A 55525-nucleotide genomic window follows, 5' to 3' on the forward strand; every position below is an offset into this window, starting at 1 on the left:
GCCCACGATATCTTTCGGTGAAATTAAAATACCTGAAAGTCCGTCTTTTACAATCTCAGGACATCCTCCAATATTGCTTGCAATAACGGGAACTTCACATGCAAGGCTTTCTAAAAGAACCAGGCCCAGACCTTCCGAATGACTTGGTAAAACCAAAAAATCAGCGGCATTCATTAAGACAGGCATTTTTTCAGGACTGATATCACCTAAAAAGATACAATTAGACATATGTTTTGGGATTTGTCCCGGTCCTCCAAAGATAAAAGTAATATCAGGATTTAATTTTGCTGATTCTATAAGTTCAAAGATACCTTTCATTGGATGCAATCTGCCGGCATAAAGACAGACGCATGCCTCTTCTGAAATATTGAATTGTTCTCTGCAATAATTCTTGTCCATGGGCCTGAATTTATCAATATCCACCCCATTTGCAATTGCTGTCACTTTGTCCCTCTCATAACCCAGAGAGATTATAGTATTTTTTAATGCTTCACTGCATGTAATTACATGATCAGCTTTATTTAATGAATAATTTATCAGGGCCCTGTTAAACCTGTTTTTAAACGGGTAAATGAGTGCATCATCTCCATGAAATTTCAGAACCAGAGGCCTCTTATTCTTTAATAAACTGGGAATTATGCTGCTGTGAGGGATATATTCCGCCTGTAAAATGTCTATGTCACGATTAAGAGAATTTACCAGACTTTCTGTATAAAATGGAGCATAAGCCAGTGGATTTGTGCTTTTTTTAACTGCCTTAATTACCTGAACATCACAGTTTTCAAGATCATCAACCATCCTTTTAACAAATATCCCCCTGCTGTCGCCTTCACGTGCAGGATACAGGTTGGCAAACAGTCCCAATGTATATCTGGTCATATTATTTTACTAAAATCATCAGTGAGTATCCGCCAAATATTCGTACCGTAAGATCATTATTCAGGGGATACAGATATTTTCTTGGAATATTTATCAGGCGATCTTTCAGCCCGTAATCGTGGCCGAGTGAAAATCCCGGAGTGTAGAAATAATCAATAATCTCATAATCCAGTTCTTTCAGAGTCTGAATTACAGTCTCCTTAGAAAAATAATGCAGATGACCCACATTTTTTCTCTGATTCATAATAAAACTCTGATATACTGCAGAAACTGCAAAAAACTCAAGTGGGATGTGAAGAATTTTATATTTACTTTTATCCTTAATTTTCTTTAAAAAGGAGAAGTAATCCTCAATATGTTCAATTATGTCGATGAGCAGAAGCATATCAAAATTAACATCATTTTCAGTTGTGAAATCCTTTAATTTAAATTTAAGGTTTTCACTCTCCTTTTCAAGGCATATCTTATGGGCCTGTGGTGATATTTCATATCCTGTAAATGAACAATGACCTCCAATTTTTTTATGGAGCTGATTCAGAATCTCACCGGCACCACAGCCTATTTCACATATGGAATCTGGTGACAGGTTATTCCTCTCGATAATTTTTTGAATCTGTTCTGCTTTCCATGGAGAATCCTCAACGTCCCATGTAGGATTTTTTTCCAGATATTCTCCGTTAAGATATTTTTCCGGAATATTCATTCAAATTACCCCCATCTCACTCAGCCTCGCCGGCAGATATTCCTTCGTCACAAAATCAAGCCCCCGGCTTGCAAAAGCCTGCTGTTCAGATTTCACTCCAAGCTTAAGCTGCAGATTTATCTCCTTTCTCCAGTATTCAGTGTCAAACCTCGGATCAGTAAGCTCTGCTTTCAGGGCTGCAATGTCTCCCTCCGTGAGCTTGTCTGCCGGAAGATCATAATTGCTTATATCAGACGGCTGAACGCCGATAAACTGCGCTCCCGGAGTTGCAAGAATCTCTGACATATGCGCCGCCTTAATAGAACCATATGCCACACTTGCAAAGATCCTGTATGACCAGGGATCACCGTCAGTGAAGATGACAACCGGCAGGCCCAATTCTGCATTCAGCCTCTTTAAGACGCGCCTTGTAGAGCGCGCCGGCTGGCCCTTAAGGTGCAGAAGTATGGCATCATACTCCTCATCAAAACCATTCTCCATAAGACGGGCATACATACCTCCGGTCTCCATCGCAATAACAAATTTTGCATCATGGTCAATGAATTCGAGGTTGTCCACATTGCTGGGTATCGGATAACCAGCCTCACCAACATCCTCCCGGCAGTGAATAATTCTCTCACCACGTCTTGTCTGCTCCTTTATCCTGAGTGAGCCATATACAGATGCCCCGTCCTCCTCAGGCCTGAGATGAAAGGCCTCCCTTGACAGTTCAGTGACTATCTCAAGGTCCTCTACAAGCATATTACTTTCATCCTGCGCTGAGAACTTTGCCCTCTTCCACCCTTCAGAGATGTAATACATCTCTCTCAGTGTGGATGAGCGGTTATCGGCTATCTGGTTCTTTAAAAAACCGACAACATGCGCCATCTTCAGAAGATGCATTGCGCCCTTTGCTGAGGATGCTGACCGGAGGGTCTCGCGGCTGCCATACTTCCAGACCTCGGACTTCTCATCGTACTCAATGTTCTTTTTTGTCCGTGTAGGGAGTGAGATGTAGGGTATTGTTGCAGAGGAGATCTGGTCATACCACTTCCCTGCTATACCTTTAAGCCGCTTTGTTGCCTCTTCATCAAGTTCTTTTTTAAGCATCAAGATCCACCACCACAAGTTTCTTCTCATCTACTCCGCGGATGTCAAGCGTCCCGCTGCCGGTTCCGGAATATGTGGCCTTCCATGCGGATTCCGGTTCAATATCCGCCTTCCATAATTTATTGTATTCATTCCCGATTACATCAGTAAAGTCCGTCTTTGGCTTTGCATCAACTGCACTGCCCTCCGACATATTGTAAACCGTTACAGAAACCGGGCTCCTTGTGTGATTGCTGACAGTAATCTCGACTATTCCGTTAATGGTCTGCTTCTTTGCAACAACCTTTCTCATTATCTGCGCTTCAAGAGGCGCAGTATCGGGAGCAGGTTTTTCAACAATCTCAGACACTTTGGCAGCAATGTCGGGCAGCAGTGAGCAGACAGCACGTGCTCTCTCCTCCTCCTGCTTGTTCTTATCCCTCCTGCTCAGGAAGTTCTTCAGTTCCCGGCCCAGATCCTGCATTACGAGGATAATCTCTTTTTCTATCTCATCTATTGCCGCAACCGCATCCTTGCTCTCAGATGTGAACGGGACATTAGTTGATGCAACATGGACGAGAATCATCACAGGCCCTGTGGGAATCCCCTGCTGTGAGAGATTATATGATCTCCAGTTCACCTGTGAGACAGCGTTTGTAATTGCACATGCACCCTGCTGGTATAGGAGAGGCACGCGGTTTGCAAATCTCATAAGAGTTGCAGATCCTTCTGACTCAAGCTTTCCGCCGTACCCTATGGCCGCCTCAATGATGAACGGATTTCCGGAGAATACCTGGCTTTTTCTCGTTTTTGCCTTCACGAAGTCAAGTTCAAACTCCTTGTCAATTCCCTTTATGATCATCTCTTCACCAATCGGAGAGAGGCACTGGGATGCAGGCGGCGGAGGCACACTTACGGTCTGCATTGCTGAGAGGAGGCTTTTTAATTCCTCAATCTTCAGGCCGGAAGTTTTTCTGGTCTGTTTAAGTCCGGAAATTGCGATTATCTCATCGGCATTTTTATCACCGACACGGGAAAATCCGTCTATCAGGAATTCTTTGAGGCTTTTGTCACTGAGTGCCGCCATCCTCTTCAGGAGGCCAAGTTCAATGCCATGCGGATGCGGCGCGATAGCCTTTGGCGCGATAATTACCTCATCGCTCGCCCTCTCAAAATTGTGCAGGTCTCCGTCAATATCTGCTCTTATTCTTGCATGCGGGTTTACGACCGATGTGTACCTGAGATAGTCAAGAAGCCTTTTTTTGGCGGCAAGGGAACTTTTGAATTCGATCTCAATTCTTGTCCCGTGCATCCTGTCCCATACAATCTCTTCCTCTTTGACAATCTCCGGCTCATTCGTCTCTGTCTTAATGAGAAGCTCAAACCTGTATGCCGGATTTTTATGCCCGGTTCGTGAGGTAACAACAGCCGGAATTCCGGTGGTCAGCTGCGCGTAGAGCACTGCCGCAGATATTCCTATACCCTGCTGCCCCCTGGACTGCCGGATCTGGTGAAAGCGTGATCCATAGAGCAGTTTACCAAAGACAAAAGGCACCTGGGCAGGTGTAATGCCCGGCCCGTTGTCCTCCACAATAATCCGGAAGACATCCTTATCAGTCTTCTTTATTCCAACATAGATGTCAGGCAGGATCTCTGCCTCTTCGCAGGCATCAAGGGAGTTGTCCACCGCTTCCTTTATGGTTGTAATTATTCCCCTCGTCGGAGAGTCAAAACCTAAGAGATGCTTGTTCTTCTCAAAGAATTCTGCAACACTTATGCTGCGCTGTTTAGATGCTAACTCTTCGGCAAGATCCAATGTCTAAACCACCTCTGAGACTGCATCTTCGGGAGAGATCTCCTTCTGCTCGCCGGAACTTAAATTTTTTAAGGTTATAAGGCCTGATTCACATTCCCTTGCACCAATCAGGGCGACATATGTTGCAGTCTTTGCCGCGTATTTCATCTGTGCGCCGATTCCCCTCTCAAGGAGGTTAATTTCTGCGCGTATTCCTGCTCTTCTGAAAATTGCAGCGACCTCAAATGCCCTTGAGGCAGCTTCAGGCGTGTAGGCAACCGCCACTACAGGTTTTTTCTTAATATCCACCTGCCCCAGTGAGACCATCACCCTGTCAAATCCTATCCCGAATCCGCAGGATGCGACATCCTCTCCACCAAATAGATGGGCAAGTCTGTATGAACCTCCGCCGATTATCTGGTTTTCCGCACCGAGATTTTCGGCAAACCCTTCAAAGACCATGCCTGTGTAATAGTCAAGTCCTCTTACAATGCCCAGATTTAACTTATACTTCATCCCTGTGTGGTTCAGTATATCAAGAATACCGGCCATTCTCTCTGATTCCGGAAAGTCACCGCAGATCTCCATAGCCTCACTCAGGGTTGAGCATTCGACAAGATTTTTCAGTTTATCATAGAGTTCAGGTTTTCCGGCAGAATTCAGATATTCTGTAAGGCCTTCAAAATTTTTCTTATCCAGAAGTGCCATTACCTTTTTTCGGTCATCTTCGGCAAGATCTGAGAGAATATGCTTCATTGGTGAGAGATGCCCGACATGCATCTCAAAATTCACCCCTGTGGAACTCAGTATCTCATAAGCAAGCAGTATCATCTCGGCATCTGCCGCCGCTGTGTCTGCACCTATTAACTCCGCACCAAACTGCCAGAACTGCCTGTATCTTCCTTTCTGTGGCCTTTCATACCTGTAGCAGTCGGAGAGGTAGCACCATCGTACAGGTTTTGACAGGACTTTTCCTTCACTGACATACATCCTGAGGACGGCGGCTGTGCCTTCCGGGCGCAGTGCAAGACTTCTCCCGCCTTTGTCCTCAAATACATACATCTCCTCTATTATTCCCTCGCCGGATTTTATTGTATATAATTCCGAGGACTCAAAAGTGGGTGTGCATATCTCTCTGTATCCGAATGAGGATGCAACGCCCCTCATCTTTCTCTCAACTTCTCTTCTCTCTTCCATCTCGTCCGGAAGGAAATCCCTTGTTCCTCTTGGCTTTTTAATCATTGTATTGCTCCTGAAATGTCCGTTATCTTCTCATACTTACGTTTCCAAGAATTCTGTCAAGCGCTGTGGACGTTTTTGACCATATTTTATCCTTCTCCTTCTCAATTCTGCCCTGAAAGAAGAGGGCTATAAGAACTAAGATCAGAGATATAAGCTCCTCACCCCTTAGGGCAAAGAGAACGCCTGTCAGGGATAATGCTGTATAAAAAACTCCGTAATATGCTGCTTTTCTGTATCCGGGATAACCTGTTCTGTAAAATATTCTTGCATCCCTCAGCCACAGGTACGTTACTGTTGCTGCGCCGAAGACTGTCACATAGAGAAGATAACTGTATGTCATGCCAATACTTATTATTCAACCCCAAACCATATGTTAATTATCCGGATGAATTCAAACAATACTTTAAGAGGGATTTTAAAGGAATTTGAGGCGGGCAGGATCTCAGTGGATGCGGCTGAGGAACTGATTGACGGCCTGAGAATTGAAAAGATAGGTGAAATTGCCAATATAGACCTTGGAAGGTCTGTCAGGTGCGGTATGCCTGAAGTAATACTGGCTGAGGGAAAGAGGACAGTTCACCTCACAGAGATTGTTGAAAAGATACTGCCTGTATCGGGGAGATGTCTCATTACGCGGGTTAATGCGGAACAGGCAGACTCTTTAATAGTAATTGCAGAAGGTCTTGGTTTTTCATATTCCTACAATGAAACTGCATCCACAGTTTTTATATCCGGAGATCCTGATATCAGAAAGTCCGGAGGGCGTGTTGGAATTATCACTGCCGGAACTTCAGACTTACGGGTTGCAGAGGAGGCAAAGGTTATTGCTGAAGTTATGGGCTGTGAGGTTAAGACTTCATATGATGTCGGGGCTGCCGGTATTCACCGTCTCTTTCCGGCAATAAAAGAGATGCTTGATGTTGATGCCTATGTCGTCTGTGCCGGGCGTGAGGGCACACTTCCGACTGTCATCGCCGGACTTGTCAGCAAACCGGTTATTGGCGTGCCTGTGAGCGTTGGCTACGGCTATATGGGTCAGGGGCAGGCCGCACTTGCCGGGATGCTACAGTCATGTGCCGTGTTAACGGTGGTGAATATCGATGCCGGTTTTACTGCCGGGGCATTTGCCGCAAGGATTGCAAATATGGCTGGTGATAATCGTGATTAAAAGAGGATTTTATATCGGACGTTTTCAGCCGTACCACAACGGGCATCAGTCTGTTCTTGAGGCAATATCAGATGAAGTCGATGAGATTGTAATCGGGGTTGGCAGTGCCCAGATGAGCCATTATGTCAATAATCCCTTTACTGCCGGTGAGAGGATTATGATGATTACAAGGTCGCTTGATAAGCTGAAATGTCCGTTTTATGCAATTCCGATAGAGGATGTCCAGAGGAATGCCCTGTGGGTTGCGCATGTAAAGTCCATGTCACCTCCGTTTGATAAGGTATTTTCAAGCAATCCACTGGTTGTTGAACTATTCAGGGAGCAGGGCGTAGAGGTTGTATCTCCTGATATGTATGAGAGGGGTACACACAGCGGCACAGAGATCAGGCGCAGGATGCTCATGGATGAAAACTGGCAGGAGCTTGTACCGTCAGTTGTGGTTGATATTATTGAGGAGATAGGCGGTGTCCGTCGCCTGAGTCAGATCTCAAAGAAGGACTAAAAAGGCTTAATTATGGCAGGTTTTTTAAGTAAAATTTTTTCAAAGAAAGAACCGGAGACCGAGGTTATTGAATATTCTTCGCTTCCGGAATTATTTGCAGAGACGAAAAAAGAAGCTGAGGAGAGCATCCACAGGGCTGCTCTGTCTGCGGCTGAGAAGGCAGGGGACTCACTTGTATCACTAAATAAATCCCTTGACAGGTTTGAGAAGAGAGATCTTTCAGATGATGCCCATCCAAATAAGAAGCTCCTCAATGTCGCCAGAAATTCAAAGCCTAAATTTATCGGTTCAATGAGGAAAGCAATTGAGGCAGGGATTTCAGATGATCCTGAGAAGGTCTATGATTCAATGATCTCATTTGTCAATGAAAGTGCAAAGATTATGAAGGGTAAGGGGAGGTATCTTGGTGCGGCCTTTCCTGAAGAGATGAAGGCTGTAAAATCCGGGATCGACTCCGTCGGGAAACTTATCAATAAAATGACTGAAGAGGTCAAAATCCCGGTTGAACTGAAGGAGAAGTCCGGCATTTCAGAGGGGAAGTATGATCTTATTGAAGATAAATACAGGCAGATCAGGGGAGATAATGAAAGGATCTCAGCATTGGCAGATAAAATGTCGGCCCTGAAGGGTGAGATCAGTGATATTGAATCAGGGATGGAAAATCTGAAGGGATCAGCTGAATTTTCAGAGGAGGCAGAATTGATCAGCCGGCTTGAGGCTCTTGAGATGAATTTTTCTGCTGCTGAGAATGATTATGAAGCCCTTATTGCCTCTACCGGCAATGTCTTCCGTAAATCTTCATACCAGTTTTCAAGGGAGAATAATAAGGAGATGGCAGGTAAGGTTGAGAGTCTGATTGATATTCTCTCTAAGAAGAATGATAAATGCAGACTTATGGATGAGGCAGTTGAGTTGTACAGCTCTGTTTATCCTTCACTTGCCACCGTATTTGGTGCAAATCCTGATATCATCAAGAACAAGACCGAAGAGGAGTTATTCTCATCTCCGGGTGTCTTCCCGGAGAAGCTTAAATCATGCTGCAATGAACTGAAGTTATCTCTTGATGAGATTGATGCAGTAAAAAGAGAGGCAGAAGGTTATTCTTCCGGCAGGGAACTCGGCAGGCTTTCCAAAAGATATGAGGCGAATACTGAAGGGATAGTAAGGCTTGAAGAGGAGTCAGAATCACTGAAATTCCGTATTTCTGAGTCTGAAGGTGAAATCCCTGAACTTATGAGAGATCTTGAAGAGTCCCTGAATGACTGGAGAGAAAATCCGGTTGAACTGAAGTTCTGATCATCTCTTATTTCTCTCTCTTTATTTTGTATTTTTAGGTCCCGTGCCTGAGCTTGTCTATTGGTAAAAAAAGTCATTCATGAACCTGCGGGTTCACAGATGGCATATGAAACAAATGTTTCATGGGAGGTATTTGCCGGATATTGTTCTCCTGCTAAAATTTTCCGGTATTCAGATATTTTTCAGAGAGAATCGATTGATACTGAACTGAAGGTATCTGCCATCTCTGAAATCTCCTGTACCCCAAATGCTGTCTGGACAGATCCAAGTTCTATCTCATTTGCACAGGAACAGACATAATCTATGATGTCAATTGAAAGCTCACGTTTCTGCTTGCTTTTTCTCATCTGATCCACTATGTGGCATATTTTGTTTGGATCTTCCATCCTCAGTTTGGCCAGGCTTATGACACACATATAAATCCTTGTCAGATTCCTGTCAGTGCCGGTGATGCAGTCAAAGAAATTTTTAATCACCTGTGCCTGATAGATCTCGCCAGCCATATTAAATATTTAATATCTTTTTTCTCTATTTAGTTTTTTGCATGATTTTCAGTATGTAATCTATCTTATGTCCTCCTGTAATTCCGGGTGATAACTATCTCAGTTTAGTCCATGAGACCTTGAGATTAAAGGTTTCCCCATCTGTCTGATAATCTGATATTCCTGCATTTTCCATAATGTTCTCGATTTCATTCTTTGTATATGCTGCCTTAACTGAGGCCTCAAAGTTATTACGTGACTGCTTCCTCATCCGGTTTTTCTCCCTCCTGAGAAGATCTTTTGGAATATCCCTTCTCATATCAATAATTACGGCAGATGATTCTCCCTTAAGAACCCTGTCAGTTTCAGAGATTACATTTACCGGATTTCTCCATTCGTGAAGTGAGTAGGCAGAGAAGACTCCGTTAAATGTATTCCGGCAAAAAGGCATCATCTCTGCATTCCCCTGAATCACAGAGTAACGATCTTTTTCACTGATAGTTTCTGAATTATCCTTTGCTATGCAGACCATATTCCGGTTTATATCAATAGCAACCAGTTCTGAATCTGATCTGACTCTGCTGCTTTTAAGCCACTCAACTCCGAGATAGCCCGGCCCTGCACCTACCTCCAGAACAGTTCCGTGATTAACCCCTGCATCCGTTATATCTTTTAAAGGGAGCAGATTTCTCTTCAGTAGAGTTCTCTGGAGTATGTTGTAGTCGTATGCCTCATCTGCTGAAAAGAGGTGTTCTGTCTCCTCCGGAATTCTTTCGGGATACATCAGATCTGAACAGTTGATTCAGATTTATAAAAATATACTGCCCGAATGATTCTCTTCATCATACCGGCATTATGATTAAAAAATGTGAGAATTATCTCAGGTTATTTGTTTGCCGATACAATTTTAATTATGTCGCCGTCTTTAAGTTCATGAGTCTCTTTGATGCGCATCTTTGTTCTGGCATCTACTGCATATAAGAATCCGTTACCGATATCAGTATGGACCATGTATGCGAGATCATGCGGGTTGCTGCCCTTCTTCATCAGAAATGCGTCCGGTAAAATCCTGTCCTGACCGTCACAGTACTTGCTCTCGTCCTCAACCGGAAAAACGACAATTCTGTCTAACAGATCAAATACTGCACTGTTTATTGTCTGCTGAACACCTGTCCCGTCAGCCTTCTTCATGAAATCTCTTATGGCTTCAAGGCCTGCATTCTGGGCTTTGCTCAGTTTTTCCGGATTTAATATTGTAAAATCAGCATCTCCGGGTACATAGCTGGTAAATCCTGCTTCAGTAGCCTTTCTTATTGCAAGTTCTCCTGCTGCACTTGCTATTGATATATTCTCTTCAGCCTTTAATTTCCCGATAACCTCATCAGATGCACTGTCTGCTTTGTTTGCAATGACAAGGAAAGGTTTTGAGGCAGATACCAGGCATTCACAGAATTTCTCAAGCTCATCATCTGTGCAGCTCTTCAGGTCAACTCCGGAGTCGTTCTCTGCGCGTATTACATGCTCATCAGTAATTGAAAGTCCTGCAAGCTGTTCGGCGACTGCATCAATAATTGAAAATGTCTTGGCCTGTGATGATCTCTGAAGCCTCTGCCAGTTCTTCTCCAAAAGGCCGTACACCCACATAGTCATCTCATGCTCAATAAAGCCGATGTCATTTAAGGGGTCATGACTGCCCAAATCGACCGGATTTCCCTCTTCATCAGTGCCTCCGCTGGCATCTATTATGTGAAGTATTGCGTCAGCCTCTCTGAGGTTGTCAAGAAACTTATTTCCAAGCCCTTTGCCCTTATGTGCATCAGGAACAAGACCTGCTACATCAATAAGACCGATCTGTATAAACCTGATTCCGTCCTTGCATGCCTTGCAGCCCTCAATTCCAAGCTCTTTGCACGGGCAGTTAATTCTTACGTATGCAACACCCTTGTTGGCATCAATTGTTGTAAACGGATAATTTGCAATCTCTGCCGGAGCCATAGTTGCAGCCGAATAAAATGTGGATTTGCCGCAGTTTGGTTTGCCTGCTATTGCCAGATTAATCATATAAAAACTCCTGATATTCATATATTGCCGGATTATGATTAAACAAACGGTTGCGAATTATTATAATGTCGTAACAATTACCCGCAGCCGGATTCTTACTGTTCATCCGGACAGTTTTTTATGGGGGTATTTTGCTATATTTCTTCTCCTGTGCATGATAATCATGGTAATTATTTATCCGGTGCAGACGATAATTTCTGTATGAGTTATACTGCCAAAACCACATACTATTTCGATGAACCCGGGCCGGGTAATACAAAGGACTCAGCTTCTTTTGCAGTGGAGCGTGCAGAGGAACTTGGAATAAAGACAATAATTGTTGCAAGTACAAAAGGCGGCAGTGCAGAGATATTTGCAGATGCAGTAAAAGGCACAGGCGTATCACTGATTGTTGTCACGCATGTTGTCGGTTTTTCCACTCCGGGAGTCTGGGAATTTCCAAAAAGCCTTGCAGATAAACTTGAAAGTGAAGGTGTTCGTGTAATAAAGGGCACTCATGTATTTTCAGGGCTTGAAAGGGCAATAACCCGTGGCGGTGCAAAACTTGGCGGCGCTTCAAGGACTGAAGCTATTGCAGAGGCTCTGAGAAAAACGGTTGCCGTCGGCCTCAAGGTTGCCGTTGAATGTACACTCATCGCCGCTGATCAGGGTGAAATTCCGGTTGAGGACGAGATAATCTCTGTTGGCGGCACAATTTCCGGTTCAGATACAGTCTGTGTCATCAGACCCTCGCATACTTCCGGATATTTTGACCTTCAGGTTCGTGAAATTGTTGCAATGCCGAGGAATCGCTGAATATGGGATTTGCTTCTCTGCATGAAGGATTAAAACTCCTTAAACATCCTGTTCTCTGGATTGCCGGAATAGTTTCCGCCATATTCTCATTTCTGATGATGTGGTTCTCAATGACAGAGCCGCTCTCATTTTATGGTGATAAGCTGCTCATGATCTGGCTTGTAACAATGCCGTTTTTTATAGCTGCAACCTACGGCTCAATAAAATCTGAGGATTATTCTGTTGCAGCTTACTTCAGGGAAGGTCTGAAGTATTATTTCAGGGTGCTGCTTCCGGCTGTTTTCATATCATTCGCTGCATTTATCTTCATCTTTATAGTGATGCTTCCGGGCAGCCTGGCAGGAGCTTCAGGTCAGGTATTATCAATAATATCCGGATTTATCTTCTTTATACCCTGCCTTATTCTGGTCTTCTTCTTTGATACTGCGGCAGTATTCTCAGATCTTAAGGTGTTTGAGTCTATTAAGAAGAGCATTACCGGAGTGATGTTAAAACCCTTCAATGTCGCGGGTTTTTTCCTTGTTCTGCTCCTTATATCTCTCGTGCTTCTATTCGGGCTTGCAATTATCTGGTCCGGCCTTCTTGCAGATGAGCTTATGCCGCTTACGGAGGTGTCAGCCGAAGAGATGAGTGAATACTCGGCAAACCCTGAGCTGTTATTCTCAATGCTTGGTGATTTCGGTGTTATGGTGACCTCCCTTATCTACTCTCTCGGTTCAATGCTGATAATTACAGTAATGCTTCCGTTTAAAGCGGTATTTTACAGAAAATATCTGGAAGATGCAAAAATTCCGGTCATCAGTTCACCTGATATTACAGCAGCAGATCAGGGTATTGACGGACAGGGTGAGTATGACGAGAAGGGAAGATGGTACAAGTATTCCTGACGGAATACCCATCATTTCACTTTTTTAATTTAATCTGTTGTTATCAGATGTAAAAGGCCATAGCAAATAGTCCGCCGGCGAGTGTGCAGGTAATATTTGTTCCTGCGTTTCCGAGGATGCCTCTTCTTTCAAGGGTTGCACCTACAAAACTGTCCACATTTGTCCCGACAAATCCTGCGGCAGTGCCTGCAAGTACCATTTCAGGTGGAATTACGCCCAGTAAAAATGCAATAATACAGACGATGAATGCAGCAAAGGTTGCCGCAACTTCTCCAAAGAGTGTCACACCACCATCTGTCCCTTTTGGTACTTTTTTAAATGAAGTTATCAGGTATGGTGTTTTTCCAAGCATCCCAAGTTCACTTGCGGAAGTATCGGCTGTAGCTGCGGCAACACTGCCTATGAAGAGGGCAATAAACATAGGTTCGGGAGATATGCCGTAAAGCATAGCAGCACAGAGCGATATCAGTCCGTTTGCAAAAACATTGAGAAATCCCCTGACACCTCCTCTTGATTCTGCAACTCCCTCTGACTTCTTCTTCTCATATTTGAATTTTGTAAAACCTGCTCCAAGTATGAAAAAGGCAAGCATCACGAAGAACCACCTCACATCAGCAAAGACTATGATCAGTATTCCCATCAGGGCTGCGCTCAAAAGCCCTGACATGTCTGCCGCCTTCATCTTATAGGATATGAGGGCGAAGACAAATGAGATGATTATTGCAGACATCAGGAGATCAAAATCCACAAAATACCTGAGGTCGTAGAAGAGATACATAGTCATTGCAGTGCCGATGCACTCAATCATAATTGTATCTTCCCTTCCTTTTAATATTGATTTTAATAATGCGGCCACAACAACTCCGGTAATCGGAGTGAGGAGGTTAAAATAGCCCAGGTAATAGGATGCAAAGACCGCGCCTGCGGTTGCGACAATGAGATATGCAAGATATGAATAATTGTCATCCCTCGGCCATATCCTGTAAGCTGCCTCGCCAAGAATTACAATTGCCAGAGTGGTGAGAAATACGACTGCCGGGATGATATTAAGGCCATACAGCAGGGCTACAATACTGATGCCTATTGCCGGATACTGAGTATTTCGTATAAAGTAAAAAACTCCGCTGATGAGAATTGTTATCAGTGCAAGTATGAACGGAGGTTGTACAAAAGGTGCGATAACGATTGCAATTGTGGATAATATCGCAACTATCCACATATCCGGCCGTTGAAGCATGTATGTAGTAATTTTGTATTTAATCATTAATTATACTGACCTGATTAAGACTGGCAGCGATTTTTCCTGCAACAGATTAGTTACTTTTCTGTATAACTCATGATATTTTTTTGCCATTACCATTTAGTGCCGGCCCTTCCTGCGGCAGATCTTCGATTAGTATATGAGAGAATAGAGACAAATTTTTAGGAAATGTCTGATACCGGAGAGATCCCAAAAAATTATGACCCATTGGAGGTAGAGGAGAGGTGGCTTGGAATATGGAAAGACGAGAATTATTATTTTGATAATAACTCTTCAAAGCCACGTTTTATAATCGATACCCCGCCGCCGTACCCTACTGGTAATTTCCATATAGGTAACGCCTTTAACTGGTGTTATATCGATTTTATTGCCCGTTATAAGCGGATGAATGGCTATAATGTCATGTTCCCACAGGGCTGGGACTGCCACGGACTTCCAACTGAGGTAAAAGTTGAGGAGACTCACGGCATAACAAAAAATGATGTCTCAAGAACAGAGTTTCGTGAGATGTGCCGCGAACTCACACTGGAAAATATTGAAAAGATGCGCAAATCCATGCGCAGATGTGGTTTCTCAAATGACTGGAGCAATGAATACATCACAATGCTCCCGGAGTATTACAGCAAGACCCAGCTCTCATTCCTGAGGATGTTTGAGAATGATGACGTTTATCAGAGTGAGCATCCGGTAAACTTCTGTACCCGCTGTGAAACTGCGATTGCGTTTGCTGAAGTGTCATACGAGGACAGGACAACAAAACTCAGTTTCTTTGATTTTGATGGTGTTGAGATAGCAACAACAAGGCCGGAACTGCTTGCCGCCTGTGTTGCAGTTGCCGTTCATCCGGATGACAAACGCTATTCCGATATCTCCGGTAAGACACTTAAAGTTCCAATCTTCGGGCATGATGTACAGGTAATAGAGGATGAAGCTGTGGACCCTTCCTTTGGAAGCGGAGCAGTGATGATCTGTACCTTTGGAGACAAGCAGGATGTTCACTGGTGGAAGAAGCATAATCTTGATCTGAGAAAGGCAATTGACCTGAAAGGCCGTATGACTGCAATTGCAGGTCCTTACGCCGGTATGACCTCTCTGGAGTGCAGAAAGGGGATACTCTCCGACATGACGGAGAAGGGCATCCTAAAGAAGCAGGAAGATCTCGAACAGCGCGTTGGAACATGCTGGAGATGCAAGACTCCTATTGAAATTCTCTCTGAGAGGCAGTGGTTTGTAAAGGTGCACAATGATGAGATCCTGAAAGCTGCGGATAAGATTGCGTGGACACCTGAGCATATGAAGATGCGCCTTGAAAACTGGGCCTCACAGATGGAGTGGGACTGGTGTATCTCAAGGCAGAGGATCTTTGCAACCCCGATTCCGGTCTGGTTCTGCAATGAATGCGGTGAGGTTATGCTGCCTGATGAAGAGGACCTTCCGGTTGATCCAACGGTTGACAAACCGAAGAAACCATGTCCAAAGTGCGGATGCACTGAATTTACAGGCGAGACCGATGTCCTCGATACCTGGATGGATTCGTCAATATCTGTTCTGAATATTACAGGATGGGACGGTAAATCTGTACCTGAATATTTCCCTGCACAGATCCGTCCGCAGGGTCATGACATCATCAGGACATGGGCATTTTACACAATTCTTCGCGCGGGGGCACTGACTGGCGGAGGCCACCCGTGGGATGAGATTCTTGTGAACGGAATGGTACTCGGAGATGACGGCTTTAAGATGTCAAAAAGCCGCGGGAATATCATTGTGCCCGAAGAAGTGCTCTCAAAACACGGCGCGGATGCCTTCAGGCAGTGGAGTGCAAGTGGCGCTGCAACCGGACAGGATATTGTATTCTCATGGAATGATGTGATTGCTGCGGCAAGATTCCAGACAAAGATGTGGAATATCACAAGGTTTGTTCTTATGCACCTGGATAAGGCAGAAGGTGGAATGATTGCAGATGTTCCGGCTGTGCTTGCGGACCGCTGGCTTATGGCAAAACTGTCATCTGCGGTATCCGAGGTTACAGAGTCAATGGAATCATACCAGTATGACAGGGCTGTAAGGGCTATCCGTGAGTTTGCAAGGGAGATCTTTGCAGATAATTATATTGAGATGGTTAAGGGCCGCCTGTACGGCAGTGGTGAAGGCAAGGAGAGCGCACTTTTTGCGCTGAAGACATCGGTGGATGCACTATGCAGAATGCTTGCGCCTATAACGCCGTTCTTTGCAGAGGAGTGCTATAAGCATCTCACCGGGGGAAAGGAGAGTGTTCATGCACAGAGCTGGGTTGATTATTCATATACTGATGATGATGCGCTCGTAAAAGGTGACCTTATTGCAGAGATTATTGCCGGAATAAGGAGGTACAAGCATGATGAGGGTATGGCACTGAATGCACCCTTAAAGCATATTACTGCATACACGCCGCATGAAATCGATGACAGCGGGGATGCTGCCTCTACTCTTAATGCAGAATTTGAATGGAGATGCGGGCTTCCGGAACTTGAGAAGGTGGTCTCTGATGTATCATTCAATATGGGTATTGTCGGGCCGAAACTGAGGAAGCAGGCGAAGGTATTCATGGACGCTGTCCGTAATCTTCCGGACGACCTGAAAGTAAATCCTCCTGCAATGGTCACTGTAGGGGATGCGGAGATTGAAGTGCCTGAAAATTCATTTGAACCGGTTTATTCCTTCAGGGTTGCCGGTGAGGATGTTGATGTGATACAGATGTCAGACGATGTTGTTGTGACTGTTCTGAAGAAATAATACTAATTTCTATTTTCAATAATTTTTTAAATATTTCTTATTCTGCCGGGAATTTTCAAATGGCAGGCATGTAGGTGAACCCGATACAGGCCAGGCTGAAGGGAAATTCATAATCTGCTGCCCGCAGTCCTATGGGCATTGAATCGAAAGAAATTTGCTCCGGGTATTCATCCCGTGACTACAGTCGTGGGCTTTCTGCCTGTCAGATCGTAAGTACGCAGGCCGGTATAACAATAAAGTGGTATTTATAAGGGGTAAATAAGATAAATATAACCAGCCAAGGGCGTAGCGAGGTAAATAAATGTCAGCAGCAAGTAAGAAACAATTAGCAAAACTGAACAAAGTGAAGAAGGCAAAGGCAGAGGAGCTCTCAAAGCAGGTGGCTGCAGGCAGTCAGGCCGCCAAGAAGAAGCTCAAGAAGCTTGAAAAGAAGATCAAGTAAGTAATTAAAAATATCAAACATTTTTTATATTTGATAATATTTTAAAATTTATTTGATTATAATATGAATTTTCGTTTTATTTCAACTTTTTTTTCCGGGTTTATAGGAGTTTTTCATTCCTGATTCATATTTGGACCACAGCCTGTCAAAGATTCTCAGGTTTGATTCCGCTTCACCGGAATAACCGGCAATTTCCTTAAAGGCAGGATCTCTTTGCTTCTGTGGATTTTTCTCAACGAATTTAATAATCTTATACAATGATGTCCTTATTCCCCCTATAGACCCGTGAATATTATCTAAGAATTCGCGGTTCTGGAGATATTCCCTCTGTATACCTTCAGATTCCCTTTTCATCTCTTCGGCAGCAGTTATGTCCTTTATTACCGTAATTACGGCTGATACTTTATTGTTATCTCCTTCCTCAAATACCGGGAGATAGGTATAGCTTATTATCAGAGTTCTTTTTTTGCCGGCAAATTTACCAATTTTATTCCTGTTATGTCCGGTTCTGAATATATCCTCATAATCTCCGATATTAAGCATCTTTGTAAAATTTCCTGTCTCATAAAGTGGCCTTGTGAGCTGAAATTTTGTGATCTTTAATTTTTTTGCAATTTCAGCAAATCTATTATTATATTTTATTATTTTATAATCCCTGTCCACAGCAAAGAAGATCTCATCAATATTTTCCATAAAGACAGAACAGATATTATCTGTGTATAAATCCCCGGATAATCCGGAATCCTTCTTTTCTCTTAATATGATTATCTGCTCTTCAAAGTCAATCCTGTATGATAATGTAAATCCTGAATTTATGTTCACTCTCTTCAGAGTGCCGCTCTTTTTCCTGAACTGGATTTCATCGGGCCATACTGCGGTTTCATTTTCAGATTCAGGATTACATTTAGGTATTTTGAAAAAATTTATGAGCTTTCTTCCGATAATCTCATTTTTTTTATAGCCGGAAAAAAACTCCATCTCATTATTTATCCGTGTAATTGCTCCGCGACGGTTAATTGTGAGTGCAGGTTCATGTATTTTATCAAGGCCTGCCATTATGGGATCTGTATTCGAGGTCTCAAGCCTTTTTATCCGGTCACGTTCTGCTTTATTGATTTTAAGGGCAATTCCAAGGCTGTGGAGTATTTCCTCTTCTGAAAATGGTTTGATCAGTATCCCACAGGGACCGATTCTCTTCAGATCATCCACAATCTCTTCGTTACTGGAATTTATTATATAAATTACAGGTTTTTTGTAGGTATGAATTATTTTTTTTGCAGCATCAAGGGGCGATATTTTCCCGACTATATCGGTATCTATGATTACAATGTCGGGTTTTTCCCCGGCTGTGCGAAAGATCAGATCACAGCTGTCAATGGATAATGCCAAAACCTCGTAGTTATATTTCCTGAGGGTCTTTTTCAGTTCCATCGTGGATTTTAGATCTTCCACTGCCATGAGGACTTTTTTTGGTTTCTGCTCACCCCGTGATGCCATTGTCAGGATATCATTTGTTCTGAATGGTAATAATCCATAACGATTTTTTGGAGATGTCTCTGTTTTTCTTCTGACTGTCTCAAAATATTATCTATAAATATTTCTTCTGTTTATGTGGCATCTGCCTGATGCAGTCTGCTACAAATTTAATTATTTCTTCCTTATTTTTCAGAGCATCAATTAATATGAATCTTTCAGGGTCTGTCTCTGCTATCTCAAGATAATTGTTCAGCACTTCTTCGAGTACATTTCCGCATTCAAAATGTTCCGGTTTATCCCTGTCTTTCTTAAGCCGGATGAGGGCTTCTTCCACAGGAAGTACAAGGAGAAATGTCCTGTCCGGTTTTATGGTCCAGCCTTCATGTACCTCTTTTAACCACTTCATCGGTTCGGGCAGTATCTTTTTGAGGGTAACTGCCTGGTATGCAAATCTTGAATCTGTGTATCTGTCAGAGATTATAATTTTGTTATCCTTCAGTGACGGTCTTATCACTTCTCCCAGATGTGCTGCATGATCTGCACAGAACAAAAGCGCCTCTGCAACGGGGTCAATATTCTCTGCAATGCCGCGCCTCACCTGCTCCCCAATCCATGTTGAACCTGGTTCTCTTGTATATATCACGTCCAGATCAGACAATTCCTCTTTTAAGCCATTAAGCAGGGATGATTTGCCGCTGCCGTCAATCCCTTCAATTGTAATCAGCAAATTCTGCCCTCCTGAACATATTTTAGTGGCACTCTTCCCTTGTGGACCGCGGTTGCGATGATTGCGCCGTCAATTCCGGCATCCTGAAGACGCAGCAGGTCTTCTGTGGAGTTCACGCCGCCGCCATACAGAAGTGTTCCTTCGTATGCACTCCTGATCTCTTCAATATCAAGACCTCCCATTGAGTCCTCTGCGCCCACGCTTGAGAGGTTTAATACAATGAGGCCTTCAAATCCTGCACCTGATGCTCTTTTCAGAACCTCTGCCGGTTTTTGTCCGTCCGGAAGCGCTCTCCCATCTTTCACAACAACGCTGAAATAATCAAAATCAGTGTAATCCTCAGGGTCTCCTCTGCATGTCTCGGTGGATATTACATTTTTTATCCAGGGTTGCTTTAACGCTTCAGAGGGTTTTTCTGCCCCGCGGTTTAGATAAGAAAACTCTCCGCAGTTCCTGCACGAAAGAACTGCTGAATTGTTATCTCCATTTCTTCCAATTCTGTCCAGATCTGCAAGATATGGGTATTTTACCTTCAGTTCTGTCAGGTATTTTACAGGTTCTGTGCTCTCTGCGAGTCCCCAGTCAAGAGGTTTATAGATCTCCCTTCTGCCTTTATAGCCATGGACTACCTCTCCTCCTTTAATATCAACAGCAAGAATTATTTTCATTATCATGAATTATTTGTCCGGATAAACCATCAAGATATTATTTATTTTAAAATAATTTGAATAATGTGCCTTTATGGGCTGAAAAATGAGGTTAATACAAAAATCACTATTATGTGATATAACCAAATTTTATTATGGATTTATTGGTCAGTCCAAGCAGTGTTGCAGAGGCAAAAAATTCACTTGCTGCGGATATTGTTGATGTTAAAAAACCTTCTGAAGGTTCATTAGGTGCAAACTTCCCGTGGGTTATCTCAGAAATAAAGTCGCTCAGTGATAAACCTGTCAGTGCGGCAATCGGTGATTACAGCTTTAAACCCGGAAGTGCAGCTCAGTCTGCTTTTGGTGCTGCAAGCGCAGGCGCTGATTATATCAAGGTCGGCCTGATGTTCGGGGCTGATGAGGATGCTCTTGAGTTTATCAGGGCAGTTGTAAAAGGAGTTAAATGGAGATTCCCTGAAAAGACGGTTGTCATTGCATCTTACGCTGATTATGATCGTGTTGATGCAATTTCTCCTTTTGAGATGGCACCACTGGCAGCCAAAGCCGGTGCGGATGTCGCTATGATTGATACAGCGGTAAAGGACGGCAAGGGTCTATTTGATTCTCTTAATGATTCAGAACTTATTGAATTTACTGAGAAGAACCGTGCGCTTTCATTACAGACTGCACTTGCAGGTTCACTAAAGTTTGAAGACCTTGAAAGACTAAAGAAGATCAATCCTGAGATTATCGGGGTACGTGGCATGGTATGCGGCGGTGACAGAAGTGAGACAATAAAACCTGAACTTGTTGAGAAAGCTCTAAACCTTCTAAGGTGATTTGGTTAAGTTATGTATAAAAATAAACTTGAGATGGAGACCGGATATACCTTTGACGATGTCCTGCTAATTCCTGCTGCGTCACAGGTTGAACCGAGTCAGGCCGATATTAAATCGAGATTCACCCGCAACATTGGTGTTACAATTCCCTTTGTTTCTGCGGCAATGGATACAGTAACTGAGTCTGGTATGGCAGTTGCGCTTGCGCGTCTGGGTGCAATTGGTGTAATCCACAGAAATATGACTCCTGAAAGGGAAGTCGAGGAGATCCGGAAGGTCAAACAGGCTGAGGATTTCATTGAGCGTAATGTTGTTACGGTTGATATTGATTCCACAGTCTCTGAAGTTGACCATCTGATGAATGAGAATAATATCAGCGGTGTGCCCGTTATTGAGAATGGGAAGGTCGTTGGTATTGTCAGCCGCAGGGATCTCAGGTGGATTGCGTCCAAGAAGGGTGCTGATAATATCCGGTCTGTAATGACTTCCGGGCCGATTACTGTTAATGAGGACATTTTACTTGAGGATGCTATTGAGGTGATGTACAATAATAAAGTTGAGAGACTTCCGGTTACATCATCTGACGGCAGAATTCTTGGTATTATGACCATGCAGGATCTCCTTGAGAAGAATCAGTATCCTGATGCGAACCGGGATAAGGATGGTAACCTGAGAGTTTCTGCGGCTGTTGGTCCTTTTGATTTTGAAAGGGCAGTTATGCTTGATGAGACCGGTGTTGATGCGCTTGTGGCCGATTGTGCACATGGGCACAATCTCAATGTTGTTAAGGCAATAAAGGATATCAAAGGCAGTGTGAAAGCTGATGTGATTGCGGGAAATATTGCAACGTCTGCGGCTGCTGAGGCATATTCTGGTGAAATCGATGCCCTTAAGGTTGGAATCGGCCCTGGTTCAATATGTACTACAAGGGTTGTTGCAGGTGTCGGTGTCCCTCAGATTACTGCAATTGCTTCCGTCTCGCAGGTATGTACTGAATATGATGTTCCTGTAATTGCAGATGGTGGTATCAGGTACAGCGGTGATGTTGCAAAGGCAATTGCGGCAGGTGCTGAATGTGTTATGCTCGGAAGCCTTCTTGCCGGTACAGATGAGTCTCCAGGCAGAATTATTGCAATTAAGGGGCGGAGATATAAGCAGTACCGCGGCATGGGTTCACTTGGTGTGATGACCGGCGGTCAGTCAAGCGATCGCTACTTCCAGAAGAAGGGTATTGGTCAGACCAAGTTTGTTCCTGAGGGTATTGAGGGCGCGACACCCTATGTGGGTGAAGTTTCGGATATCATCTATCAGCTGACGGGTGGTCTGAAATCATCAATGGGATATACAGGTTCTGCAACAGTAAGAGATCTCAGGGAGAAGGGTGAATTTATTAAAATAACATCTGCTGGGCAGGTTGAAAGTCATCCACATGATATTCTGATTACAGATGAAGCACCAAATTACCGGTTGCCTGATAACAAATAATTATATATATTGTTTTTCTTAACATTTGGTAAATATGTTGGACGGTGATGAGGTATCCCGCCTTCTTGATATTCTTGGTAACAGAAACAGGAGAAGAATTATTCAGCTTTTAAGGCAGAAACCCTGTTTTGTTACTGAAATTTCAGACAGGCTTATGATAAGTCCGAAGGCCGTAATTGAACATCTCCAGATGATGGAGAGGGAAAGTATCCTGATTTCACACGGTGATGAGATTAACAGGAGGAAGTATTACCATCTGTCAAGGGATTTCCGTATAACGGTGAATATAGAGGATGTTGTAGTCGCGGGCCGTGATTTTGAGGGTGACAATGAGGATTTTAAATTAAATCTCTTTAAGAAAACTTTGATTGTCCGGAAAATGGTAAAATCCCGTGATGAAGTCCTTGTTGATCTCGATTATCTTGAAAGGGATCTTGAGAAAAAAATCCGTGATTTAAAAATTTTCTGCAAAGAGATAATAGACAGTGAGGCAGAGTTTAATCTTATAACTGCCTTAGCCGGCTATAATATGTCTGTTGAGGATCTGGAAGAGTTTTGTGGTATTTCCGGTGACGATCTGATGATTTCACTGGGAAAACTAACAGAAAAAGGGATTGTGGAGAGATCAGGCAACCAGTATAAATTGTGTGGTAATTATGAAACGTGAACCTAATGATGATATTTTAAGAAATTTTGCAAAGGCGATGGAAGATATAATGAGTAGTCTTCCGTTATCGGAGAATGCCCGTTTTTTAGGCTGCACAATAATTTCCGGTAATGGTAGAGACCCCTTTGTCTTCCGTACGGATGATGAAGATGGTATGGACAATGATGAAAGCATTGATTATGAGCTGATTGATGGTCCTGAGAGAATATATGTCACTGTGGCCCTTCCGTCTGATACCAGTAAAATGCCTGATGTTGACATCCAGCCGGAATTTGTATTAATTATTGTTGATGGTGTGGAGGTCAGAGTTGATCTTCCGTGCAGTGTTCATGCCGGACAGAGTTATTTCAGGGCTAAGAACGGCATACTGGACATTGTATGTGAGAAGATAATTTAATCTCAATTTATTATTATTTTGTTCAAAATATTTTTTATATTCGCCTGCGTGTGTGGGTTAGATCTCAGGATTTTTTCAGATAACTCATTAATCAGATGAAAACCAATACTATGCGGATATTTAATGCAAAGTTTACTTGGTTTTAAAGAAAGAAGATATATTGAAGAATTAAGGATTATTACAAGATCAACTGCTCTTGACTGTGTTATTGATGAAGCCTTTGACAGAATAATATATGTAATAAAAAAAGGTGATATGGGCATTGCAATAGGCAAAAACGGTGCTAATATCAAAAAGCTTCAGAAGATACTTGGCAGAAGAATTGAGATGGTTGAACATGATGAGGAGATCTGCTGTTTTGTCAGCAATATTCTCAAGCCTGCTGTTGTAAAAGATCTTTCTGAGGATGAGGGGGGCAATGTTATGATCTCGGTCATATCAAGGTCAGATCTTGGCATTGCAATAGGTAAGGGCGGTTGTAATGTTGAAAAAGCAAGAATCCTTATACAGAGATATTTTGGAAAAAGTATAGGTGAGATACGTCTTGTCACGGAGGTGTAATGTGAGAACTGAAATATTTGATGAATTATGGCAGATTATGTGTGATCGGGAAGTTAATCCTCCTGAGAAAAGTTATATTGTTGATATTCTCCGTCACAGGAAGGGTGTCGATAAAGCTCTTGAAAAGGTTGGAGAGGAATCTGCGGAGTTTATTATTGCAGCTAAGAATTCGGATTATGATCAGAAGGTCTATGAGGCGGCTGATCTCTTCTTCCATCTTATGCTTGCATTAAAGAGCATCGGGGTTGAGTTTGAGGATGTTATCTCTGAACTTGAATCCCGCAGGAAGTAATTTTTACTCTCATTTTTTAATTTTTCATAGTCAGAATCTGAAATAATTCTGTGCCTTTACGGTTTTTGTGTGCAGATTTTTTTTCTGGAATCTGAAAGTATTTTTAAAATCATTTTTTGTGAAATTTTTCTGATAGTTATCTGGTTTTAGCAGGCAATTTGCGCGAGTGATCAAAATGTCATGGAAAAACGCCGTTCTGCCGTTTTTTTGTTACGGATGATTGGGTTTTTCCTGAAAATTCTATCATTTCCTGCAAGGGTTTATATGTGGCGGCATACAACATTGTAAGGCCGAAGTATTACGGGAACAGACGCCTCAGGGTGGCTGTAACGTTTAATTCGGGAGTCCTGTGAGTTTTTTCACAGGGTGAATGTAAAGCTAAGATGGATTCGCTGAGATATGCTTTCCTCTGCTTTTTGTAAATCGTAAAACAATGTGTTTATATAACAATAAACCTAACATTGTTACCTCGATTCTTAGATGGAGAACCGAAAGCACCCGGATGGGGGTGTCGGTTCTGACGTTGGCACTGACAATGCGGAAATTTGTTTAATAACCGCTAATTCCTTTTAGATAAACTAGTGAAAAATCAATAGTGTGCCGAAGTGTAAGTACTTCAAACAATTAATTCTGGTTGATCCTGCCAGAGGTCACTGCTATCGGGGTTCGATTAAGCCATGCGAGTTGAGAGGGTTAAGACCCTCGGCAGACTGCTCAGTAACACGTGGATAACCTGCCCTAAGGTGGAGGATAACCCCGGGAAACTGGGGATAATACTCCATAGGTTAAAGATACTGGAATGTTCTTTAACCGAAAGTTCCGGCGCCTTAGGATGGATCTGCGGCCGATTAGGTTGTTGTTGGGGTAGTGGCCCAACAAGCCTGTAATCGGTACGGGTTGTGGGAGCAAGAGCCCGGAGATGGAATCTGAGACACGATTCCAGGCCCTACGGGGCGCAGCAGGCGCGAAAACTTTACAATGCAGGAAACTGTGATAAGGGAACCCCGAGTGCCCGTATATGCGGGCTGTCCGGATGTCTAAAAAGCATCCGAAGAAAGGGCCGGGCAAGACCGGTGCCAGCCGCCGCGGTAATACCGGCGGCTCGAGTGGTGGCCACTTTTATTGGGCTTAAAGCGTTCGTAGCTTGAATAATAAGTCTCTTGGGAAATCTGCAGGCTTAACCTGCAGGCGTTTAAGAGAAACTGTTGTTCTAGGAACCGGAAGAGGTGAGAGGTACTCCGGGGGTAGGAGTGAAATCCTGTAATCCCCGGGGGACCACCGATGGCGAAGGCATCTCACCAGGACGGCTTCGACAGTGAGGAACGAAAGCTGGGGGAGCGAACCGGATTAGATACCCGGGTAGTCCCAGCCGTAAACGATGTGCGTTAGGTGTGCCGGTGACCACGAGTCTCCGGGGTGCCGAAGGGAAACCGTGAAACGTACCGCCTGGGAAGTACGGTCGCAAGGCTGAAACTTAAAGGAATTGGCGGGGGAGCACCACAACGGGTGGAGCCTGCGGTTTAATTGGACTCAACGCCGGAAATCTCACCGGATAAGACAGCGGAATGATAACCAGGTTGAAGACTTTGTTTGACCAGCTGAGAGGAGGTGCATGGCCGTCGTCAGTTCGTACTGTGAAGCATCCTGTTTAGTCAGGCAACGAGCGAGACCCACGCCAACAGTTGCCAGCATGTTCTCCGGAATGATGGGGACACTGTTGGGACCGCCTCTGCTAAAGAGGAGGAAGGAATGGGCAACGGTAGGTCAGCATGCCCCGAATTATCCGGGCTACACGCGGGCTACAATGGTCAGGACAATGGGTAACGGCACTGAGAAGTGTAGTCAATCCCCTAAACCTGTCCCAAGTTCGGATTGTGGGCTGCAACTCGCCCACATGAAGCTGGAATCCGTAGTAATCGCGTTTCAACATAGCGCGGTGAATACGTCCCTGCTCCTTGCACACACCGCCCGTCAAACCACCCGAGTGAGGTTTGGATGAGGCTGTGGTTTATTGCCGCAGTCGAATCTAGGTTTCGCAAGGGGGGTTAAGTCGTAACAAGGTAGCCGTAGGGGAATCTGCGGCTGGATCACCTCCTAACGAAATATCGTGAGGGGTAATTAGCGGTTATTAAACAAACTGTAAAATTGTCAGTGTTAACATAGACAAAAAGCAGAGGGCTCATAGCTCAGCTGGAAGAGCGCGGCGTTTGCAACGCCGAGGCCGGGGGTTCAAATCCCCCTGGGTCCATAGCCGTAAAGTCTAACTTTACGGCTTTTCAATGCACCCGTTGATGTGAATCGACGGGGAAGGGCTGAGAGTCAGTAAGGACTCTTTGAGGCCGTGTATAGGTATTCACACAACGACGTTAAATGGATTTTAACGGTTAAACCGATAAAATGCTGAATTACGTTCTGCCTGTCAGTGAATGGCTCGGTTCGAGTGCCGACGAAGGGCGTGCCAAGCTGCGATAAGCTCCGGGAAGACGCAAGGATTCTATGATCCGGAGATACCCTAATGGGACATCCTGTGACATTAAGTCACGATCGGTAACGATCGGTAACCCCCCGAATTGAAACATCTCAGTAGGGGGAGGAAGAGAAATCAAACGAGATGTCGTTAGTAAAGGCGATCGAAAACGACAGAGTTCAAACTGAATCCCAGCAATGGGAGATGTGGTGTTGATAGGCCCACTGTTTTTGTGAGATATGAAGTGGAATTTGTTCTGAAAAGTCAAACCAAAGAGGGTGACAGTCCCCTACACGTAAATCTCTCACATATATGTGGTGTCCTGAGTAGCGCGGGTTGGAATTCTCGCGTGAATCCGGGGGTCATCAACCTCCAAAACTAAATACTCCTCGAAACCGATAGTGTAATAGTAGCGTGAGCGAAAGCTGAAAAGTAACCCTGAAAAGGTGGTTAAAAGTGCCTGAAACTGGCAGGCGATGGTGTGTTATGGCGTTAAAGGATCTTTACCGCGAAAGAATCAGCCGCGAGGCTGTAGTATGGGCGGTATTGCCAGCGTCATAACTTACGTTTTGAAGAACGGGCCAGAGAGTTTATTCTGTCGGCGAGGTTAACCCTGCGGGAAGCCGAAGCGAAAGCGACAGGTTCGTAGTGCCTTACGGCACATGGGACGACGTATTAAAAGTGCGTGAAGTCGGCAGGATAAGACCCGAAGCCTAGTGATCTATGCGTGGGCAGGCTGAAGCGTGACGAAAGTTGCGTGGAGGGCCGAAGCGGTATTGATATGCAAATCATTCGTGTGACCTGCGTATAGGGGTGAAAGGCCAATCGAACTAGGCATCCGCTGGTTCCTCTCGAAACATGCCGTAGCATGACCTGGATGGAGATAGACGGTGAGGTAGAGCACTGATTGTGGGAGTTGGGGAAGAAATTCCTTACCCTGCTGTCAAACTCCGAATTCCCCGTCATCTGAGAAGTCCGGAAGTCCGCACTGCGGGGTAAGCTTGTAGTGCGTAAGGGAGACAACCCAGACCGTGGTTAATGTCCCTGAGTGTAGGTTAAGTGTAAACACTAAATGAGGTCCCAGGCCAAAAACAACTGGAAGGTGAGCTTAGAAGCAGCTACCCTTTAAAAAGTGCGTAACAGCTTACCAGTCTAGGTTTGGGGCGCAGAAAATGGACGGGGCTCAAACCTACCACAGATACCACGGACCATATATTAATATGATGGCGTAGAGAGGCGTTCTGCATGGGCAGAAGCAGGGGTGTAAGCTCCTGTGGACCGTGCAGAAATGAGAATTCTGGCATTAGTAGAAGCATTAGATGGGTGAGAATCCCATCCGCCGGAGGGGCTAGGTTTCCTCGACAATGTTCGTCAGTCGAGGGTTAGTCGGTCCTAAGGTGTATCGTAACTCGAGTACGTCGAAAGGGAAACAGGTTAATATTCCTGTACCATCGGCCAATAATCCTGACGCTTCGGGATATGCTGTGCAGGGCCGTCGCCCTGTTTAATCGTATAAGCTCCTGGAGAACCGCAATGGTGAGAATTGAGTGAAAGCGTGATGAAGTAATACAGCAAATTCCTGGAGCCCGTGAAAAGGGGGCCAGATGACCGTACCGAGATCTGACACAGGTGCCCCTGGCTGAGAAGGCCAAGGCGTATCGGTTTAATTGTGTTTAGGGAACTCGGCAAAATAGCTCCGTAACTTTGGAATAAGGAGTGCCTGCTTGGAGATCAAGCAGGTCGCAGTGACTCGGGGACTCCGACTGTCTAATAACAACATAGCAGACTGCAACTCGGAAACGACTAGTATAGTCTGTGATTCCTGCCCAGTGCGGGCATCTGAAAACCGGGTACAACCGGACGAAGGACCCGTAAACGGCGGGGGTAACTATGACCCTCTTAAGGTAGCGTAGTACCTTGTCGCTTAATTGGCGACTTGCATGAATGGATTAACGAGAGTCCTACTGTCCCAAACACAAGTCCGTTGAACATTTTATCCTAGTGCAGAGGCTAGGGACCCCATATGGGAAGTGAAGACCCCGTGGAGCTTTACTGCAGCCTGTCGTTGTGTTACGGTATTCCTTGCGCAGAGTAGATGGGAGACTTTGATCCTGCCCTTGTGGGGGCAGGTTAGTCGCAATCTGAGACACCATCCTTGGTTTACTGTAACACTAACTCGTTTACGAGGACATCGGTAGGTAGGCAGTTTGGGTGGGGCGCCACACCCTCGAAAAGGTATCAAGGGTGCCCCAAGGTCAACTCATGTGAGTCAGAAACTCACAGAAGAGTGTCAAGAGCAAAAGTTGGCCTGACGCTGATACGAATAGCAAGTATCTGCGAGAGGAAACTCGGGTCTAACGAACCAATACGCGCTTTTGATGAGTGCTATTGACGACAGAAAAGCTACCCCGGGGATAACAGAGTCGTCGCCGGCAAGAGCACATATCGACCCGGCGGCTTGCTACCTCGATGTCGGTTCTTTCCATCCTGGCTGTGCAGCAGCAGCCAAGGGTGAGGTTGTTCGCCTATTAATGGGGATCGTGAGCTGGGTTTAGACCGTCGTGAGACAGGTCGGTTACTATCTATATGGGGTGTCGGGAGTCTGAAGGTAAGATGGAAATAGTACGAGAGGAACTTTCCGTCGTCGCCACTGGTAGACCGGTTGTCCGACAGGGCAATGCCGGGTGGCTACGCGATAAGGGATAAAAGCTGAAAGCATCTAAGCTTGAAACCTGACCTGAAAAGAGACTCCGTCACAGGACGCGGGTAGAAGACCCGTTTGATAGACCTGGGATGTACGCACGAAGGCAACGACGTGTTCAGTCCACAGGTACTAAAGTCCGATAATTCGGCAACGGAAACATTACTTAACCGTTAAAATCCAGACGAAATCGTTGTGTGAATGCCAATATGCCGGATAATTGCAGACAATAATTCAGGTTCATGACCTGATGTCCGGTCTGTGATTGCGGCCATAGCGGCGGGGAAACACCCGGACTCATCTCGAACCCGGCAGTTAAGCCCGCCCACGTTGGGTGCTGTACTAAGATACGAGAGTTCTTGGGAACCACCTAACGCTGCAATTGCTCATGTGAGTGATTGTCTCTTCTGAAAAGTTATTATGTCAGTGTAAGCGTTAAAATACTGTTAATATTGACTCTGTTCTTTATTAATCTGAGATTGTCAACGGCGTTTTAATTTTATTTAGTTGTCAGTACAGTTTTTATAATCTATAATTTTACTCGGAATATCTTCTAAAATTCAGTGTTAAGCTATTTTAATTGATAACTAACTTGAAATATTATCGGGTTTATTTAACTATATGACTGTAAGAATCCATGAACAGAAAAATGCAATTGAAAGGATAAACCAGATTTTAAAATCCGAAAGTGAATTTACTCTCATTGCCGGTGAACTGAATTCTTTGGGTTTTATACAGGTTTCAGGTACTGATAATCCTGCTTCTTTTGAGAACCGGGATTTGGAACTATATGTCAGGATGTATTCTGAAAGTGATAACTCTGTCAAAAGATATGAACTTTTGACATTTGAAGAGATTGAGAAGGAATTAAATAATAAACAATGAGAAAAGATCTGTTTTCCTAAAAAAACAGTCAATATTTTAATATTAATCTGAATGATACATTGAGCATACTTAATCTTATATGGCATCCTGGACTTTCTGAGAGTCGTGATCTGTGTCTTAGTTATATGATATGCCCTGTTTTGTATGAATGCCTCTTTTATCTTTGCAGATCCGGATGAGGCGTGGGTAATTGAGATGTGTGGGGGAAACCTGAGTGAGACGGAAAGTCTGTGGGTTGCTAAAAAAGTTCCTGACGGTACAGTATTTGCTGCTTCAAATATATTCCGCATACGTGATATTGAACCTGGTAATCCCGATATTCTGTATTCCAAAAATCTGTTTGAGGTAGCAGAAAAGAATGGCTGGTGGTCTGCGCAGAATAAAACACTTGACTGGCTGAATACTGTAAGTAATGGAGAATATTCTCATCCGTATTATTCGTTGTCAAGAATATGGAGTATTTACAACCGTATTTCTCCTTCACAGAATTTTAGCCCGTATGTTGAAGATTCTTTTAGTCGTGAGTACCCGTTCTCCGTTTCTCCGGATCATCTGTTAAATGATACTGAAATATTTTCTATATTCAGGGATCATTATGAAGGTACGGTTTTTGATCTGACAACCGGAATCGCAGCCGGACCTTATGGAGATCCTTACAGAATACGTGGAGAATTTGATTCACATACAGACTTTAAAGATGGAGAGATCCGTCCGGGTGCATGGCCAAGGCCAATATCTGCATATTACTGTGCCTACAGTTATGTTACAGAGAGTAGAAGAGAAATGTCTTATCCGGTTGGGGGTCTTTGCTGGTTTGGATTTGCACAACCCTCTGAAAGCTGCTATACTCCGCTTTATGTCGGTACAAATGCCCTTCCTGAATCTTTTGAAAACGGGAACCGGTCACAATACAACAGAAACAGTGCATGGTGGTCGTTTAATTTTGTGACCAACTGGGCAAGGCTTCAGTACTCATATATCTTTCCGGAAATAAAGGAGGAACAACAGAAACATGAAAATCTCTTCCTGTTAAGGCAGGCTGAAATTGAGGAGGAGGCCCTGGAAATTCTTAACCGTGAGGGAGAAGATGCCTGTAAAGAATATCTCACTTCATATACTGTTGATACTGCCGAAGATCTTGTATCATCCTGGTGGAATCTCTCTGATTCTCTGGTAGTATCATATACAAACGGGGGAATATACGATCCTGTAAGTAAAAATACAGCATATCCTGGTTATCCTGACTGGTGGTATCAGGATGCCGGATATCAGTACGGACCAAGAATCTATGACATGAACGGGCTTGATAGTACTCCTGATCTTGTATATGTTAATGAGACAGTTTATACGACACCGGGTAGTGAGTATGAATATATTCTTGAGCATCAGACTGCTGAAAATTGCAGCTGAATAAATCATTTTCTTTTTTTTGAGTGTAATCGAATTTTGTTGATGTTATTTTTTATCGGGATGGCTGTGTAATATTTACCGGGGATTTATAATTGCTGATATGCGCCGGATGTACCATATTCGGGAAAAAAATATTCCGTCTGGAAAAAACTGTGAATTACATAGAGTTAACTGGTTTTTTGCCGGCATTATTTCAGATTAAAACCGGCAGCTATTAATTTATGGACTTCCTATGTTTGTAAGCACAATGCCAAGGTGGCGGAGCGGCCACGCGGCTGCCTGCAGAGCAGCTATACTCCAGTTCAAATCTGGACCTTGGCTTCGCGAAATTTCTTAACTGAAATCAGCGGATTTTTTGGGATTTATCCCTTAAATTGCGGCCATAGCGGCGGGGCAACACCCGGACTCATCTCGAACCCGGCAGTTAAGCCCGCCCACGTTGAATGCTGTACTAAGATACGAGAGTTCTTGGGAACCACTCAGCGCTGCAATTTTCTGAAGTATTATGTGACTCTTTTAAGTAACATTTCTGATGCTCTATTCTTAGATCAGCCTGTTGTAACCTTTTAGTCTCTTAATCTTGTTTTTAAAAAAATCTACCGTAGTCCGTAGATATTGCTGAATTAATATTCCTGCTTATATCTGCTCATTGAAAACTTTATTCTAATTGGGATGTTTATATTTACCTGAGATATTTATGCTGTTACTTTCCGGAGGAGCGTTTAAACCTTATGTATGGTCATTATAGCTATCCGTTTTCCATAGAGTCTGGTGGAATAAAGATCGATGTTACAGAGGAGAATGGTCTTTATTTATACCGCAGGGAATGCTGTGGTGAAGTGCATGATAATTATATTCAGGCAAAAAACGGAAGTATAATAATTAATCCTGTAGAACCTGTTAATCTCCCATCTTCTGTAACAAGTCTTCTTCAGGTTAAATTCAAAAATCTGGTTGTCGAACCTCAGTCTGTAGTACTGTTCTATCTCACATTTCCCATTGAAATTGGTGTTTTTTTGCATGCCGGAAAAAATACTGAGTTAATTGATGTTTTTTCAGTAAATGAGCAGAAATATTCTTTGTATGGATCTCCCACAAAAGGAACAATTGTCAGTTATCGTGAGAGTGATATTTACAGGACCATTCCTGAGACTGATATATTTAAAGACGGAGTTCTTTCTCTTACTCTAATAAACTCCGGAAAAGATATTGCAAATGTTTCATCTTCGGTTTTTGACGGATGGGGCATGAAATTATACTATAATGATAACTGTGTCTCAATGGTGGCAGAAATGAATCTCCTTCATAATAATACTGCTGAGACAACATTTCTCAATGTTCCTTTAATTGTCGGGATGAATAAGTCATATGAGATCTATACCTCAAGAAAGATTTCGGTTACTAAAAAGTCATTTCTGATGGAGCTTGGTTATTGATGATGGAGAATCTGACTGGCATGGTCTCTTCCTGGAATATATCCGGTACCGGGGTGACGGTATATGAACTGTTTTTATTTATTCTGATTATTGTAGTCTCCTTTGCCCTGGGTCAGATAATATCAAAAAAACTGAGAAAAGATATATCCGGTAAAATTCCGGTTAATGATCGTGAACTATTAATAAAAATCGTATATTTTACAATACTGACTGTCGGCCTTATTACAGCCCTGCCGTATATAGATGTTGATCTCTCCGGAATTTTATTTGCCGGCGGAATAATTGGTATTATCATTGGTTTTGCCGGACAGAACCTTTTTTCAAATTTCATCTCCGGAATTGTAATATTTATAGAAAGACCGATAAAAATTGGTGATAATGTGGGTGTCGGTGATGTCCTGGGCACTGTTGAGGATATCAGAATTCTTTCTACAATAATTAAGACTTATGACGGTATTTACACCCGTATTCCTAATCTCACGATATTTTCGTCTAATATCACAAACTATGTTGCCAACGTGGCAAGACGGTTTGAATATTCGGTTGAGATAAGATACAGGGATGATGCAGAACTTGCAATGTCGGTTATAAAAGGTGTAATTGACAGCCATCCTTTTGCCTTAAAATATCCTAAACCAGTGGTATTTGTTGACCGGCTGGGGCAGAACGGAGTTGTGATTATTGTAAAAATCTGGGCACCGTCCTCTGTCTGGTGGGATGTCAGGAGAGAACTGCTGCAAAAGATAAAGCTTGCAGTTGAAGCAGAAGGCGTAGAGATACCCTTCCCTCAGAGAACTGTGTGGTTTCCGGAAAAAAATCCTGTTTTTTCTGAAAAATAGATATTTTTTTCTTTTGGGTTATGGATTATAATCTCTGGAAAAATGAGAATCCCGGATAATATTATATCTGTTTTATTTTAATTATTAAGGGTTCTTTACTATTTTTTTGTCACTCTTTTTGTCACTCAGATAGATTATATCCAGGAGATATCGCTCCGGTTGCCTTTGTTTTTGCCGGTTTCTTCTTTTTTCCTGTTGTTATTTGATTTTTGCTCTGTATTTATCTCTTCTAAATTATTCTCTCTTTTGCTGCCTGAGGTTTCCTGATCAAATATATTGCCATTTATATTATCATTCTTCCGGGTGTTTCTTTCATTTCTTCCGGAAATCTCGCCTCTGATCTTAACACCTCCTGAGAGGAGTTCCTTTGGTCCTGGGTTGCTGCCAATTTTAACACCTCCTGAGAGAAGTTCCTTTGGTTTTTTTATCCCTCCTGAAAGTCTCATATTGTCCGACAGAAGTTCCTTTGGTCTTGTATTGCTGCCAATTTTAACACCGTCAGAGAGAAGTTCCTTTGGTTTTTTGATCTTACTTCCGACTTTAAAATTCCCGCTGTCCTTAGGGACAATATTCTGCCTTACAGATATTATTCTGCCTGAAATTGAATTGTCATTGGCTTTTTTTACCTTTGCAACCGAAATTACGCTGCCTGCAAATGCACTGTCATTTGGCCTCTGTTTGGACCCTGCAGATAAACTTCCTCCGGCGAATGAATTCTCAGACGGCCTCTGTTTGGACCCCGCAGATAAACTTCCTCCCCCGAATGAATTCTCAGACGGTCTCTGTTTGGATCCCGCAGATAAATTTCCTCCTCCAAATGAATTTTCAGACGGCCTCTGTTTGGATCCTGCTGAGAAATTTCCGGTTGAAAAAGATCTGTCATTTGCTTTAAAAGCTGTACTGCCAATGCTTATCTTTTCACCAACTCTTGCGACATCGCTCTTCTCTCTTGGCATCTGCGGGCCTTTGATGCCGCCAACTTCGAATATACGATCCTTTGGTGCTTTGCCGAGACTGACATCTGTCATTCTGGTCATATCAGCAATATTTTTGTCAGCCCTTCCCGGAAGGGATATCCCTGAATCTTCTGTATTTTCCCTTTTTTTATTATTTTTGACTTTAATCCGGTTGTCCTTATTATTTATCTCACTTTTATCTGATGAACTTCCTTTTTTTATGGAATCTTCCCTATATCTGGAAAGCTCTTTTTTTAATTCCTCATATTCCTCACGTTTGACATAATCTATTGAGGTAAGAGGATAATTTTCCGGTTCATAACTTCGGGATCTTTCTTCTTCGTATCTTTCCGGTTCATCGTCTTCAAGAAGTTCATTAAATGAATATCCTCTGGTGCAGCCGTTATTGTCTTCCTCTTCTACAATCTGAATCAGGTTAATGTTTTTATCCTCAAAGAATTCCACAATGTTGAGAGATTCTGTATAATCACTCTCATTATTTTCATTTACATAACTCATATCTTTAATAACCTCTTCTGCTTCGATGATTGGTGGATGGATCTCTTCGTCATTAATTGTCTCCGGAGGTTTTGAAGAAAAACCTCCGTCTATAAGCTCCCAGACATCGTCATCAGGATCCCCTTTATAATATTCCTCATCATCGGTCTCTTCATTATGTGGTATATCATCATCCTGCTCTGTTTTGGACCGGTTACTGATCTCATACAGATCAAAAGATTCTTCCTGACAACTTTCATCTTCAGAATCTTCTGTTCCGGCATTATCACTGTTTAAAAGCAGATTTATCTCTTCATCCATCAGTATTCTGCTCTCAGCATATTCTCTCTCTCTCTGCTCAGTTTCTTCCTTATATTCTTCACTTAACTGCTTTATTTCCTCAAGGCGCGGGATATTCTGAATTCCTGAGAGCATAATGATGATGCCTACATATTTTGTGGATCTTACAGGGTAATCTCCGGAGCGCATCTCAAGTCCTGCAATACTTGAATCGATCCATTTCCGTACAGTCTGAAAGCCTTTCATTGAGAGTTCTTTTGACGGCCCGGCGATGAGAATCAGCGCTTTATACGCGCTTGTCAGGTCACACGGTATTGAGATCTCTTCATAAACTGCTTTTTTTGCAAGAGAAACTATTCTGGTGGCCCTCTTATGTGATCCATCACTGAAATATGATTCAGGCCTTAACTTCTGGAGCGGATCAAAGCGGTTTCTTGGCAGTTCCTCAATTGCGTAACCTATTGCTGTGATGCCATTATCCTTCAGAGTGTTCAGCACTTCCCCCGCATCCAGAACGACTTCCGCATATTCGACTCCGGATTCATTGAATTCTCCTGCGCGCAGCAACAGACCGATCTGACGTGATATTTTATCATTCAGCAATTTGTAGAGGTCCCTTGGGTTATCGGGGAATATCTTTGCGTATGCTGCCTGCCTGATGTGGGATTTCCCTTCATCATCCACTGATGTTTCATATGATGCCTTGATCTTTCTGTACCAGGTCTCATTGTCAAAAAGAATAATTCCATCCACAAATTTTTCTATTTTTTTGATGTCATCCGCGGCTTTTGCAGCAATTCTCTTTCCTTCATTATGGTACGGCAGGGTGCAGACTGCAAAAACGGGTTCATAATAGGCTTTTCTTATCTCCTCTGTGATCTCCGGAATAATGTCGCTTAAACTTCCTCCAAGTCCGGTAAATACAAGAATTGCATCAATATCCAGATTGTCCAGTTTTTTTATCTGCGCCATTATCTCTTTGATGTCAACAGTTGATCTGGTGTCATAGTGGACATCAGGATCAATTGCGGGAAAGAATATTTTGCAGTCGTTAGGGAGGTTTTTAAGTTGATTTAACAGGTTACCGTCTACATCTATCACAACCGAGGAGATACAGCTTACGCTGCTTCTTCTGTCCTGATAATAGAGCTGATCAACAATTCTTGATCCTGCTCCTCCCAGTCCGACGGCAAGTATTTTCATATATTATATTGTCTGTTCTGTTACCTTACCGGATTATTCTCCGGATAATCGCATATTTTTCTCTTAAACAAATAATCTGAGTATTATTCTGAATCTCAGAATTCCGGATTATTCCGGTTTTTATGTACAGATATATTAATATTAGTATTTGCAAGCCAATAAAGACTATTACTGTTAACAGGTTTTTCCTTATATGTATTTATTGTTATTTTAATGAATGTCTGTATTTTTCTCTTTGTTTTAGGTTTTATCTCTTAAATCGTATTATTTATGATTATTTTTTAACCTGTGCTATTGCCGGACAGTCCCCGGAAATCCAAATGATAATTTATTTAACTTCCTCTGAATTAATACTCTATCTGAGGTGAATATACCTTGAGTTATGGAATTGAATTTGTACCAGGAAATATATCAGTTAAACAGGTAGTGAATTACTGTAAACTTGCGGAGCAGAAGGATATCGACTTTGCATGGATTACAAACCACTACAACAACCGCCACTGCTACCCAACCCTTGCAGCAATTGCAGAGGCTACCGACAGCCTGAAGATGGGACCGGGTATCATGAATACATTCACAGACACACCTGCTGCTATTGCATCATTCATGTGCACACTCAATGAGATTTCAGAGGGACGTGCAGTACTTGGAATTGGACCAGGTGACCTTTCAACACTTCCAAAGCTTGCAATTGAAGCTTCAAAGCCTGTTGCACGCCTTGCAGAGGGTGTAAAGCAGATCAAAGCACTCTGTGCAGGTGAAGAAGTCAAGAAGACCGGCGATATGCAGTTCTTCGACTATGACGGAGCAAAGCTCACAGGTGTCCAGCTTCCTGCAAAGAAGAAGCAGATCCCTACCTACATCGGCGCACAGGGTCCAAAGATGCTTGGACTTGCAGGTGAGATCGGAGATGGAGCACTTATCAACGCATCAAACTCCAAGGACTTTGACATTGCAATTCCACTGATCAAAGCAGCATGCGATGCAGTTGACGAGAAGAAGTTCAAGAAATTCGATGTTGGTGCATACACAGCAATGTCCATTGACCAGAGCGAGAAGAAGGCACGCAATGCAGCAAAGATCGTTGCAGCATTCATTGCAGCAGGTTCACCACCGGCACTTCTTGAGCGCCACGGACTTGATCTCAGCAATGTTGCAAAGATCAAGGAAGCTCTTGGACGCTTTGATTTCGGAGCAGTCGGAGGCCTTGTCGGTGATGCAGAGATTGACGCATTCACAATTGCAGGTACACCTGAGATGGTAAAAGAGAAATGTGATAACCTTACAGCATCCGGTGTTACACAGATTATCTTCGGTTCACCACTCGGACCTGACATGACAAACTCCATCCGTCTTCTCGGAAAATACATTATATAAGTCTGATATTTCTAAAATATCCAAATTTTTTTGACATTTCAGGCGTGAAGTTTCCCTGCACAGGCGGGTGGCAGTTTACCTGAATGATTTTCTGCACTGTTATTCTCTGTATTATTGCTCTGTGCATCATTCAGCTTTCTTTTATGTGGTTCGCCTGTTGTTATCTCTCCGTGCCTCTGTCTCCGGCATATTCTGCTCTTTAATATCTGACTCTGACTGATCTTTCGTCCCGGATGGCGGACATCTTCAGCAATTTTTTTGTTATTACGAAATGGATTTATCTGCGCTGAATTTATCTCCATTATACAATTATGCTGGAGATACTATTATTGGGTAAAAAAATTATTGTTTAATAAATGCATTCCGGATTTTTTTCAGAGAGGGTTGTTGCAGCTCCTGGGGGTAATGTCCGTTACAGGCAGGACAGTCTCTTTGGTTTTACGTGCCGGATAAGTCCTGAAAGGGAAAAAAGAGTTCCTGTTCGGGGTTTTATCCCTGAATCTTCCGGTGTTTCATGCCCTTTCTGTCCGGAAAATATTATGGGGGCGACTCCATCCTTTGCCGACGGGAAAAAACTGCTCATTGGTGAGAGTGTAACCTTCCCGAATCTCTATCCCTTTTCAGGCAGTCATATAGTTACAGTAATTACCAATTCTCACAATCCTGTGGGTTTGTCTGTCCGGCAGATAATAGATGCCCTTACGGGACAGTACGTGGCTCTGACGGGGTGTGGAGGTTACCCCTCTATAAACTGGAATAATTTGCCGTCTTCCGGTGCAAGCATGGTGCATCCCCATATGCAGGGGATATCTGATCAGAGTCCTTCATATGTCAACAGAATTTTCATCGGAAAGAGCCGTGAATTTATGTCACGGCATGGCTGTTGTTACTGGGATAAACTAAGGGAGTCGGAGGCAGACTCTGAAAGGTATATTTCCGGTGATGAAATACTGTGGTGCGCCTCTCCGGTACCGATTGGAGAGAAGGAAATCCGCGGCTATCTTCCATTTTCCTCCCTTCCGGATTTTGGATCATATATCTCTGACATATCGTCCGGTTTAAAAAAAATAATTGATTATTATCATTCATGCGGCCATTTCGCTTTCAATGCCACAATCCGGTTTGATAAGGAGGATAATGACGGTTCCTTCAGATCATTTGTCTCAGTTATTGCGCGGATCAACCCTAATGAGATGTCGGTCTCCGATTCTGCATTTATGGAAAGACTTCATTTTGAACCTGTGTGTATGACTCTTCCTGAAAAGATACCTTCAATGTTTAAGGGATCTGATTCCGGAAATTAGCTTTCACAGTCCGGCAGAAGTGCTGTTAAATTCGGAACTGATGCAGTTATCTTCTGTTTTCGTTATAAAAAAAGTTGCAGAATAATTGTTAATATTCTGCCAATCCGGTAAAATCCGGATTTATTAGTTATTTAAAATGTTAGTCTGTTTTATGTTTACCAGGGCTTTGAGATGAGCTCTGTCTTCCTGACAATTTCTCCGTCTGCCTTGTGTGGCATGCGGATAACGCCGTCACAACCCTTCTCAATTTCGCGTGCTTCGTCACAGAGGAGTGTTGCTGCACGCATCATCTCGTGAGCTGATGCAACGATTGGTGTGTAGTTCTCGTGGCCTTTTGTCATGAAGCAGGCTTTTACATTTACGCCTGCAACAGCCTGTGCAATCTCGTATGCTGCGCGTGCCTTTGCATATGCGTATGGGTTTGAGAACTCATCCACAACTGCCTTGTCGGATGTCATGACAATCTTTGGAAGTTCGAGTTCTGCACCCTTCTTTCCTTCTTTGACCTGGTCAATGACTTTGTCAATTGCGAACTGGAGTTTGCGGAAAGCGCCTGTGATTGTAAGAACTTTTACAAGGTTTCCGTTGTAGTCTGACATCTCTACCGGGTCAAGGAATTCACGGCGTGCTCCGATCATGGAGTCTGCCTTCATAATGATGTATCCGAAATCGGATTCCTTGAGTGCTGCAAAGTCATCCTTCTTGGATGTGATGTCGTCGGTAATGACAACGCATGGAATTCCTGCTGCTGCAAGAGCTTCACGTGCGCCCTTTGGTCCTGGGAGAACGCCGTTTGGTGAAACGACGATACAGAAGTCAGGAGCCCATGCTTTCATGTTCTCAACAACACGCTCAATATCTTCAGGCTGAAGTTTTGTTCCGCTTGTTGCCATGAATGTCTGCATGTCGTTACGGTCTGCACGCTCATCGAGGAGCAGTTCTGCCATTACACCACTTGCAATGTTTCCGAGTTTTGCTATTCCTACTTTAACTACCATATTTTATACCTCTCAAAATTGAGAACATTTTAAATTCATCCGGTCTGGATATAAAGATTTTGAATTCTTCCGGAGAAATGGTGGAAATACTCTGTTAACTTAACATGTTAAAGAAAAGTGTTTAAGTTTATTAGATCATATAACCATGTTAATGAAAGAAAGCCTTCTTACTGATCGCCAGAAAGAGGTCCTTAGATACAGGAAAAAGGGATACACGCAGCAGCAGATTGCTGATGTTATAGGGACTTCAAAGGCAAATGTCTGCACAATTGAAAAGGCAGCTATGGAAAATATAAAAAAAGCGCGTGAGACTCTTGAGTTTTTATTCACTCTTGACGCACGTGAACTCTGCGTGATCAAGTCCGGTTCTGACTTTATTGATGCAACACGGCAGATCTTTGACGAGGCTGAAAAGATGGGGATTAAGGTAAGGTATGATACAATTTCACTGATAAACCGTATGCGCGATTCAAATCCTGAAAAGTTCAGGGCGCGTTATATCAGGAATGATATTCTTGTTTATATCAATGATGACGGTGAAATTTATTTCAACTGAAATGTGAAGCTTTTTTAAAAAAGTTCCGGCAGATAAAATTATAATTCTTATTTTTCGGTGCGCTTTTATGATTTATTTCTCCTGTTATATCCGGCTGGTTTTGCATGGTGCGGAATAGGTTTTTAAACCTGTCTTTACAATATTTAGGAAACCGTTATGGGAAGTCCGGAATTTTAAGGGTGTGCAATATCTGAAAATATTGCATTTCTCTGGAATTCCGGGCATTTAATCTTATAATGTGGTTGCCCCGGTATTTTATGCCGGGTTTTGCCGAGATTAATGTCCGGTTCTGCCGGACGGGCTGACGATGTAGAATTTGATGTATGCGCAATATGGGTGGACGAAATTTTTCGGCCCTTACTCTGAAAGAGTAGTGCATATTAAGGTCAGAATCTGTTTGTGAGTAGTAAGTTGCCCTTTATAATTTAGGTGCACTGTCGGATGTCTGTGAAGATGCAGTTTATCCCCGGCCGGGTTAGAAGCCTGACTGCTGTACATTCGTTTCTGTTCCGATTCAGTCGTTTACTGTCCTTTGCAGGATTTATTCCTGCTTCTCGGAAGAATATTGTGAAAATTTAGTTTGTAGGACTGATCGAAAAATGCCCCAAACAACCAGACCACGCAGGGGATCCCTTGCATACAGCCCCCGCAAGCGTGCAAAAAGCCAGGTACCAAAGTACCAGTCATGGCAAGAGTGCGCCGGGGAACCGAAACTGCAGGGTTTTGCCGGATACAAGGTGGGTATGACACACATTGTAATGGTTGATGACCATAAGAACAGCCCAAGCGAAGGAAAAGAGATCGCTGTTCCAGTAACTATTGTGGAGATTCCCCCTATCAGGGTAATGGCAGTTCGGGCCTATACTAAGGATACATATGGAAAGAAAGTATTCGCTGAGGTATGGGCAGATGAACTTGACGGAAAACTGAAAGACCGTATCAGTATTCCAAAGAAGAACAATGCAGAAGAGAATGTTCAGAAGATAACCGAAGCCATTGAGGCCGGAAAAGTTACTGATATATTTGTTCTCGTGCACACACAGCCGGCCATGCTTACCGGTGTCCCCAAAAAAGTCCCTGACATGATGGAAATGCGTGTCGGCGGAGGAGATATCAGGGCATGCTTCGACCACGCAATCGGCCTGTTCGGCAGTGAAGTCGAACTTGAGGATATTGCAAGTGTCGGCCAGTATATAGATGTCACAGCTGTCACCACAGGTAAAGGAACCAATGGTCCTGTAAAGCGCTGGGGTATTCCTGTGAGGAAGCGCAAGCACTCACGTGGAAAGAAGAAGAGACATATCGGAAACCTCGGTCCGTGGACCCCTCACCATGTAAGGTGGCAGGTTGCACAGATTGGACAGATGGGATACCAGCAGAGAACTGAATTCAATAAGCGCATTCTCAAAGTCGGAGATAACCCTGAAGAGATCAACCCCGCAGGTGGGTTCCTCCACTACGGACTTGTCAGAGGCAGATATATTGCTATTAAAGGTTCAATTCCGGGACCTACAAAGCGTCTTATCAGAATCAGACCGGCAATCCGCCAGGGAGAACACGTTGTACGCGAGCCGTCTATCAGCTATATCAGCACAATGAGTAAGCAGGGGTGAACTGAGAGATGAAAGCACAGATATTATCTATAGATGGTCAGAACGCCGGTGAGATGGATCTTCCGGCAGTATTTGATGAGTATTACAGGCCTGATTTAATTAAGAGGGCAGTTATCTCCAACCAGAGTACCCGCTATCAGCCTCATGGCACCAATCCATATGCAGGAATAAAAACTTCCGCAGCATCATGGGGAAGTGGCAGAGGTGCAGCACAGGTTCCAAGGATTAAGAATGGTTCCCGTGTGGCACGTATCCCGCAGGCCGTCGGTGGCCGTGCAGCTCATCCGCCAAAGGTTGAGAAGATCCTTGTCAGGAAGATAAACAAGCAGGAAAAGAGAATAGCGATCAGATCGGCAATCGCTGCAACCACAAATCCTGAACTTGTTCTTGCACGCGGACACAAATTTGAAGGTGACGTACCATTTGTTTTTGAGGATTCTTTCGAAGAACTCGCCAGAACAAAAGATGTAGTCTCAGCACTTGAGGCAGCAGGTCTTTACCAGGATGTAGTCCGTTCAAGAGATTCAAGGAAAGTTCGTGCAGGACGCGGAAAACTCCGTGGCCGCCGTTACAAACAGCGCAAGAGCCTTCTTATCGTAACATCGGAAAAGCCACATCAGGCAGCTGCAAATCTTGCAGGTGTTGATGCGGTATCTGTCAACCAGTTAAATGCAGAACTTCTGGCACCTGGTACTCATGCAGGTCGTCTGACTGTCTGGACTGTTGCAGCACTTAAGAAGATGGAGGACTTTTAAATGATAATTAAACATCCGTATGTCTCTGAAAAAGCAGCAATGGGTCTTGAATTTGACGGTAAACTCCAGTTCTTTGTTGACAGAAAGGCAACAAAGGCACAGGTTGCCTATGAAGTCGAGAAGATGTTTGACAAGAAGGTTACAGCCGTCAGGACACTTATGACAATGAAGGGAGAGAAGAAAGCCATTGTCAGCTTTGAAGATGAAAAAGCCGGAGAAGAAATTCTCAGCAGACTAGGAATAATGTAAGGTGGTGTGAATGGGAAAAAGAATTATATCACAGAATCGTGGCCGTGGTGGCCCGGTGTATCGTGCTCCGTCACACAAATACAAAGCATCACTCAAACATCCTGGCAAGCTGGACGAGACCGTCCGTGGCAGAATTATTGATATTGAACACGACCCTGCAAGGCACGCACCAATTGCTCTCGTCGAACTTGAAGAGGGAGAAAAGATCTACATGCTGGTTACTGAAGGCATGTCAGTCGGTGAAGATGTTGCATGGGGTCCTGAAGCTGAAGTCAAAAACGGAAACACACTCAGGCTCATCGACATTCCGGTCGGAGCATTTGTCTGTAATGTAGAGGCAAGGCCAAACGACGGTGGTAAGTTCATCCGTGCAAGCGGTGTTCAGTCACAGGTCATAGGCAAGTCCAATGAAGGACGTGTCGGTATCAGGATGCCAAGCGGAAAGCACAAGTGGTTCCACGGTTTCTGTCGTGCAACAGTCGGAATTGTTGCAGGTGGAGGACGCAGTGAGAAGCCGTTTGTTAAAGCCGGAAAGAAGTTCCACAAGATTAAGTCACAGGCACAGAAATGGCCGAGAGTCAAAGGTGTCTGCATGAACGTGATTGACCATCCGTTCGGAGGGGGAGGCCACCAGCACTGCGGAAGGCCAAAGACTGTAGCACGTGGAACATCACCTGGAAGAAAGGTCGGACACATTGCTGCCAAGAGGACAGGAAGGAAGTAACGAGGTGGTGTAGACAATGGCAAAAAAAATACAGAGAAGATTGCCGAGGCGAAAAGAAGAATTCACCTATCACGGCTACAAAATTGAGGAACTTCAGCAGATGAGTCTCAGTGAGCTTCTTCCGATTATGCCTGCAAGGGCACGCCGTAAATTCGGCCGCGGACTCTCACCCGGACATGAAAAAGTCATCTCTGAGGTAAGAGAAGGAAAGGAACGCATTAGAACACATATTCGTGATCTGGTTATCATGCCGGAGATGGTCGGCAAGACAATTGAGGTATATAATGGCAAGGAGTTCCTCAAGGTTGAAATTCAGCCTGAGGCAGTCTTTGCATATCTTGGTGAATTTGCTCTTACCAGAAGGCGTGTAGCTCACGGAAGTGCAGGTATCGGTGCGACAAGATCCAGTAAATTTGTACCACTGAAGTGATTGATATGGCAAGAACAGAATATTCAGTCGATATTAAAGGCGATAATGTTGCAAGAGCAAAGGGAAATGAGTTCCCTACCTCTCCAAAACATTCCATTGAAATTGCTGCTTTCATCAGAGGTATGAAAACCGGTGAGGCAATTGAATATCTCGAAGATGTAGTTGCACTTAAAAAACCAATTCCATTCAAGAGATTCAACCGTAATGTTGCACACAAAAAAGGTCTTAAAAACTGGGATGCAGGAAGATTTCCTGTAAAGGCTTCAGAGTATTTCCTGAAGGTCTTAAGATCAGTTGAAAAGAATGCAGAGTACATTGGACTTGATACTGAAAAACTTCAGATCATTGTTGTATCTGCAAGCAGGGGAAGAAGAATGAAATCTGTCTTCCCTCGTGCAATGGGCAGAGCAACTCCAAAATATGCGGACTCCGTAAATATTGAGATCGTTGTCAGAGAGGTGGAGTAATGGCAGTAGAGAAGAGATTTGTTGAAGATGGTGTTCGCACTGCACGTGTCGAGAAGTTTCTTGTAAAAGAGCTTAAGAGAGCAGGATACGGCGGCACTGATATTGTCAGGACACCTCTTGGTACACAGGTCACAATTTATGCTGAAAAACCGGGAATTGTTATCGGAAAGGGTGGAAAGGTAGTTCGTGAACTTACTTCCACACTTCAGCATGATTACGGCATTGAATCACCTCAGATTGAGGTTCAGCAGGTTGAAAATCCATCCTTCAATGCACAGATTATGGCTGAAAGGCTTGCAAATTCACTTGAACGCGGCTGGTATTTCAGAAAGGCCGGTTCAAGCATCATGCGCCGTATAATGGAATCCGGAGCACTTGGCTGTGAGGTTATAACTTCAGGAAAACTTACAGGTTCACGTGCACGTGTCCAGAAGTTTACAGAAGGGTACATCAAACATTCCGGTGAACCAAGCGAGACAATTGTTGAGCATGGTTTTGCAATTGCAGTCAAAAAACTTGGCTGTATCGGATGTTCTGTCAAAATTGTTCCTCCGGGTGCAATTCTTCCCGACCACTTTGAAGTAATTGAGCCGGAATTAGTTCCGGAACCTGTCAAAGAAACTTCAGAGCCGGTCCCTGAAGAGATCTCATCTGAAGAAGAATATGGACTTGAGACTGATGAAGAGATGGAAGCCACAGAGGATGTTCCGGTAGAGGAGGATCTCTAAATGGCAATATTTCGTGCATCAGAAGTTGCGCAGCTCAGTGATGTAGAACTGGCTGAACAGCTTTCAAAACTTGAACTGGAGCATGTCGAGAATCTCGGCAAGGTCAGCGCCGGCGGTGCACCCGATAATCCGGGACGTATCCGTGAGATCAGGCGCACTGTAGCCAGGATCAAGACAGAGCAGAACAAAAGGAGAAATGAGGCTTGATTAATCCGGGTAATGTGTGCAGGCATGAACTCACCGGCCTTGCTGTTAAGGTTGAATCCTCAACCAACAGTTTTCAGAATGATATCTCCGGCCGGATTGTTGATGAAACAAAAAACATGCTTGTAATACATACCGGAACAGGTCTCAGAAAAGTGCAGAAGATAGGGGCTGTGTTTCAGATCCACCTCCCAGATGATACCCGGTTAAGGGTTGATGGTTCGGTGCTCGCTTCGCAGCCTGAAAAACGTATCAGTATGCGAATTAAAAATCCGAGGTAAATATGGCTAAAAATACAGGGTTAAACGTCGCTGTTCCTGAAAAGGAATGTAACGACGTAAACTGTCCATTCCACGGCACTTTGCCAGTACGCGGCCAGGTGATTACCGGCAAAGTCGTGAGTGACAAAATGCAGGGATCTGTTGTAATTGCAAGAGATTATCTGCACTACGTGAAGAAGTACAAGCGTTATGAAAAACGTTCTTCAAAGATTCACGCACACAACCCTTCTTGTCTTGGCGTAAAAGTCGGCGATACAGTAAAGATCGCTGAATGCAGGCCAATTTCAAAGACAAAGAAATTTGTTGTTGTAGAGGTGTCTGAAGAATGAAAGCAAAGCAGTCCAGAGTGCCAAGGGCACTTGCCACGGGCTCCAGGATGACATGCGCTGACAATACAGGTGCCCGTCAGGTACAGATTATATCTGTTGACAGGTATCATGGTGTCAAAAACCGTCAGCCAAAACTTGGTCTTGGCGATATGGCAACAGTTTCTGTCAAGAAGGGATCTCCTGAGATGCGCCGCAAGCTTGAAAAAGCGGTTGTTATCAGACAGAGTAAAGAGATAAGAAGAATAAACGGCCTCCGCCTATCCTTTGAGGACAATGCAATGGTAATTACAAACGAACGTGGCGAACCTAAGGGCACTGAGATTAAGGGTCCTGTAGCACGTGAAGTTGCAGAGCGTTTCCCAAAGATCGGCTCAATGGCTACAATTATTGTCTGAGGTGTGCTGAATGGTAAGAATTTCTAGTACTCAGCCCAGGAAACAGCGCAAAGCACGCTACAATGCAAAGCTTCACCAGCTTGGCAAATTCCTGAATGCACCACTGTCATCTGAACTCCGTGAAAAATATGGCAGAAGATCCTTCAGAATTGTTGAAGGTGACACTGTTAAAGTAACACGCGGTGATTTCAAAGGCGATGAAGGCATAATTGATGGCGTAAACCTTGAGAAAGGAACAGTCCTTGTCCACGGAGTAACTTCTACAAAAGTGGACGGCACTGAAGTTCCAAGACCGGTTTATGCTTCAAATGTTCAGATTGTCAAACTGAATCTCAACGATAAAATCCGCCAGGAGAGACTGGAGGCGAAGAAGTAATGTCAAACCATCTTAAAAGATTAAATTCACCTTCCGGATGGCGTATTCCCAAAAAGACAAACACGTTTGTAAAGAAGACCGCACCGGGACCACACAACAGTCATGCTATGCCTGTAGCTGTCTGGCTCAGGGACCACACAGGTCTTGCAAACAATGTCAAGGAAGTTAAGAAGATTCTTACAGAGCGTTCCTTAATTGTGAATGGCAGTCCATGCACCGACTCAAAGATGGGTATTGGTGTCTTTGACATTATCTCAATTCCAAAGACCGGAAAGCACTACCGTATCCTTCGCAACAAGAAGGGCGACTACGTTTCCGTTGAAATTACAGAGGAAGCCTCAAAATCACGTCTATGTAAGATTGCAGACAAGACCATTGTCAAAGGCGGAAAGATTCAGCTGAATCTCAGATACGGCGCTAATGTAATTGTTGATACTCAGGAATACAATCCAAAGGATTCAATTGTCTTAAGCCTTGAACCTGAAACACGCTTTGAAGTTGTTGGTCATTTTCCGTTTGCAGTTGGCAGCGTTGCAATGATCATAGGCGGTAAGCATTCAGGTAAGGTTGGCAAAATAGCTGAGATTGTCACAGTTCCGGGAAGCATTCCTAACAGGATTTACCTGACTGAGGAGAAGACAGGTGAAGCATTTGACACAATCGAGGACTATGTCTTCATTGTGGGCAAAGATGAATCGGCAGTATCTGTATGGGGGATTGAAGAATGAACCCAATGCAGGAAGTCTGTGTTGACAAAGTTGTTGTCCACATGGGTGTTGGAGAGTCCGGTGACAAATTAATGAAAGCTGAGACTATCATCTCAGAGATCACCGGTCAGAAGACTGTCAGGACAGTTGCAAAGAGAACCCAGCCTGCTTTTGGAATCAGAAAAGGACAGGCAATCGGCTGCAAAGTATTCCTCAGGGGAGAAAAAGCTGAAGAGGTTGTAAGAACAGCTCTTGATATCATTGAAAAGAAGCTTTATGCAGGGCAGTTTGATAAAACAGGCAATGTATCTTTTGGTATTGAGGAGCACACCGATTTTCCGGGCCAGAGCTACGATCCAATGATCGGTATCTATGGAATGGATATAACAGTCATTCTTGAGAGGAGAGGTGTACGTATCAGCCGCAGAAGCATTGAGAGAAAGAAACTTCCGGCAGCTCAGAGAGTTTCACGTGAAGATGCTATCAAATTCATGGCAGACAGGTTTCAGGTGGAGGTGCAGTAATTATGGCACAGAATAAGAATGCAAACCAGGAAGAATCCACAAAGAAGTTTGGCCGTGGCGCAAATGTATGCCAGATGTGCGGAAGAAAACAGGGACTTGTCCGCAGATACAATATCTGGCTTTGCAGACAGTGCTTCCGTGAGAACGCAGCAAAGATCGGGTTTAAGAAGCTCAATTAAATGAGGTGTTTAAATTGACAAAACTAAATCCAATTGCTGATGCAATGAGTACAATCAAGAACGCTTCTGATGTAGGCAAGACATTCTGTATTGTTGAACCTGCCGCAAAGCTCATTGGATCAATGCTCGGCATTATGAAGGAAGAAGGTTACATCGAAGGATTTGAACTTATTGACGACGGAAGAGGCGGACAGTTCAGAATCTCACTCAATGGTAATATCAATAAGTGTGGTTCAATCACTCCACGTTTCACCGTTAAAACCGATGAAATAGAAGAATGGGAAACCAGATATCTTCCTGCAAAGAACTTTGGAATACTTATCCTGACAACTTCAAAAGGTGTCATCTCCCATGAGACGGCACGTCACGAGGGTGTCGGCGGTGAGCTTCTCGGATATGTGTATTAGGTGGTGCGTACATAATGGTAACAGAAAAAAGAATTCAGGTTCCTGATGGCGTAAACGCTGAAGTCAGAGGTTCAACTCTTGTAATTTCAGGGCCAAAAGGCACTCTTGAAAGGAATCTGCACTATCCGGGTATAGCTCTCAGGGTTGAAGACGGTGAATTTGTCGCTTCAACTGAATCCACAAGGAAGAAGATCTATGCAATGCTTGGAACATTTGTTGCACATGCAGGAAATATGTGTAAAGGTGTCCAGGAAGAGTATGTGTACCGCTTAAAGGTAATATACAACCACTTTCCGATTCAGCTTAAGCAGAGCAAGGATATGCTTGAGATCGTAAATTTCCTCGGAGAAAAGGAAGCAAGATATGCAGCTATTCCTGAAGGAGTTTCCATGAAGATTGATGGAGATGAAATTACACTCTCCGGAATTAATAAGGAACTTGTCGGCATTAGTGCATCAAGAATAGAGAAAGCAACAAAGGTCCGTGGACGTGATAACCGCGTTTTCCAGGACGGAATTTACATTGTTGAAAAGGCGTGAGATAAATGGCTGACGAAAAGATTAGACTTATTCGGGCACGCAATTCCCAGCGTGCAACCTTCAAGCGCCAGGGCCTTTCCCGTAAGAAGAAACTTGAGGACACATGGAGAAGACCTCGTGGTCTTCAGAGCAAGCAGAGAAGACAGTACAAGGCAAAAGGCCGTCACCCGCAGCCTGGATTCGGCAGCCCAAAAGCTGTACGTTTCATGCACCCAAGCGGATATGAAGATGTACTGGTTCACAATCCTGCTGACATTGAGGGACTCAACCCTGAAGTTCAGGCATTAAGGATTGCCGGCACAGTTGGAAACAAAAAGCGTGCTGCAATTCAGGAAAAAGCTGAAGGCCTTGGATTTAAGATTCTCAACCCTAAGGTGATCAATGCTCCTGTAGAGGATGTTGAAGAATCTGTAGAGGAGGCGGAAGACGATGAGTGATCTGAGGAATCAGAAGCGCATCGCTGCCGCTGTAATGAAGTGTGGTGTGAACCGCGTAAAGCTCGATTCAGAGCGCTCAGAAGATATCAGTAATGCAATCTCGCGTGAGGATATCAGAGGGCTTATTGATGAGGGCGCAATTGTTGCAAAACCTGTCAAAGGTGTAAGCCGCGGCAGGGCAAGGGCACTGACGGCCAAGCGTTCATATGGTCACAGAAAAGGACACGGACATCGTAAAGGTGCAAAAGGTGCACGTACTCCGTCCAAGAGAGAATGGATTAAGAAGATCCGTGCAATCAGAAGAGAACTTCGCGTAATGCGTGACGAAAGTCAGATTGACGCTCATCTTTACAGAATAATGTACAGAAAAGCTTCCGGTGGACAGTTCAGAAATGTCGCCCACATGAAGGCTCAGCTTGAGCAGATTTCGGGGAGGATGAACTAAATGGCAACCGGACCAAGATATTTTGTTACGTTCCGCAGGAGAAGGGAAGGTAAGACAGATTATTACAAACGTTCAAAGCTTGTTGTTTCAGGCAAACCACGTATGGTGGTTCGCATTACAAATAAGCAGGTAATCTGTCAGCTCGTTGAAGCAGGTCTTGAGGGTGACAGAACTCTCGTAGCTGCATATTCGGGCGAACTTGAGAAATTTGGATATAAGGGTTACAGTGGCAACACACCAGCAGCATATCTTACAGGAATGCTCTTCGCAGTAAAGGCATTCAATGCCGGATACGAAGAAGCAATTCTGGATATAGGTCTTCACCGTGCAAAACACGGTGCAAAGGTCTTTGCTGCACTTAAGGGTGCTGTGGCTGCCGGACTAAATGTACCGCACGGAGAAGAGATTCTTCCGGATGACGACAGGGTAAAGGGCGTTCATATCGCAGCATATCAGCCTGAAAAGGCAGGCGACCTTGCAGAAAATGTCGAAGCGGCTGAAGATGCAATAATGAAGGAGCTGAAATAATGGCCTATGAACAGGAAGTATGGATTCCTCTCACTGGTCTTGGTAAACAGGTTTTAGCCGGAGAGTTTTCAAGTCTTGAAGCAATTCTTGAAGGTGGCAGGCCAATTAAGGAACCTCAGATTGTTGACTACTTCCTCCCTGATCTTGAGGATGAAGTTCTCGATATTAATATGGTTCAGAGGATGACAGACAGTGGAAGGCGTGTAAAATTCCGCTGTGCTGTAGTTGTCGGAAACCGCAACGGATATATCGGCTTTGGCCAGGGTAAGGATGCCCAGGTCGGCAATGCAATTAAAAAGGCAATTGCCAATGCAAAGCTCAATATTATCAAAGTCAAGAGAGGCTGTGGCAGCTGGGAATGCGCATGTGGACAGGGTCACTCCATTCCTGTGCGTGTTACAGGAAGGGCTGGCAGTGTAAAGGTAAACCTTCTGCCTGCACCACAGGGTATCGGTCTTGTTACCGGTGACATCGGAAAGAAAGTGCTCGAACTTGCCGGAATTAAGGATGTCTGGACATCGTCAAGCGGACAGACCAGGACAACAATTAATTTCGCCAAAGCAACATTTGATGCACTTAAGCAGGCAAATCTTATCAGAACCGACGGAGGTTCACGCTAATGTATTTCGTTGTGCAGGTTCGCGGTGTTGTAAACGCCCGAAAGGAAATTAAGGACACCCTTAAGATGCTTCGTCTGCATCATGTCAACCACTGTGTCATTTTACCTGAAACTCCGGCATACATGGGTATGATCAGGAAGGTAAAGGACTATGTTGCATATGGTCAGGCAGATGCCGGTGTTCTTGCAACACTTCTCACTAACCGTGGCCGCCTTTCAGCAGACGGTAAGCTTACAGATGAGTATGTGAAGGAGAACTCCGACTTTGCAGATATTGCTTCCTTTGCAGAGGCAGTCTGTGCCGGTGAAGCAAAACTGACTGATGTTCCGGATTTAAAACCGGTTCTCCGTCTCCACCCGCCCAGAAAGGGATACAAGTCCATAAAGCGCACATACCAGCAGGGTGGTGCTCTTGGAAATTACGGAAGTGAGATCAACGGACTTCTCTACAGAATGAGGTGAATTTGATGCCGGTAAATAAAAGATCAAAGTACCGTGGTTCACGCACATGTGGCGGCGGTACCCATAAAAACCGCCGTGGTGCAGGAAATCGCGGAGGAAAAGGACGTGCAGGTCACAGAGACCACAGGTTTACACATTTCCTTTTGCTCGGTGAGGTTCACAATGGAAAGCACGGTTTTGTAAGTAAGAATAAAGTGGCAGCAAATGTGATTGATGTCGGCGACCTTGACCAGCTGGTTGACTCCCTTATTTCAAAGGGACTTGCAGCCATGCAGGACGATGTTGTCGTGATTGATGCCGGACAAATAGGAATTGATAAAATACTTGGCGGCGGAAAGATTAATCATAAAATGAATATTACTGCTCCTGCATTCTCCGAGAGTGCAAGGGCAAAAATCGAAGAGAATGGTGGTCAGGCTCTGACTGCCTGATCTTTTTTTTTGGTGAACCATATATGGGAGCGATGCTGGATCGAATGGAGCCGCTTCTGGCAGCAATGCCGGCTGTCAGAGCACCAGAAGGGCATGTCCACTTCAAAAATAAAGTTTTGTGGACATTAGCTGTTCTGATATTGTATTTTTTATTAACAAATGTTCAGATATTTGGTCTGAGTCCTGAATCTCAGGACTGGCTTGGAATGTACCGTGCTCTTCTTGCTGGTGCAAGTGGGTCACTGGTCCATCTGGGTATCGGGCCGATTGTCACAGCATCAATTGTCCTCCAGCTCTTAAACGGTGCAGATCTTCTGGGCATCAATACATCTGACACCCGTGGGCAGGTTATGTACATGGGTCTTCAGAAACTGATGATCTTTGTGATGATTGTGCTTGAAGCTGCTCCAAACGTGGTAGGCGGCTTTCTGAGACCTGATCCTGCAATAGCTATGCAGCTCTTCGGCGGAAGTATGATGATTGTTACAATTCTGATATTTCTGCAGTTGTGCATGGGAGGGGTACTGATATTTCTGATGGATGAAGTCGTCACAAAATGGGGTGTCGGGTCAGGAGTTGGTCTGTTTATCGTTGCCGGTGTTTCACAGGGTCTGATAAACGGTTTCCTGAACTGGTCCCCTGTAAATGACGCTTATCCTATTGGATTCTTCCCAAGGTTATTTGCAGTGATTGCTGATGGTGCTAATTTCATTGAATATTTCGGGCTTGAAATTCTTGCTCTGCTGACAACAATATTCATATTCGGACTTGTTGTATATGCAGAATCCACAAGAATTGAGATCCCGCTTGCACATTCGGCTGTGAGGGGTGCAAGAGGAAGATTCCCTGTCAAGCTTATATATGCCAGTGTTCTTCCGATGATTCTTGTCCGTGTTCTTCAGGCAAACTGGCAGATGGTTGGCCTTTTCCTGAATAATATCGGTATCACATTCCTTGGTAAGTTTGACGGCCAGACTCCGGTTGACGGAATCATGTATGTGACTGCTCCGATTAATGCCCCGACTGACTGGATGTGGTGGCTGTCTGATCTCGGTCATCCAGTATGGGAAGTTCTATTGCGTATGGGAATAGATTTCTTTATAATGGTGGTCGGAGGTGCGATCTTTGCTCTCTTCTGGGTAAAGACTGCTGGACTTGATTCACCACATGTCGCAAGACAGATTCAGAGAAGCGGAATGCATATCCCCGGCTACAGGCGCAATGAACAGGTTCTTGTAAAATACCTCGACAGGTACATCCCCCGTGTAACTGTTATCGGCGGTATTGCTGTCGGTCTGCTCAGTATCCTTGCCAATTATCTTGGTGTTATTGGTGCTGTAGGAGGTACAGGACTTCTTCTTACTGTCAGTATTGTTTACAGGCTGTATGAAGAGATTGCAAGTGAGCAGATTATGGAGATGTATCCGTTTATGAGGGGATTCTTCGGAAAGGAGTGAACTGGTTTTGAGTACTGGCAGAAAGGTTGTAATAACGGGCGTTCCGGGAGTTGGAAAGACAACTGTCATTAATGCTTCTCTTGAGGCGCTTAAGGAGGAGGGTGTTGATTACACCTCCATCAATTTTGGGACATGCATGTTTGAAGTTGCATGTGAGCAGGGTAAGGTCCATGATCGTGACGAGATGAGGCGTCTTGATCAGGATATTCAGTGCTCACTGCAGAAGACTGCGGCCCAGGTTATAGCAAGAATTAATGAGAATGTTATCATCGATACTCACTGCACAGTGAGCACCCCGTCAGGTTATCTGGCAGGTCTTCCTGCCTGGGTTTTAAACGAAATGAGGCCTGACATCATTGTGCTCGTTGAGACTGATGAAGATCAGATCTTAAAGCGCCGCCTCTCTGATATGAGCAGGCAGCGTGATATGGAAGGATATGCAGCAATTAAGGATCATCAGAGATATAACCGCTATATGGCGGCTTCCTATTCAATGATGACCGGATGCACAGTAAAGATAATTAAGAATCTTGATTATCTTCTCGATAATGCAATATCTGAGATGGTAACACTTCTGAGGTGATACACAATGGCTAAGGCAAAGACTCAGAACGCCGGAATGTTTAATTTTTTAATTATTATGGTCATTGCCATGGTCATCTACAGTATTCCGGCGCTCAGGGATTTGGTGGCTTCTATTGCAGGAGTTGTCTTAAATCCAATATATAATATTCTTGGAATCTCATGGCCTGAGATGATTCTTCTTCTTGCAGTAATTACAGGCTGTTACTCTTCTCTTCTTCAGAAATATACTATTGATTATGAGAAGATGCAGGCTGTTCAGAAGAAGATGCGTGAT

The 55525-nt window shown here is 43.9% G+C and carries 62 protein-coding genes, 2 tRNA genes and 4 rRNA genes (2 of these 68 only partly in view); 52 read left to right on the top strand and 16 right to left on the bottom strand.

Annotation, left to right across the window (positions count from 1 at the left end; genetic code table 11):
- The 6 genes from L6E24_RS09990 to L6E24_RS10015 all read right to left on the bottom strand — a co-directional run.
- Nucleotides 1–798, bottom strand: partial view of a glycosyltransferase family 4 protein gene (locus tag L6E24_RS09990; protein ID WP_257741843.1) — the 5' portion only. The gene continues 147 nt to the left of window position 1, outside the view; 798 of the gene's 945 nt are visible here — the first part of the coding sequence; the start codon lies at nucleotides 796–798; its stop codon lies beyond the left edge, outside the window.
- A gap of 82 nt (nucleotides 799–880) precedes the next feature.
- Entirely contained in the window at nucleotides 881–1582 is a 702-nt protein-coding gene (locus tag L6E24_RS09995; protein WP_257741844.1) for a class I SAM-dependent methyltransferase, read from the bottom strand.
- Complete coding sequence (locus L6E24_RS10000) at nucleotides 1583–2671, bottom strand: DNA topoisomerase IV subunit A (protein ID WP_257741845.1); 1089 nt, start codon at nucleotides 2669–2671, stop codon at nucleotides 1583–1585.
- The gene (locus tag L6E24_RS10005) at nucleotides 2664–4466 is read right to left on the bottom strand and encodes a DNA topoisomerase VI subunit B (protein ID WP_257741846.1); all 1803 of its coding nucleotides are present in this window, start codon (nucleotides 4464–4466) and stop codon (nucleotides 2664–2666) included. Before L6E24_RS10005 ends, L6E24_RS10000 begins: the two co-directional genes overlap by 8 nt.
- A gap of 3 nt (nucleotides 4467–4469) precedes the next feature.
- Entirely contained in the window at nucleotides 4470–5687 is a 1218-nt protein-coding gene (gene hisS / locus L6E24_RS10010; RefSeq protein WP_257741847.1) for a histidine--tRNA ligase, read from the bottom strand.
- Nucleotides 5688–5709: 22 nt separating this feature from the next.
- Nucleotides 5710–6027 (bottom strand): ABC transporter permease, encoded by a 318-nt coding sequence (locus L6E24_RS10015; RefSeq protein ID WP_257741848.1) that lies wholly within the window; start codon nucleotides 6025–6027, stop codon nucleotides 5710–5712.
- Nucleotides 6028–6072: 45 nt separating this feature from the next.
- Between L6E24_RS10015 and larB the strand changes: the two genes are divergently transcribed.
- The 3 genes from larB to L6E24_RS10030 are packed head-to-tail and all read left to right on the top strand — an operon-like array spanning nucleotide 6073 to nucleotide 8653.
- Nucleotides 6073–6855 carry a nickel pincer cofactor biosynthesis protein LarB gene (gene larB, locus L6E24_RS10020; protein WP_257741849.1) on the top strand — a complete coding sequence of 261 codons (783 nt, stop codon included), beginning with the start codon at nucleotides 6073–6075 and terminating at the stop codon, nucleotides 6853–6855.
- Nucleotides 6851–7357, top strand: a complete 507-nt coding sequence (locus tag L6E24_RS10025) for a nicotinamide-nucleotide adenylyltransferase (RefSeq protein WP_257744013.1) — start codon at nucleotides 6851–6853, stop codon at nucleotides 7355–7357. The genes larB and L6E24_RS10025 overlap by 5 nt, the downstream gene beginning before the upstream one ends.
- Nucleotides 7358–7369: 12 nt before the next feature.
- Entirely contained in the window at nucleotides 7370–8653 is a 1284-nt protein-coding gene (locus L6E24_RS10030; RefSeq protein ID WP_257741850.1) for a hypothetical protein, read from the top strand.
- A 182-nt stretch (nucleotides 8654–8835) separates the two neighbouring features.
- Here the strand turns inward: L6E24_RS10030 and L6E24_RS10035 are convergent, their stop codons facing one another.
- The 3 genes from L6E24_RS10035 to L6E24_RS10045 all read right to left on the bottom strand — a co-directional run bounded on the left by L6E24_RS10035 (nucleotide 8836) and on the right by L6E24_RS10045 (nucleotide 11196).
- On the bottom strand, nucleotides 8836–9156 hold the full coding sequence (locus tag L6E24_RS10035) for a hypothetical protein (RefSeq protein ID WP_257741851.1): 321 nt from the start codon (nucleotides 9154–9156) through the stop codon (nucleotides 8836–8838).
- Between the two features lie 94 nt (nucleotides 9157–9250).
- On the bottom strand, nucleotides 9251–9919 hold the full coding sequence (locus tag L6E24_RS10040) for a class I SAM-dependent methyltransferase (RefSeq protein WP_257741852.1): 669 nt from the start codon (nucleotides 9917–9919) through the stop codon (nucleotides 9251–9253).
- Nucleotides 9920–10020: 101 nt separating this feature from the next.
- Nucleotides 10021–11196, bottom strand: coding sequence for a redox-regulated ATPase YchF (locus tag L6E24_RS10045; protein WP_257741853.1), 1176 nt, complete (start codon nucleotides 11194–11196; stop codon nucleotides 10021–10023).
- A 201-nt stretch (nucleotides 11197–11397) separates the two neighbouring features.
- Between L6E24_RS10045 and L6E24_RS10050 the strand changes: the two genes are divergently transcribed.
- Together L6E24_RS10050 and L6E24_RS10055 are read left to right on the top strand one after the other, a co-directional pair.
- Nucleotides 11398–11991, top strand: a complete 594-nt coding sequence (locus tag L6E24_RS10050; protein WP_257744014.1) for a pyruvate kinase alpha/beta domain-containing protein — start codon at nucleotides 11398–11400, stop codon at nucleotides 11989–11991.
- Between the two features lie 2 nt (nucleotides 11992–11993).
- Nucleotides 11994–12878: a DUF7847 domain-containing protein gene (locus L6E24_RS10055; RefSeq protein WP_257741854.1), complete on the top strand. Its 885-nt coding sequence runs from the start codon at nucleotides 11994–11996 to the stop codon at nucleotides 12876–12878.
- A 43-nt stretch (nucleotides 12879–12921) separates the two neighbouring features.
- Here L6E24_RS10055 and L6E24_RS10060 read toward each other — a convergent pair whose 3' ends face one another.
- Nucleotides 12922–14142, bottom strand: a complete 1221-nt coding sequence (locus L6E24_RS10060; protein WP_257741855.1) for a TIGR00297 family protein — start codon at nucleotides 14140–14142, stop codon at nucleotides 12922–12924.
- Between the two features lie 165 nt (nucleotides 14143–14307).
- Here L6E24_RS10060 and L6E24_RS10065 point away from each other — a divergent pair, with 165 nt between their 5' ends.
- Nucleotides 14308–16914, top strand: a complete 2607-nt coding sequence (locus L6E24_RS10065; protein WP_257741856.1) for a valine--tRNA ligase — start codon at nucleotides 14308–14310, stop codon at nucleotides 16912–16914.
- Nucleotides 16915–17215: 301 nt separating this feature from the next.
- A complete protein-coding gene (locus tag L6E24_RS10070; RefSeq protein ID WP_257741857.1) occupies nucleotides 17216–17356 on the top strand; it encodes a hypothetical protein in 141 nt (46 codons plus the stop codon).
- A gap of 81 nt (nucleotides 17357–17437) precedes the next feature.
- Here L6E24_RS10070 and L6E24_RS10075 read toward each other — a convergent pair whose 3' ends face one another.
- From L6E24_RS10075 to L6E24_RS10085, 3 genes are all read right to left on the bottom strand, one after another.
- A complete protein-coding gene (locus L6E24_RS10075; RefSeq protein ID WP_257741858.1) occupies nucleotides 17438–18853 on the bottom strand; it encodes a PAS domain-containing protein in 1416 nt (471 codons plus the stop codon).
- Between the two features lie 91 nt (nucleotides 18854–18944).
- On the bottom strand, nucleotides 18945–19559 hold the full coding sequence (gene tmk / locus L6E24_RS10080; protein WP_257741859.1) for a dTMP kinase: 615 nt from the start codon (nucleotides 19557–19559) through the stop codon (nucleotides 18945–18947).
- A complete protein-coding gene (locus L6E24_RS10085; RefSeq protein ID WP_257741860.1) occupies nucleotides 19553–20233 on the bottom strand; it encodes a HisA/HisF-related TIM barrel protein in 681 nt (226 codons plus the stop codon). Before L6E24_RS10085 ends, tmk begins: the two co-directional genes overlap by 7 nt.
- Before the next feature lie 128 nt (nucleotides 20234–20361).
- Here L6E24_RS10085 and L6E24_RS10090 point away from each other — a divergent pair, with 128 nt between their 5' ends.
- The 16 genes from L6E24_RS10090 (at nucleotide 20362) to L6E24_RS10165 (ending at nucleotide 34188) form a co-directional block, all read left to right on the top strand.
- Entirely contained in the window at nucleotides 20362–21048 is a 687-nt protein-coding gene (locus L6E24_RS10090) for a (5-formylfuran-3-yl)methyl phosphate synthase (RefSeq protein WP_257741861.1), read from the top strand.
- 12 nt (nucleotides 21049–21060) lie between these two features.
- A complete protein-coding gene (gene guaB, locus L6E24_RS10095) occupies nucleotides 21061–22533 on the top strand; it encodes an IMP dehydrogenase (protein WP_257741862.1) in 1473 nt (490 codons plus the stop codon).
- A gap of 34 nt (nucleotides 22534–22567) precedes the next feature.
- Nucleotides 22568–23200, top strand: a complete 633-nt coding sequence (locus tag L6E24_RS10100) for an ArsR/SmtB family transcription factor (protein WP_257741863.1) — start codon at nucleotides 22568–22570, stop codon at nucleotides 23198–23200.
- Nucleotides 23190–23597 (top strand): heat-shock protein Hsp90, encoded by a 408-nt coding sequence (locus L6E24_RS10105; RefSeq protein ID WP_257741864.1) that lies wholly within the window; start codon nucleotides 23190–23192, stop codon nucleotides 23595–23597. Before L6E24_RS10100 ends, L6E24_RS10105 begins: the two co-directional genes overlap by 11 nt.
- A 123-nt stretch (nucleotides 23598–23720) precedes the next feature.
- Complete coding sequence (locus tag L6E24_RS10110) at nucleotides 23721–24158, top strand: NusA-like transcription termination signal-binding factor (protein ID WP_257741865.1); 438 nt, start codon at nucleotides 23721–23723, stop codon at nucleotides 24156–24158.
- A 37-nt stretch (nucleotides 24159–24195) separates the two neighbouring features.
- A complete protein-coding gene (gene hisE / locus L6E24_RS10115) occupies nucleotides 24196–24450 on the top strand; it encodes a phosphoribosyl-ATP diphosphatase (protein ID WP_257744015.1) in 255 nt (84 codons plus the stop codon).
- Between the two features lie 627 nt (nucleotides 24451–25077).
- A 16S ribosomal RNA gene (locus L6E24_RS10120) occupies nucleotides 25078–26546 on the top strand.
- 79 nt (nucleotides 26547–26625) lie between these two features.
- Nucleotides 26626–26698 (top strand) — tRNA-Ala (locus L6E24_RS10125).
- Between the two features lie 148 nt (nucleotides 26699–26846).
- A 23S ribosomal RNA gene (locus L6E24_RS10130) occupies nucleotides 26847–29773 on the top strand.
- Between the two features lie 108 nt (nucleotides 29774–29881).
- A 5S ribosomal RNA gene (rrf, locus tag L6E24_RS10135) occupies nucleotides 29882–30003 on the top strand.
- The 16S, 23S and 5S rRNA genes sit together here with 1 tRNA gene alongside, the layout of an rRNA operon.
- 236 nt (nucleotides 30004–30239) lie before the next feature.
- On the top strand, nucleotides 30240–30503 hold the full coding sequence (locus L6E24_RS10140; RefSeq protein ID WP_257741866.1) for a hypothetical protein: 264 nt from the start codon (nucleotides 30240–30242) through the stop codon (nucleotides 30501–30503).
- A 144-nt stretch (nucleotides 30504–30647) separates the two neighbouring features.
- Complete coding sequence (locus tag L6E24_RS10145; protein WP_257741867.1) at nucleotides 30648–31913, top strand: C69 family dipeptidase; 1266 nt, start codon at nucleotides 30648–30650, stop codon at nucleotides 31911–31913.
- Nucleotides 31914–32162: 249 nt separating this feature from the next.
- Nucleotides 32163–32234, top strand: a tRNA-Cys gene (locus tag L6E24_RS10150).
- A gap of 51 nt (nucleotides 32235–32285) precedes the next feature.
- Nucleotides 32286–32407, top strand: a 5S ribosomal RNA gene (gene rrf, locus L6E24_RS10155).
- Nucleotides 32408–32644: 237 nt separating this feature from the next.
- On the top strand, nucleotides 32645–33349 hold the full coding sequence (locus L6E24_RS10160; protein WP_257741868.1) for a DUF432 domain-containing protein: 705 nt from the start codon (nucleotides 32645–32647) through the stop codon (nucleotides 33347–33349).
- The gene (locus L6E24_RS10165; RefSeq protein WP_257741869.1) at nucleotides 33349–34188 is read left to right on the top strand and encodes a mechanosensitive ion channel family protein; all 840 of its coding nucleotides are present in this window, start codon (nucleotides 33349–33351) and stop codon (nucleotides 34186–34188) included. Before L6E24_RS10160 ends, L6E24_RS10165 begins: the two co-directional genes overlap by 1 nt.
- A gap of 134 nt (nucleotides 34189–34322) precedes the next feature.
- Here the strand turns inward: L6E24_RS10165 and L6E24_RS10170 are convergent, their stop codons facing one another.
- Nucleotides 34323–37145 carry a tubulin/FtsZ family protein gene (locus tag L6E24_RS10170; RefSeq protein WP_257741870.1) on the bottom strand — a complete coding sequence of 941 codons (2823 nt, stop codon included), beginning with the start codon at nucleotides 37143–37145 and terminating at the stop codon, nucleotides 34323–34325.
- A gap of 375 nt (nucleotides 37146–37520) precedes the next feature.
- Here L6E24_RS10170 and L6E24_RS10175 point away from each other — a divergent pair, with 375 nt between their 5' ends.
- Complete coding sequence (locus L6E24_RS10175) at nucleotides 37521–38522, top strand: 5,10-methylenetetrahydromethanopterin reductase (protein WP_257741871.1); 1002 nt, start codon at nucleotides 37521–37523, stop codon at nucleotides 38520–38522.
- 38 nt (nucleotides 38523–38560) lie between these two features.
- Here the strand turns inward: L6E24_RS10175 and L6E24_RS10180 are convergent, their stop codons facing one another.
- Complete coding sequence (locus tag L6E24_RS10180) at nucleotides 38561–38824, bottom strand: hypothetical protein (protein WP_257741872.1); 264 nt, start codon at nucleotides 38822–38824, stop codon at nucleotides 38561–38563.
- Between the two features lie 54 nt (nucleotides 38825–38878).
- Here L6E24_RS10180 and L6E24_RS10185 point away from each other — a divergent pair, with 54 nt between their 5' ends.
- Nucleotides 38879–39826, top strand: a complete 948-nt coding sequence (locus L6E24_RS10185) for a galactose-1-phosphate uridylyltransferase (RefSeq protein WP_257741873.1) — start codon at nucleotides 38879–38881, stop codon at nucleotides 39824–39826.
- A gap of 155 nt (nucleotides 39827–39981) precedes the next feature.
- On the opposite strand, the gene L6E24_RS10190 is transcribed toward L6E24_RS10185, so the two are convergent.
- The gene (locus L6E24_RS10190; RefSeq protein ID WP_257741874.1) at nucleotides 39982–40824 is read right to left on the bottom strand and encodes a F420-dependent methylenetetrahydromethanopterin dehydrogenase; all 843 of its coding nucleotides are present in this window, start codon (nucleotides 40822–40824) and stop codon (nucleotides 39982–39984) included.
- A gap of 151 nt (nucleotides 40825–40975) precedes the next feature.
- Here L6E24_RS10190 and L6E24_RS10195 point away from each other — a divergent pair, with 151 nt between their 5' ends.
- From L6E24_RS10195 to L6E24_RS10325, 27 genes are all read left to right on the top strand, one after another.
- Entirely contained in the window at nucleotides 40976–41380 is a 405-nt protein-coding gene (locus tag L6E24_RS10195; RefSeq protein ID WP_257741875.1) for a Tfx family DNA-binding protein, read from the top strand.
- Between the two features lie 599 nt (nucleotides 41381–41979).
- On the top strand, nucleotides 41980–42993 hold the full coding sequence (locus L6E24_RS10200) for a 50S ribosomal protein L3 (RefSeq protein ID WP_257741876.1): 1014 nt from the start codon (nucleotides 41980–41982) through the stop codon (nucleotides 42991–42993).
- 8 nt (nucleotides 42994–43001) lie between these two features.
- Nucleotides 43002–43748, top strand: coding sequence for a 50S ribosomal protein L4 (gene rpl4p, locus L6E24_RS10205; protein WP_257741877.1), 747 nt, complete (start codon nucleotides 43002–43004; stop codon nucleotides 43746–43748).
- Nucleotides 43749–43997: a 50S ribosomal protein L23 gene (locus tag L6E24_RS10210; protein WP_257741878.1), complete on the top strand. Its 249-nt coding sequence runs from the start codon at nucleotides 43749–43751 to the stop codon at nucleotides 43995–43997.
- Between the two features lie 10 nt (nucleotides 43998–44007).
- Nucleotides 44008–44721, top strand: a complete 714-nt coding sequence (locus L6E24_RS10215; protein WP_257741879.1) for a 50S ribosomal protein L2 — start codon at nucleotides 44008–44010, stop codon at nucleotides 44719–44721.
- A gap of 16 nt (nucleotides 44722–44737) precedes the next feature.
- Complete coding sequence (locus tag L6E24_RS10220) at nucleotides 44738–45151, top strand: 30S ribosomal protein S19 (protein ID WP_257741880.1); 414 nt, start codon at nucleotides 44738–44740, stop codon at nucleotides 45149–45151.
- Between the two features lie 5 nt (nucleotides 45152–45156).
- A complete protein-coding gene (locus L6E24_RS10225; protein ID WP_257741881.1) occupies nucleotides 45157–45618 on the top strand; it encodes a 50S ribosomal protein L22 in 462 nt (153 codons plus the stop codon).
- On the top strand, nucleotides 45618–46346 hold the full coding sequence (locus tag L6E24_RS10230) for a 30S ribosomal protein S3 (RefSeq protein ID WP_257741882.1): 729 nt from the start codon (nucleotides 45618–45620) through the stop codon (nucleotides 46344–46346). Before L6E24_RS10225 ends, L6E24_RS10230 begins: the two co-directional genes overlap by 1 nt.
- Nucleotides 46347–46553, top strand: coding sequence for a 50S ribosomal protein L29 (rpmC, locus tag L6E24_RS10235; protein WP_004079420.1), 207 nt, complete (start codon nucleotides 46347–46349; stop codon nucleotides 46551–46553). It abuts the gene before it with no gap.
- On the top strand, nucleotides 46550–46831 hold the full coding sequence (locus L6E24_RS10240; protein ID WP_257741883.1) for a ribonuclease P protein component 1: 282 nt from the start codon (nucleotides 46550–46552) through the stop codon (nucleotides 46829–46831). The genes rpmC and L6E24_RS10240 overlap by 4 nt, the downstream gene beginning before the upstream one ends.
- Before the next feature lie 2 nt (nucleotides 46832–46833).
- Nucleotides 46834–47160, top strand: coding sequence for a 30S ribosomal protein S17 (locus tag L6E24_RS10245; protein WP_257741884.1), 327 nt, complete (start codon nucleotides 46834–46836; stop codon nucleotides 47158–47160).
- Complete coding sequence (rpl14p, locus tag L6E24_RS10250; protein WP_257741885.1) at nucleotides 47157–47555, top strand: 50S ribosomal protein L14; 399 nt, start codon at nucleotides 47157–47159, stop codon at nucleotides 47553–47555. The genes L6E24_RS10245 and rpl14p overlap by 4 nt, the downstream gene beginning before the upstream one ends.
- Nucleotides 47556–47565: 10 nt before the next feature.
- Nucleotides 47566–47931, top strand: coding sequence for a 50S ribosomal protein L24 (rplX, locus tag L6E24_RS10255; RefSeq protein WP_257741886.1), 366 nt, complete (start codon nucleotides 47566–47568; stop codon nucleotides 47929–47931).
- Nucleotides 47931–48659 carry a 30S ribosomal protein S4e gene (locus tag L6E24_RS10260; protein WP_257741887.1) on the top strand — a complete coding sequence of 243 codons (729 nt, stop codon included), beginning with the start codon at nucleotides 47931–47933 and terminating at the stop codon, nucleotides 48657–48659. Before rplX ends, L6E24_RS10260 begins: the two co-directional genes overlap by 1 nt.
- Complete coding sequence (locus L6E24_RS10265) at nucleotides 48656–49162, top strand: 50S ribosomal protein L5 (RefSeq protein ID WP_257741888.1); 507 nt, start codon at nucleotides 48656–48658, stop codon at nucleotides 49160–49162. Before L6E24_RS10260 ends, L6E24_RS10265 begins: the two co-directional genes overlap by 4 nt.
- A gap of 2 nt (nucleotides 49163–49164) precedes the next feature.
- Nucleotides 49165–49341, top strand: a complete 177-nt coding sequence (locus tag L6E24_RS10270) for a 30S ribosomal protein S14 (RefSeq protein WP_257741889.1) — start codon at nucleotides 49165–49167, stop codon at nucleotides 49339–49341.
- A gap of 14 nt (nucleotides 49342–49355) precedes the next feature.
- Nucleotides 49356–49748: a 30S ribosomal protein S8 gene (locus L6E24_RS10275; RefSeq protein WP_257741890.1), complete on the top strand. Its 393-nt coding sequence runs from the start codon at nucleotides 49356–49358 to the stop codon at nucleotides 49746–49748.
- A gap of 14 nt (nucleotides 49749–49762) precedes the next feature.
- On the top strand, nucleotides 49763–50287 hold the full coding sequence (locus L6E24_RS10280) for a 50S ribosomal protein L6 (protein WP_257741891.1): 525 nt from the start codon (nucleotides 49763–49765) through the stop codon (nucleotides 50285–50287).
- Between the two features lie 5 nt (nucleotides 50288–50292).
- A complete protein-coding gene (locus L6E24_RS10285) occupies nucleotides 50293–50724 on the top strand; it encodes a 50S ribosomal protein L32e (protein WP_257741892.1) in 432 nt (143 codons plus the stop codon).
- The gene (locus L6E24_RS10290; RefSeq protein WP_257741893.1) at nucleotides 50717–51169 is read left to right on the top strand and encodes a 50S ribosomal protein L19e; all 453 of its coding nucleotides are present in this window, start codon (nucleotides 50717–50719) and stop codon (nucleotides 51167–51169) included. Before L6E24_RS10285 ends, L6E24_RS10290 begins: the two co-directional genes overlap by 8 nt.
- Nucleotides 51170–51697 (top strand): 50S ribosomal protein L18, encoded by a 528-nt coding sequence (locus tag L6E24_RS10295; RefSeq protein ID WP_257741894.1) that lies wholly within the window; start codon nucleotides 51170–51172, stop codon nucleotides 51695–51697. It begins immediately after the preceding gene.
- Entirely contained in the window at nucleotides 51697–52317 is a 621-nt protein-coding gene (locus L6E24_RS10300; protein ID WP_257741895.1) for a 30S ribosomal protein S5, read from the top strand. The genes L6E24_RS10295 and L6E24_RS10300 overlap by 1 nt, the downstream gene beginning before the upstream one ends.
- Nucleotides 52317–52778 (top strand): 50S ribosomal protein L30, encoded by a 462-nt coding sequence (locus L6E24_RS10305; protein ID WP_257741896.1) that lies wholly within the window; start codon nucleotides 52317–52319, stop codon nucleotides 52776–52778. Before L6E24_RS10300 ends, L6E24_RS10305 begins: the two co-directional genes overlap by 1 nt.
- Nucleotides 52779–52783: 5 nt before the next feature.
- Nucleotides 52784–53209 (top strand): uL15m family ribosomal protein, encoded by a 426-nt coding sequence (locus L6E24_RS10310; RefSeq protein ID WP_257741897.1) that lies wholly within the window; start codon nucleotides 52784–52786, stop codon nucleotides 53207–53209.
- Nucleotides 53210–53232: 23 nt separating this feature from the next.
- Nucleotides 53233–54666: a preprotein translocase subunit SecY gene (gene secY / locus L6E24_RS10315; protein ID WP_257741898.1), complete on the top strand. Its 1434-nt coding sequence runs from the start codon at nucleotides 53233–53235 to the stop codon at nucleotides 54664–54666.
- 7 nt (nucleotides 54667–54673) lie between these two features.
- A complete protein-coding gene (locus L6E24_RS10320; RefSeq protein ID WP_257741899.1) occupies nucleotides 54674–55249 on the top strand; it encodes an adenylate kinase in 576 nt (191 codons plus the stop codon).
- Between the two features lie 6 nt (nucleotides 55250–55255).
- On the top strand, nucleotides 55256–55525 hold the start of the coding sequence (locus tag L6E24_RS10325; protein ID WP_257741900.1) for a DUF106 domain-containing protein. Its footprint extends 336 nt past the window's final position; the window shows 270 of its 606 coding nt (coding positions 1–270); its start codon is at nucleotides 55256–55258; its stop codon lies off the right edge, out of view.

It is taken from the genome of Methanoplanus endosymbiosus (genome assembly GCF_024662215.1).
Classification (GTDB): Archaea; Halobacteriota; Methanomicrobia; order Methanomicrobiales; family Methanomicrobiaceae; genus Methanoplanus; species Methanoplanus endosymbiosus.

What these genes read in the sequence shown, in the direction of transcription:
- L6E24_RS09995 (WP_257741844.1), bottom strand. Translation starts at nt 1,582, where the DNA reads ATGAATATTCCGGAAAAATATCTTAACGGAGAATATCTGGAAAAAAAT.
- L6E24_RS10000 (WP_257741845.1), bottom strand. Translation starts at nt 2,671, where the DNA reads ATGCTTAAAAAAGAACTTGATGAAGAGGCAACAAAGCGGCTTAAAGGT.
- hisS (WP_257741847.1), bottom strand. Translation starts at nt 5,687, where the DNA reads ATGATTAAAAAGCCAAGAGGAACAAGGGATTTCCTTCCGGACGAGATG.
- L6E24_RS10015 (WP_257741848.1), bottom strand. Translation starts at nt 6,027, where the DNA reads ATGACATACAGTTATCTTCTCTATGTGACAGTCTTCGGCGCAGCAACA.
- larB (WP_257741849.1), top strand. Translation starts at nt 6,073, where the DNA reads ATGAATTCAAACAATACTTTAAGAGGGATTTTAAAGGAATTTGAGGCG.
- L6E24_RS10030 (WP_257741850.1), top strand. Translation starts at nt 7,370, where the DNA reads ATGGCAGGTTTTTTAAGTAAAATTTTTTCAAAGAAAGAACCGGAGACC.
- L6E24_RS10035 (WP_257741851.1), bottom strand. Translation starts at nt 9,156, where the DNA reads ATGGCTGGCGAGATCTATCAGGCACAGGTGATTAAAAATTTCTTTGAC.
- L6E24_RS10040 (WP_257741852.1), bottom strand. Translation starts at nt 9,919, where the DNA reads ATGTATCCCGAAAGAATTCCGGAGGAGACAGAACACCTCTTTTCAGCA.
- L6E24_RS10045 (WP_257741853.1), bottom strand. Translation starts at nt 11,196, where the DNA reads ATGATTAATCTGGCAATAGCAGGCAAACCAAACTGCGGCAAATCCACA.
- L6E24_RS10050 (WP_257744014.1), top strand. Translation starts at nt 11,398, where the DNA reads ATGAGTTATACTGCCAAAACCACATACTATTTCGATGAACCCGGGCCG.
- L6E24_RS10055 (WP_257741854.1), top strand. Translation starts at nt 11,994, where the DNA reads ATGGGATTTGCTTCTCTGCATGAAGGATTAAAACTCCTTAAACATCCT.
- L6E24_RS10060 (WP_257741855.1), bottom strand. Translation starts at nt 14,142, where the DNA reads ATGATTAAATACAAAATTACTACATACATGCTTCAACGGCCGGATATG.
- L6E24_RS10065 (WP_257741856.1), top strand. Translation starts at nt 14,308, where the DNA reads ATGTCTGATACCGGAGAGATCCCAAAAAATTATGACCCATTGGAGGTA.
- L6E24_RS10070 (WP_257741857.1), top strand. Translation starts at nt 17,216, where the DNA reads ATGTCAGCAGCAAGTAAGAAACAATTAGCAAAACTGAACAAAGTGAAG.
- L6E24_RS10075 (WP_257741858.1), bottom strand. Translation starts at nt 18,853, where the DNA reads ATGGCATCACGGGGTGAGCAGAAACCAAAAAAAGTCCTCATGGCAGTG.
- L6E24_RS10085 (WP_257741860.1), bottom strand. Translation starts at nt 20,233, where the DNA reads ATGATAATGAAAATAATTCTTGCTGTTGATATTAAAGGAGGAGAGGTA.
- L6E24_RS10090 (WP_257741861.1), top strand. Translation starts at nt 20,362, where the DNA reads ATGGATTTATTGGTCAGTCCAAGCAGTGTTGCAGAGGCAAAAAATTCA.
- guaB (WP_257741862.1), top strand. Translation starts at nt 21,061, where the DNA reads ATGTATAAAAATAAACTTGAGATGGAGACCGGATATACCTTTGACGAT.
- L6E24_RS10100 (WP_257741863.1), top strand. Translation starts at nt 22,568, where the DNA reads ATGTTGGACGGTGATGAGGTATCCCGCCTTCTTGATATTCTTGGTAAC.
- L6E24_RS10105 (WP_257741864.1), top strand. Translation starts at nt 23,190, where the DNA reads ATGAAACGTGAACCTAATGATGATATTTTAAGAAATTTTGCAAAGGCG.
- L6E24_RS10110 (WP_257741865.1), top strand. Translation starts at nt 23,721, where the DNA reads ATGCAAAGTTTACTTGGTTTTAAAGAAAGAAGATATATTGAAGAATTA.
- hisE (WP_257744015.1), top strand. Translation starts at nt 24,196, where the DNA reads ATGTGTGATCGGGAAGTTAATCCTCCTGAGAAAAGTTATATTGTTGAT.
- L6E24_RS10140 (WP_257741866.1), top strand. Translation starts at nt 30,240, where the DNA reads ATGACTGTAAGAATCCATGAACAGAAAAATGCAATTGAAAGGATAAAC.
- L6E24_RS10145 (WP_257741867.1), top strand. Translation starts at nt 30,648, where the DNA reads ATGAATGCCTCTTTTATCTTTGCAGATCCGGATGAGGCGTGGGTAATT.
- L6E24_RS10160 (WP_257741868.1), top strand. Translation starts at nt 32,645, where the DNA reads ATGTATGGTCATTATAGCTATCCGTTTTCCATAGAGTCTGGTGGAATA.
- L6E24_RS10165 (WP_257741869.1), top strand. Translation starts at nt 33,349, where the DNA reads ATGATGGAGAATCTGACTGGCATGGTCTCTTCCTGGAATATATCCGGT.
- L6E24_RS10170 (WP_257741870.1), bottom strand. Translation starts at nt 37,145, where the DNA reads ATGAAAATACTTGCCGTCGGACTGGGAGGAGCAGGATCAAGAATTGTT.
- L6E24_RS10180 (WP_257741872.1), bottom strand. Translation starts at nt 38,824, where the DNA reads ATGGAGATAAATTCAGCGCAGATAAATCCATTTCGTAATAACAAAAAA.
- L6E24_RS10185 (WP_257741873.1), top strand. Translation starts at nt 38,879, where the DNA reads ATGCATTCCGGATTTTTTTCAGAGAGGGTTGTTGCAGCTCCTGGGGGT.
- L6E24_RS10190 (WP_257741874.1), bottom strand. Translation starts at nt 40,824, where the DNA reads ATGGTAGTTAAAGTAGGAATAGCAAAACTCGGAAACATTGCAAGTGGT.
- L6E24_RS10195 (WP_257741875.1), top strand. Translation starts at nt 40,976, where the DNA reads ATGAAAGAAAGCCTTCTTACTGATCGCCAGAAAGAGGTCCTTAGATAC.
- L6E24_RS10200 (WP_257741876.1), top strand. Translation starts at nt 41,980, where the DNA reads ATGCCCCAAACAACCAGACCACGCAGGGGATCCCTTGCATACAGCCCC.
- rpl4p (WP_257741877.1), top strand. Translation starts at nt 43,002, where the DNA reads ATGAAAGCACAGATATTATCTATAGATGGTCAGAACGCCGGTGAGATG.
- L6E24_RS10210 (WP_257741878.1), top strand. Translation starts at nt 43,749, where the DNA reads ATGATAATTAAACATCCGTATGTCTCTGAAAAAGCAGCAATGGGTCTT.
- L6E24_RS10215 (WP_257741879.1), top strand. Translation starts at nt 44,008, where the DNA reads ATGGGAAAAAGAATTATATCACAGAATCGTGGCCGTGGTGGCCCGGTG.
- L6E24_RS10220 (WP_257741880.1), top strand. Translation starts at nt 44,738, where the DNA reads ATGGCAAAAAAAATACAGAGAAGATTGCCGAGGCGAAAAGAAGAATTC.
- L6E24_RS10225 (WP_257741881.1), top strand. Translation starts at nt 45,157, where the DNA reads ATGGCAAGAACAGAATATTCAGTCGATATTAAAGGCGATAATGTTGCA.
- L6E24_RS10230 (WP_257741882.1), top strand. Translation starts at nt 45,618, where the DNA reads ATGGCAGTAGAGAAGAGATTTGTTGAAGATGGTGTTCGCACTGCACGT.
- rpmC (WP_004079420.1), top strand. Translation starts at nt 46,347, where the DNA reads ATGGCAATATTTCGTGCATCAGAAGTTGCGCAGCTCAGTGATGTAGAA.
- L6E24_RS10245 (WP_257741884.1), top strand. Translation starts at nt 46,834, where the DNA reads ATGGCTAAAAATACAGGGTTAAACGTCGCTGTTCCTGAAAAGGAATGT.
- rpl14p (WP_257741885.1), top strand. Translation starts at nt 47,157, where the DNA reads ATGAAAGCAAAGCAGTCCAGAGTGCCAAGGGCACTTGCCACGGGCTCC.
- rplX (WP_257741886.1), top strand. Translation starts at nt 47,566, where the DNA reads ATGGTAAGAATTTCTAGTACTCAGCCCAGGAAACAGCGCAAAGCACGC.
- L6E24_RS10260 (WP_257741887.1), top strand. Translation starts at nt 47,931, where the DNA reads ATGTCAAACCATCTTAAAAGATTAAATTCACCTTCCGGATGGCGTATT.
- L6E24_RS10265 (WP_257741888.1), top strand. Translation starts at nt 48,656, where the DNA reads ATGAACCCAATGCAGGAAGTCTGTGTTGACAAAGTTGTTGTCCACATG.
- L6E24_RS10270 (WP_257741889.1), top strand. Translation starts at nt 49,165, where the DNA reads ATGGCACAGAATAAGAATGCAAACCAGGAAGAATCCACAAAGAAGTTT.
- L6E24_RS10280 (WP_257741891.1), top strand. Translation starts at nt 49,763, where the DNA reads ATGGTAACAGAAAAAAGAATTCAGGTTCCTGATGGCGTAAACGCTGAA.
- L6E24_RS10285 (WP_257741892.1), top strand. Translation starts at nt 50,293, where the DNA reads ATGGCTGACGAAAAGATTAGACTTATTCGGGCACGCAATTCCCAGCGT.
- L6E24_RS10290 (WP_257741893.1), top strand. Translation starts at nt 50,717, where the DNA reads ATGAGTGATCTGAGGAATCAGAAGCGCATCGCTGCCGCTGTAATGAAG.
- L6E24_RS10295 (WP_257741894.1), top strand. Translation starts at nt 51,170, where the DNA reads ATGGCAACCGGACCAAGATATTTTGTTACGTTCCGCAGGAGAAGGGAA.
- L6E24_RS10300 (WP_257741895.1), top strand. Translation starts at nt 51,697, where the DNA reads ATGGCCTATGAACAGGAAGTATGGATTCCTCTCACTGGTCTTGGTAAA.
- L6E24_RS10305 (WP_257741896.1), top strand. Translation starts at nt 52,317, where the DNA reads ATGTATTTCGTTGTGCAGGTTCGCGGTGTTGTAAACGCCCGAAAGGAA.
- L6E24_RS10310 (WP_257741897.1), top strand. Translation starts at nt 52,784, where the DNA reads ATGCCGGTAAATAAAAGATCAAAGTACCGTGGTTCACGCACATGTGGC.
- secY (WP_257741898.1), top strand. Translation starts at nt 53,233, where the DNA reads ATGGGAGCGATGCTGGATCGAATGGAGCCGCTTCTGGCAGCAATGCCG.